The following is a 46,829-nucleotide window of genomic DNA, read 5'->3' on the forward strand; positions in this document are numbered from 1 at the left end:
CTCCTCTGCGTGACAACAAACGGCTGGTGATTGAAACGCTCTCAGAGGTGCAGGAAATTGTCTTTGCAGGCAATGAAGCCAGGGGCGTTCGGTATCGGCGGGCGGGAAAGGAATATCATGTTGAGGCAAATAAGGAGGTTATCCTGGCAGCCGGAGCCTATCAGACGCCTAAACTCCTGATGATTTCAGGCATTGGTCCGCAAGATCATCTTACCGAACGGGGTATACCTGTACGTCACCACCTTCCGGGCGTTGGGCAGAATTTACAGGATCACTACGAGGTGCCGGTCGTAGCCACCACCCGTGGCGCCTGGGGCTATTATGGACAGGATCGCGGCTGGCCGATGATCAAAGCCGGCATTGAGTATCTGCTGTTTAAAACCGGTCCGGTCACCACGACAGGGGTTGAAACCTGTGCCTTTTTCGACCCGCTTGATTTCAACGGCATCCCGACTATTCAGATGTTTTGCGTACCCACAGTCTATCTCGATCGTGATGTGATGGGCGCCGATCCGGGTCATGGCGTCACCATAAACTCCCTTTTACTGCGACCAAAAGCTTGCGGCAGCGTAACCCTGCATGATGCAAATCCCGCTTCTATGCCGGTGGTGGATACGCAAATTTTTGGTCATCCGGACGATTTAACACGCACACTGGCAGGTTTTCATTTTGCCCGCAAAGTCATTGCGGCAGGCCCTATCAGCTCGATGGTAGAAAAGGAAATCTTTCCGGGAGCGGAAGTAAAGAGTGATGAAGCGCTGATTGAACATTGCAAAAGAATGGTGAAAACAGGTTATCACCCGGTAGGAACATGCCGCATGGGGCATGAGAGCGACCCGATGGCCGTACTGAGTTCCGACTTACGGGTGCGGGGATGCAGGAAACTCCGCGTCGTGGATGCCTCTGTTATGCCCAATATTATTAGTGGCAATACCAATGCTGTAGTGATGGCCATTGCCCACCGTGCTGCCGATTTAATTATGGATCATGAGCGGGCTGCCTCCCCCGATCCACAAGCAGAGGTCGTAATATGAGTGAGAAATTACAGGTTCTTCGGGCTGCTCTTGCCGCCTGGCAGCTGGATGCGCTACTGCTTAACCGGCGGGATAATGTTGCCTGGCTGACAGAGGGTGCCAGCTATTATGTGGTAGAGCGTGCCGAAACCGGCGTCGCCAGTCTGCTTGTTACCGCTGATACTGTCACTCTTCTGGCGCCTGATAATGAAATGCCGCGCATCCTTGCAGAAGAGCCGCTGCCCTTTCACAGCGAAACACGCACTTACCCGTGGTACGTCTCACTGGAAGCCGCACTTGAAAACTTTGAGCCGCTGAAAATTGGCAGTGATATTCCTCTCGCCTCAGCGGTAAATATCGGCCATAAGATGCCTGAGTTACGTCAGGGATTAAACAATAACGAAAAGCAGCGCTTTCGCGATCTGGGCAGGGAGACGGCTGACCTTGTTGAAGGTGTTGCACGCCAGCTGGAAACCGGCCTCAGTGAACGGGAAGTAGAGGCGGAAATCGTGAAAAGATGCCTTGAGCGCGGTATCCGACCGGTCTGTACGTTAATTGCGGCTGATGAACGCATTGCAGCCTACAAACATCCTGTACCGGGCGAAACGCGCCTGTCAAAGAAGATGCTTATTACGCTGGGCGCGGAACGGGCTGGCCTGAACGTAAGCCTGACCCGGATGGTACATTTTGGCGAACCTGACCCCGCTTTGCGCCAGCGTATTATGATGCTGGCAGAAATTCATGCTGATATTCTTACTGCCTTACAAATCAACCGCAGCTGGCAAGCGATCTTTGCGGATACAGAGCGGGCTTACCGGGATCGTGGGTGGCCCGAAAGCTGGCGAGAGCATCACCAGGGAGGGCCGGCTGGCTATGGCTGCCGTGACTGGATTGTCACCCCACACACCCCAGGCCAGTTGAAGTCCGATACTGCGCAGGCCTGGAACCCTACGTTAAAGGGGGTAAAGAGCGAAGATACGCTTTTACTCACTGCTCAGGGCCAGGAGTGGCTGACACGCAGTGGCAACTGGCCACTGATTGAGTTAATCCGTGGCGGCCAGCGCTGGCAACTTGCGGACTGGCTGGTTCTCCCGTCTTGATCATAAGGAAGCGAAAATGTCAGCACGTCTGAAAGATAAAACCGCAATAATAACCGGTGCCGGAAGCGGCATTGGTAATGCTATCGCCACGCTTTTTGCCCGCGAAGGCGCGCACGTCGCCCTGCTGGATTTAACATTGGAAACAACTGAAGAGCTGGCTGCCAGCCTGAAAAAAACAGGACAACGCTCTCTGGCCTGTGCGGCAGATGTCACTCATCCCGAACAGATTGAGAAGGCTGTACGAAAGATTGAAGCCACGTTTGGTCATATAGATATTCTGGTTAACAGTGCAGGTCTTAATGTCTTTCGTGATCCTTTAGCACTTACTGGTGATGAGTGGCAGCACTGCATGAACGTAAATCTTCAGGGGCCTTATAATCTGATACGCAGCGTGCTGCCAGGCATGTTGAAGCGTCAGTACGGCAATATTGTTAATGTGGCTTCCGTACATGGTCACAAAATTATACCGGGAGCCTTCCCCTATCCCGTTGCGAAACATGGGCTGATTGGCCTGACCCGCTCGCTTGGCGTGGAGTATGCCAGCCAGGGGATCCGCATCAACAGTATCTCTCCTGGGCTTATTATGACTCCGGCTGCAGAAGAGTGGCTGGCCAGCTGCCCGGACCCGCAGGCAGAACGCCAAAAACAGCAGGATTTATTACCCTGTAAACGGATTGGTGAACCTGATGAAGTGGCTTATACCGCCCTGTTCCTGGCCTCTGACGAAGCAAGGTTTATTAATGCCACCGATATTCTGATTGATGGCGGACGCAGCCAGGTTTACCACGATTAATTTCATCCTCTCCGGTTTACCCGGCATTGGACGGATCAACTCCTGCCCTTTAACACCCGCACAGATGAGCGTCTGCGCGGGTGCCTCTAAAATCTCGCTTTACACGTTTAGCTAACTATTTTTGCTACCCCGGCGTGATTATCGCGCTTTCCAGATTTAGGCCACTATTCATAAATCCTGCGAACGATTAGGGTGAGCTCATCTTAAGCGGGGTAACACCTTCCTGAGTATAAAACCAGAAAAATAAGTTTCCTGTTCGTTCCGAAAATTGACGCATTTATGTTTTTTTTGCCCGTGGGTAAACCGTTTCAACTAGTGGAAACGGGCCGTTTAATCCGGCCTGCAAACCGATCCGTCATCCGGCAATGTTGAGTGGTGCTGATGACTTGCGCGCCTAAATTATGAATCGAGGTTATCTATGTCTCAACGCGACGATTACCGCTCCCTCCGTCTGGACTCTATTTTCCAGACCGCAGTCAGTGATTATGCTGTTTTTGAAACACCCCTTCCCGCAGAGGCTAACCGTATCGTTATCCCGGTTTCTGCCCAGGAGAGTGAAAGCACACTCAGCGCGCCCGCTGATAATACCTTAGCGGTCAGCGCAGTGACTGCGGATGCTCCAGCAGCCCTGCGTCCTTACGAGCCCATCGCTACTGATGGCGTGATTGCGGCCTGGGAAGCAGCAAAGCCAATTCACCTGCGTGGTCAGGCAGTGGGCGAAGCAGGCTCTACCGTGACTCTCAGCTTCAATGATCAAAGCTGGGTAAGTACAGTGAACAAGTGGGGTTACTGGAACGCTTCGATGCCGCCGGAGGTGCTGAAGGGTCTGCCTGATGGCAATTACAGCCTGAAGCTCACCATTACGGACAGTGCCGGTAACAGCACCGATACTTCGGTCAGGTTTGGCGTTTATGTTGATAAGACCATCAAGCCAACGGTGGCGATCGATACTGTCAGCGGCGATAACGCGGTTAACTATGCGGAGAGTATTTATGGTGTGGATATCAGCGGCACCTCAACCCATATGGCCAGCGGCAGCAAAATCACGCTGAAACTGGGTGCTTTTAGCGTAATAGCTTCTGCAGCCAGTGACGGGACCTGGAACGGCCATTTCACTTCGGAGCAGTTACTGACTTTGCAGGATGGTGTTCATAGTCTGAGCGTCACCGCAGTCGATCCCAATGGCAAAACCAGCACCGTGACGCACGACCTGACGCTGATTACACATATGAGCAGCGTGCCGAACATCCACTTTGACAACGTTACTGATGACAACGTCATTAACCTGGTTGAAAGCCAGCACGATCTGCTGTTCAGCGGGTCGCTCTCTACCGTTACGGTGGGACAGGAGCTGATTCTTACAGGGGCCGATGGCAAAGATCACCTTGCTACGATAGATGCTCAGGGACACTGGCAGCTACTGGTGACCGCTGCCGATATGCCGGGATTCACCCGGAACGGTGAAATTCATGCCTGGTATCATGACGGTGCGAAAAACTACACCGATATGACACATGAGCTGAATATCATCACTGGCTTTATACCCGTCTATTACGAAATGTCTGTCGGCGGCGATATGACGCTGAATTATCAGGAAGCGCAGCATGACCTCAGCTTCTATATAGAAGGCGTGAATGAACTGGAGATAAATGGCAAAACGTACCTGCCTGATCACGGAGAAATCATACTTCCCAGCAAAGATTTGCTGGCGCTGGCAGAGGGTCCCGTCACTGCTCTCGCGCACCGTTGGGACGAGTACGGCAACAGCGATACGCAAACGCTTACGGACTTCTTCAATGTGGCAACCCATAATTTGCCTACGTTGACGCTGAATACCCCTTTTGATGACCACGTAGTCGATGCTAACGATGTGAATACCTGGCATCTGCTACAGGGAACATCGACCCACCTTGATCAGGGCAGTACGGTCACTTTAACACTCGGCGATCAAAGCTATAGCGCGGCCATTAAGGCTGATGGCCACTGGGCTTTGACCATTCCTGCCGGGGCGCTTGCCCCGCTGGATGATGGCGATTATGAACTGAAGGTAACGGCACACGACAGCGCGGGTAACAGTGCCTCAGCCAGTGACACTGTCACAGTGGCTTCACATCTGAACGCAGTAAATATGGATGCGTTGCTGGACTACTACTCACCTTCCGCTGCGCAAGATGAAGCTTCAGCCGGAGCGGTTTCCCTGGCACAGAGTGATGCTGTAGCAACTCTCTCTCATGTTGCGGCGGCCCCTGTTGACAGTAATCTGGTTAGCGATGCGCCCTATACGCTGGCTGATCATCTGGTGCATCATAACGCCGTGCTGGTGTAACAAGCCCGCTCTATCCCTCTGACAAGCCAGCCCGCTGCGGGCTGGCTAAAGTCATAAAGGCAGCTTCTCATAGCAATAAGAATATCACCCTTAAACATAAAAATAATTAACCATTCAATTGCGCATTAACGCCCGTACCAACGCTTTTATTGCGTTTTTTTAATAAATATTTCTTACTAAATAATTAAAAGGTTTAATTCAAATATACTTTCAGCGTTGCAGTATTTAAGATAAATCTGGAGGATTATCGCGCTGTTGTTATTTTTTATAGTTAAATGAGACGGTAAATAACCAGCAGAAAAAATATTATTTATAATATTTAAAATTTATTATATTCAATAAGTTAGCTAAATTCCCCAAAAGGAAATAAATCAGTTAAATTATTTTTGTGGTATTTATTTCACAAATGTCAGGAAGCGTATTAAGCTTTAATTACTATTTAACAGGAGGAGAAAATGTCTGATTCTGACGATTACGATAAAATCCATATTCTTCTCGGCGAAGCTACCATGAGCCTGATTGATAGCCGGAAAGAGGTAAGCAGTGAAAGCCTGTCACTTCAGCTTAAACAGATGGCTGCAGAGGAAAGTGATGACCTGCGTGTTATAGAAATATGGAAAGCCAGAAAATGGCTTCTGCAACATTCTGTGCAGTTTACGGCAGGACGTAATGGCGGATATGCTTCACCTCAGCGTTTGCGTGAAAACCACAGCAAGCTACAGGATTTTTACCATCTGCCCTCTTCTAATGATGCCAGGAAGCAGAGTTCCTGAATGAGTTACAGGAGTGAAAAGCAGCTCTGTTTTCAGCCAGATTGCTGTTCTGGCTGAAAACAGACGGAGAGCATCAGCGGTTCACTTCATTCCCTCTCTTTGCAGAAGTGGAGAAAGCGCCTCCAGCAGAGGTTCGGGTGAAACGGCATTCTCTTGCCCTTCCCGGCAATACTGAAACTCGGCAATTTCAATACCCACAAAAGGCTGAGAAGCCAGCATTTCACAGCAGCCCTTCAGCTCTGCCAGAGTAAGCCCCCCTGCGATAACATAATCTGTGGGCACGACCCCAGGTTCCAGCACGTCGCAATCCAGATGGACATAGACTGCGCGCCCGGCAATGGCCTGCTGAAGGCGCTCTGCCAACCCTTCACCGGGTTGCAGGCATGGAATGTTATGCCGGGCAATAAGGAGCGATTCAGAGGTATCAATATTGCGTTGCCCCACTAGGGGTCAGTTTGGATATCGAAAATTATTGTACGTTAAGGCTAAAAATTGACCACCAAGCCCCGGGAGAATCTTGGGAAGATCCTCCCGGGTTAAATAGGTTGCTTACCAACTACCGTAAGGATATTTTTTCCCTTTGATAAAATTCTCGGTATCTTTTCCGTACTCATAGCCGTTAGAAAACCGCGTTATTCCTTTGCAAATATCCAGTTTATCTCCAGACACTGTTTTCATAACTGATGGTGTTACGCGATAACTAAGTTCCCCCCGGGCTACCCCACTTAACCAGACAGCAACCTTCCCCTCAGGAGCCAACCCAATTTGCACAGTATTATGTGGATAATGTTCCCCATAAGGATTCAGCATTTTTTCCACAACGCTCTTAGGGAGGGTCAGGTGGGTTTCATACACCTTTTTGTCTATCACCGAGTCCCAGCAAAAAAGAATATGCTTTGGGGCGCTATCAACGTGATTCCAGTGCCCATTGAGGGCGCGAGCACTATCGTTCCATTCACCAATCACGCCATTCAGGGCCTTCGTGCTATCGAGAGTATTAAACCGATAAATCGTCCCATCAGTCCCCTGGACAACGGCGAACGTTACCACTGCGGGCAGTGCTTTTGGCGTGAAAAAGTTAAATTTCCACTCCGTCAGCACATCATTTTTGACTGAGGTATTGGGCTGGTCAGTACCGTGGCAGGCCGTCAACACAAGCACCGGGATCAGACCGGCCAGACGAATTATTTCCATATTTTTTTCCCGTCCATATCGTAGACCGTCCGCTGCCAGCGCTCGTCCGGCCGGTTGGTGAACGTCACCAGCTTCGCCGGTTTGACCGCTCCGCTGATCACCCCCTGACCGTCACGCACCACACTGTTCCAGTTGGCCGAGCAGTGAATATACTTTTCGGCCAGCATCAGGATTTCCGGGGTGGTAAAACCGGGGGCAGACTGACCGCTGCGGGCAGCTCGGCCCATCACTATCGCTTTTTTACACAGGCTATTTAACTCAGATCGCAATGACAGATTGTCATCTTTAGGCTGTATAGGATCGAATATCACGCCTGCATCCTGTGCCGCATCGAGCATCACCCGCAGCACTACCTTCGACCAGTCATTACGCGTGGGGCGGTCAATTACCAGCGCGGCACCGCTGCGCTTTTGCGGCGTGCCGTAGCGGTCGGCGGCCAGCCTGTCGTCATGCCAGGTGTCCGCATTCACCGCCACCGCATTCAGCAGCGGCGATATCGCCGGATAACCATCCATCGCTTTAAGCTGCGTGCAGGTCTGCCGGTAAATTCGCGTTTCCGTATCCGGGGTGGAAAGCGGCACCGTTTCAAACTCCGGCCGGGTCAGGAAGCAGGCTTCGTGCTCGTCAGGGTTGTAGCCGCCGCCAATGTCGGAATGAACACCGGGCAGGGCCAGCTCCGGCCACGCCGATTTCACGCTGTTCAGCGCGAAGTTAAACCTGCACTCGTGCTGCGCGGTGATATGAAAAACCTTCTCCGCCACGCCAGGGCGCAGCACCAGATTAACCTCGCCGGTGTCCGCGCTGTGCGGATTGAGGCCGTTAACCGGCGTTCCGATAGCGGCCACGGTGTCAAATATCCCCAGAAAGCGGGTTTTACCTCCGGGCGTACCGGAAAATTCAGTGCCAGCCAGTCCGGTCTTAATCGCCGCAATAATCGCGCTGTCCTGACTGAATACCCGGTTGGCAAAATGTCGCGCCGCAGCCGCTCCCCGGCTGAATCCGAAAATATCAAACTGCAATTCCCTGACGAGTTCCACATCAGTTTCGGATGGCTTGGCTAAATAGTCTTTGATAGCAGTAGCCAGTGCCGCGACAGCCTTGTCCGTTTTTCTCACCACACCGGTGTCGCCCCGTCCGGTCCCCATTCCGTAAGAGCTGTCACCTTCTCCACGTTCTGTGCCGATCCCCTCGATATAAATAGCCTGCTGCCCTTGCGTTCCGTCATCGGGGAAATCGGTGGTATACAGCGTATTGAGCCAGTGCACGTTGGTGTAATAGCCGAGATAACTGCCGGCAGCAGTGCCACTGTAACCCCGTTTCAGCCGGGTGCACTGAATTAAAGCAGACTGGGCATCGGCATCATTCAGCCCAAAATGTTCACCGGTGCAGGCCTTTTGACGGTCTGCACTGTTATCCGCGTTGTTGCCGGTACCGTCGAAGAACACTCCTATCGTCAGCGTAATTTCCCGTTTCTTTTTCTTCGCCGCCTGCGCGTGCTGCTCAGGCTCAACGGACTGCTGCGCCTTTCTCTCCGCAGCCTGTGCCCGCTCTGCCGCAAGCCCGGCGTTGCAATCTCTCTCATAGGTGTGCGTCTCGACGGAAGGAATAAACTTCGCCCGGCAGGGACAGGAGCTGTAGCTGTCGAGAGACCCCGCCCACACTTTCAGCACGCCGCCGACTTCATAGGTATCCCCCATGCCGCCACAGACCCGGAAGCGCCCGGGATGCTTCCCGCAGGTCACCGGATCGCCCTCCCTGACCTGCTGGCGCTCAATGCCGCCGATTTCATAAGTATCATCCTCCGCGCCCGACAGAATGCGTCCGCCGCAGGTGGTTTTGTCCAGGTGATACAAAAAGAATCCCGTTGTCATAATCCCTCATGAATAAAATGGTTATAAAATCAGCGCATCATACCTTAATCATGACTTAACCAAAATCTTCGGCTTCTGATTGCCGGTACAATGCCTGGATACGGCAGATTTGCGAAGGGCTGTAGCCCGTTGCGTCTGAGGTTTCGCGGATACTGAGTTTTTTTACCTGCCGGTAGTACAGGACTTTCTGATGCCGCTCCTGATCGACCTGTTTTCCCCGGTATTTCCCCAGCGTATGTGCCCGTTCTATTCCCTGTTTCTGCCGCTGACGACGACTCAGCCAGTCCTTATGCGACATTGCAGCCATCAGGTCGATAAGCATGTTATTGATGGCGGTTATCACAGCACGGGTGATCGGATCAGCCTGCGAAGGGTCTTTCTCTGACAGTGCCTGCCATGAGGTAGGAACATCGAGGCTGACAATTCGCAGTTCGTGTTGTTCTATCTGCTTTTTCAGCGTCATCCAGTCGCTGTTGCTCAGGCGGGTCAGGCGGTCTATCTGCTCGACCAGCAAAATATCATTGTGGTGACTGTCCATAAGTAAGCGCCCCAGTTCCGGACGATCAAGTTTTGTCCCGCTGATATTTTCCCTGTAGTAACTGGCTATTTTATAGCCTCGTTCCTGAACGAACTGCTCCAGCATCTCTTTTGCCCGATCGGCGAACTGATCTTCCGTTGATGCTCTTAAATAGGCTCTGATGAACATTTTTTCACCATATTATCGCATTTAGGTTATTGCATTAAATCTATCGCATATAGGTTATGTCATACATCGTGTGCCGTCACGTTCTGATTATGGTGTAAGGGTGTACCCTTATGCGATAACCACTTTTGTTAAAAATACCGCACAAAATAATTTACAAGGAAAACTATATGGCACGGAGGCAGATCCTTTCGCTGTCGGAAAGAGAATCATTGCTGGCATTACCAGACGATGAGTTAACGCTGACCCGAATGGCGTATTTCAGTGAACATGATCTGGCGCTTATCAGTGCTCACCGTAAACCCGCCAGCCGATTTGGTTTTGCCGTCCTGCTTTGCTATCTGAAAAATGTCGGTTTTGCTCCGGATAAAAAAATCCCCGCCTCTGATGCGTTGCTGAAGCATATCGCCAGCAGGCTAAAACTCACCGGGGATCTCTGGCCTGCTTACCTTTCCGGCAGGGAAACCACGCGACGCGAGCATTTAACCGAACTGTACCGCTATCTTGGTGTAAAAGCGTTTACCAACAAAATACAGCAGGACTGTGTTACACACCTGCTGCCGATGGCGACGCGCACCGATAAAGGTATTCTTCTGGCCGAAGAGCTGCTGGTCTGGCTCCGGCAGAACAACGTGATGATCCCCGCGATTGATGTCGTGGAGCGTACCTGTGCGGAGGCCATGGCAGGCGGCGATAAAATCGTATTTCAGACCCTGAATGCCCCGTTAACCCCGGTTCACAGGGATGCTCTGGATCGTTTGCTTGAGTCCTCAGATAATCAGCCTTCCCGGCTGACATGGCTTCTGCAACCGCCGGGTAAAATCAATGGTAAGAATGTACTGCAACATCTTGAATGGCTGAGCAGCATTGAATCGCTGGCATTACCTGAGGGTATCGATCGTACCATTCACCAGAACCGGTTGCTGAAACTGGCGCGGGAAGGCCGAAAGATGAGCAGCCGGGATTTGACCCGATTTTCAGCAGCCCGGCGTCATGCGATCCTGGTGTGCGTGCTGGAAGAAGCCAGAGCCACACTGATAGATGAAGTGATTGAACTGCATGAACGCATGCTGAACAGCCTGTTCAGTAAAGCCAAAAGAACACAGGCTGAGCGCCTTCAACAGACCGGAAAGCTGATCCAGTCAAAACTGAGGCAGTACATCGATGTCGGCCAGGCACTGTCTGAAGCTCGTGATTCAAATAGCGATCCATGGCTCGCAATAGAAAACATACTCCCATGGCCTCAATTTGTCGCCAGTCTGGAGGAAACACGCCATCTCGCCAGGAAAAATAATTTTGATCCGCTGCATATTATTACTGAGAAATACAGCACATTACGGAAATATGCCCCGCGCATGTTGTCCGCTTTACAGTTAGTCGCCACCCCGGCAGCGCAACCTCTGGCTGATGCGCTGGTTGTGATCAAGGATATGTACCGAAAGCAGTCACGTAAAGTTCCGGCGACAGCGCCGCTTGAGTTTGTCCCTGAAAGCTGGCGCAAAGTGGTGATGACACCTGCGGGTATTGACCGGCAATACTATGAATTTTGTGCGCTCAGCGAGCTTAAAGGTGCATTGCGCTCCGGGGACATCTGGGTTAAAGGCTCACGCCGCTACAAAAACTTTGATGATTACCTCATTCCCGAAAAGGACTTTGACAAACTCACACCGGCGCTGCCCCTGCCCGTATCTGCTGATTATCATGAGTACATCACCAGCCGTATGACCCTGCTTCAGTCCAGACTTGAAGAGGTCAATGCCATGGCTGCCCTTGGTGAGCTGCCCGATGTGGAAATATCTGACAGGGGAGTAAAAGTCTCTCCGCTGGATAACTGCGTCCCGGTGCAGGTTTCACCGCTGGCAGAGCTGGTTTACAGCATGCTACCGCGCCCTAAAATCACGGAAATTCTCGATGAGGTAAACAGCTGGACGACGTTTACCCGACATTTTTCGCATATAAAAAATGACATTACCCGTCCCGATACCCGCCTGCTCCTCACCACCATCCTTGCGGATGGCATCAATCTTGGTCTGACCAAAATGGCGGAAGCCTGCCCCGGAAGCACCAAATCATCACTGGAAGATATTCAGGCATGGTACATCCGTGACGAAACCTATTCAGCCGCCCTTGCCGAGCTGGTGAATGCGCAGGGGAAACGGCCGTTAGCGGCGTTCTGGGGAGACGGGACAACCTCATCATCGGATGGACAGAATTTCAGGACTGGCAGCTCAGGCCGCTATGCAGGGCAGGTTAACCCGAAATACGGTCAGGAGCCTGGACGTCAGTTTTATACCCATATTTCGGATCAATACAGCCCGTTTTACACCTGCATAATCAGTCGGGTCAGGGATTCAACCCATGTGCTCGACGGCTTGCTGTACAACGAAAGCGACCTGGAAATCAGGGAGCATTACACCGATACCGCGGGGTTCACCGATCATGTATTTGCCCTGATGCATCTGCTGGGATTTGCGTTCTGTCCACGAATCCGGGATCTCCACGACAAGAAGCTGTTTATCAAAGGGAAAGCGGATCAATACCCGGCGCTTCAGTCACTGATATCAACGACCAGCCTGAACCTGAAAGAGATCGAGATTCACTGGCGTGAAGTGCTGCGTCTGGCGACCTCGATAAAGCAGGGAACCGTAACGGCATCCCTGATGCTGAAAAAACTGGCCAGTTATCCTAAACAAAATGGCCTGGCAAAGGCGCTGAGAGAAATTGGCCGTATTGAGAGAACGCTGTTTATGCTCGACTGGTTCCGCGATCCTGCACTTCGTCGGCGGGTACAGGCGGGACTGAATAAAGGAGAAGCCCGTAACGCGCTGGCTCGTGCGGTATTCATGCACCGGCTGGGAGAAATCAGGGACCGAAAGCCGGAAAATCAGAGCTATCGCGCCAGCGGACTGACGCTGCTGACAGCGGCGATCTCGCTGTGGAATACCATGTATATGGAAAGAGCGGTCGATGCCCTGAAGCGTAAAGGGCTGAAGATCAACGAGCAACTGCTGTCGCATTTGTCGCCGTTAGGCTGGGAGCACATCAATCTGACAGGTGACTATATCTGGAAAAGCAACAAGATACCGGCTTCCGGTAAGTTTCGTCGGCTGAGGCCAGCCAAAGTTGAAAGGTCAAAAAACAGCCTTAACGTACAATAATTTTCGATATCCAAACTGACCCCTACAACCCTGACGATAAAAAATGCCCGACTGAGAGCGGGCATTATCAGAAGATAAGAGCAAACCTGACTGCAACGTAAGAATCAACCGGGATGCATAAACCAGGTGCCGCTATAAGGAACCGGCAAATAATCCCGGAAAATCTGTTTCAGGGTCTGTTCCGGTTGCAGATCGGCAAACAGCTCAGGATAGAGGGTTTTTGCCATAAATTCGGTAGCGGCGATGTGCCAGGGACTGAGATAGAAGTTCATCCAGATCACTGAGGCGTGCCCGTTAGTTAAAGCCTTCAGTTCGCGTAATCCGCGCTGTTTTTGCGTCATCTCTGCAAAGCTGCGCTGTACGGCTTCCGCTTCCACCGCCGGCCCCAGCTTCAGCATGCTATCGGCCGCATTATCCCCGGCTCCGGTCGCAAAGTAGTAATCCGGCTGGGAAGCAATCACCTTCTCTTCACTCAAACGCCCAAAAACCCCCTGAACCGTGTTGGCAGCAATGTTATTGCCCCCTGCCACGGCAAGCAGTTCGCCCAGGCTTCCCTTCACTGCGGTAACGCAGCACTCATTTCTTCTGCCAAGATGCAGCTGTAGCAATACGCTGGGTTTGCGCCCTTGATAGCTGGCAAGGCGCGTCTGGATAACATCAAGGTGAGTACGATAAAAATGATTGAAAGCCTCTGCACGGACGGTCTGGTTAAGCACTTCGCCCAGAATCGAAACGCTGCGAGGGGTGTTCTTCAGCAGATGTACGCGTAGATCCACCTTTACCACCGGAATATGTGCCGCTTTCAGCATCGCAGCTAAGCGCAGATCACCGTCATCATACCTGGCCAGACTGGGCAGAATAACCACATCCGGCTTCAGCGCCAGCACCTGCTCGGGATCCATATCATTGGTTCCCCCTGAACCCAGCGAAGGGATCCTGAGCATTTGAGGGAACTTATGGGCGAAAATTTCCCACATCTGGCTGTCATATTTTTTCAGATCCAGCGGCCAGCCAATGATATGTCGAAAAGGATCGCCGGGCTCCAGCATCGCCAGGGTATAGAGCATCCTGCTTTCACCCAGCACAATACGCTGCGGATTATCGGGGATTTCCACCTGGATACCTTCAATGTCAGTCACAGATTTTGCCATCACAGCGGGAGATAACGCTAAATAAAGCGGCGCGGCAACGCTAATCAGCATGGCAGTAAGCCAGCTTAACCGACGGGAATTGTTCAGCTTCATGAGATCAGAATTCAATGCTGGCCTCGGCCATCAGGAAACGGCTTTCCCCTTCGCGGACACGCAGATCGCCGCCGCTTGAGGTGTAGTAGTGTTTATTAAACAGATTATTAAGATTTAATTTCAGCTGCGTTTTCTCGCCAAAAAGGCGGTTGTTCCACGCGATAAAGCTGTCAGCCACAACATAATCTGGCAGGGTGAAGCTGTTTTCAGGATCGCCCGCCCGTGTGCCTACATAGCGTGCGCCTCCGCCAACGCGGAAGTCGCCAGGGAGACCCTGGATGGTGAGCTTATGGCTAAGATAGAGGGCACCTGAATGACGCGGTGCGTTCTGCAGACGGTTGCCGTTATTGGCATTGTTTTGACCATCCTCCACAATTACTGCATCGTCGTAACTGTAATTTGCGCTCAGATCCCACCCCGGAAGTACTTCACCGTTCAGTTCGAACTCGGCGCCACTGGAGCGCGCCTTATCAATGGTTCTTGTTTCACCGTTGATGCTGAGCGACATGTCGCGCTCATCAATGCGATAGAGCGCAACGCTGGCAAACAGGCGCGGGGAAATTTGCCATTTACTGCCCACTTCCCACGTTGTGCCCTGTTCTGGTTTACCAACGTTACCATCATCGTTCACCTCCGCAGATGGCGTAAAAGATTTACTGACGCTGCTGTAGAAGCTCACCTCGGGCGTCAGCTTGTAGATCACGCCAGCCTGCGGCAGGAATTTATTACCTTCATCATCCAGCGTCTGGATGACCGGATCAAAACCTCTGGAAGCCCGCTGTTCATAATGCTGATAGCGCCCTCCGGCCACGACTGTCCACTCCCGGGTAAGTGAGATACTGTCCTTAACGTAAACCGAACGGCTGTGAATGCGGTTTAGCAGATTGGCATTCGCTGTTTTTTCGCTACTGCTGTCGGTGACCGGAGAGAGTAAGTCATATTGTGGGGAGTTGAGGTTGAAGTCACTATTGGCTGTGCCCTGATACTGATGCGCACGGTAAGTCTGGATCATCTCATAATCACTCCCGGCTACGATATTGTGAGCCATTCCCGCTATTTCAGGCGTGCCGGTCACATCCCAGGAGAGATATTTAGTTTTGTGGTTAAAGCCCCGGTTAGCATCAGCGCGGCGGGTTACGGCTCCGGTTTCGCTGTTCACAGCGGTCACCCGGACCTCGTTATTGCTGTACTGGCGTTGATTCATACCCAGCGTCAGGCGAGTGCTCCACTCATCATTGAACTGCCAGTCGTAGTGCGCATTAAGGGTTTTATTGTGGCCCCAGGCGTGGTTAGCTTTGTCATCCAGACGCTCTTTATACCCGATGTTTACTGGCTTTCCATTAACGAAGGCAGTGCCACGATCGTAAGGGATATCATAGCGATAATCTTCATAGCTGATCAAGAAACTGGCCTGCTCGCCATACCATTGCAGCGAGGGAGCGATCAGCGTGTGTTTGTCGCTGCCGAAACTGCGCCAGTAATCCTGATTTTGTTTTTCCGCAATCAGACGGAAAGCAAAGCCATTGCCGAGCGGGCCGGTCACATCAACCGTTCCGGCACCGCCCCCTTCGCTTGCATAGCGTCCGCTGACTTTGCTCTGCCACTCATAGCGCGGTTTTTTACTGACCACATTGATAATGCCGCCGGGATTCTGAATGCCATACAACAGTGAGGCGGACCCCTTCAGCACCTCCACGCGTTCAGTGGTGGCATCAAAATTCAACCCCTGGCTGCTGCGCACGCCATCCCGGTAAACAGATCCATCAGAGTTAGAGCCGAACCCACGACGGACAAATCCATCTTCCGTGCCAGCCAGCGTATTGCCTTCCGTTACGCCACTGACAAAGCGCATCGCGTCCGACAGGCTGCTGACCTGATAATCTTCCAGCTGTTGCTGAGTGACCACGCTGACCGACTGCGCTTCAGCGAGTCTTGAGGTGGCGGTTTTACTGGCAACTGAACTGCTACTGGCGCTGTAACCCGAATCAGCATTTTCCTGAGCAGAAACGGTCAGCGTGGAGGCGTCTTCAGCCGCAAAAACCATGCCCGGCGTAAAAATCATCACGCCATAAACGGCGGTAATCAAAGTCGGACGAGGGGTGCGATTAAGCACGAAGGGAAAAGCATTATTCATTTTAGTAAAACCTGGCATTAATTTTTGTGAATGCTTAGTCAGGAAGATAAACGCAGCCTTCCCAATACCGGACTCAGTTTGCGACTGACCGGTTCTCTGGTCACAGTAACTTATCCTGCTCAGGGGCAGAATTGAGCCAGACAAATGTAATTGAGAATCAATCAAACTCTGGTGATGTAGTAGTAAATGTTTTACTCTGCTTGCGGCACTACAGCGAAAAGCCAGCCCAGGTTATTTTTCATCCCCATAAAAACTCTTTTAATACAGTCAGGTGAACGGAATTTTTTCAAGGCTGGTAAAAATCTCCGGGCATGTTTACCACACTTCAGACCGGTAAAAACCTGCTAAGGCAGTTTTACTCACTACAGAAGAGTTGCAGCTTTGATAAGAACAACCTCGAAACAGAAAAGCGGTCAATGATGGTGGCAGGCAATAAAACAAATAAACGGGTGGATATTTTTGGCGAACGTTATCGTGCACGCGCTTCTGCCCTTTCGCCGCTGTTGCAGGCGGTCGTTCGTTATATCCATGAGAATCGTGAGATCTTTATGGAGTCAACGGCCCTTGATATCGCTGAGGCTACCAACAGTTCGGATGCGACGGTCATTCGCGCTGTTCAGGCATTAGGATTTAGCGGGCTGCGGGAAGTTAAACAGACGCTTAAAGCCTGGTTTGGTCCGGCATTGAAATCAGATGAGAAAATCATTGCGACCGTTAGCGAGCTGGCCAGCGACGTGAATTCCGGGATCGATTTCGTGCTGGAAGGACACAAACGTGCCTGCGATGCGCTCTCTTCGCCTCATAATCGCGAAGCGATCTCTGCAGCCGTTGCCTTGCTGAGTGAAGCGAATCAGGTAGCGCTTTTTGGCATTAACGCTTCCGGCATTCTGGCAGAGTACAGCCGCAGGTTATTCTCGCGGATTGGTTTCCCCGCTATAGTGCTGAACCGTTCGGGCGTGGCGCTGGCAGAGCAGCTGATTGGTCTGCAACGCGGTAATGTGCTGATTATGATGGCGCAGAATTCAGCGCACCGGGAAGGTGTTCTGACCCTGAAAGAGGCAAAAAGGTTGGGAATTGCGGTTATTTTACTTACTGATGCCGCAGACTCTTACTTCAGTAAAAAAGCGGATGTGGTGATTAAAGTTCCACGCGGAGGTGAAAAGGGTCGCATGCCCCTGCATGGCACGGTACTGGTTTGCCTGGAGATGCTGATATTGTCGGTAGCATCTGCAACGTCGGGGCGAACAGTAAAAACCATGAGGCGGATCCAGGAGCTTTCCCGGGGGCTGAAAACTGCGCATAAGAGCTGAAAATGCCCCTCTTACAGACAAGGCCAGTCGTTTCCCGGCCATTGTGCGGGCACCCGATGTGGTACTGCTTTAATTATTGGGGAAATATTTCACTTTACCTGCAATGCCACCAACGCCACCATCCTTTGGATGACTGAGGCCATTACTGACATCTACTGAAGGAAAATCAAAGGGTGAAACTTCGTCAAGACAGGCGGCGTTGACGCCGAAAATTTCAGGATTAGAGCGCCGCTGATGAAAAGTATAAATACCACATTCTGAACAGAAGTAATGCGCCACTTCCCCGCTGTTGAACCGGTACTGCGTGAGCTTCTGCTGCCCCTTCACCACTTCTATTTTTCTGGCAGAGACGACTACCGCACCACGCATACCACAAAATGAACAGTTGCAGCGAGTGGCAGTGTTAAGCCCATCAGTGAGTTCAACGTTAAAGACTACCGCGCCACAATGACATTGTGCAGATCTGTTGTCAGCCATGAACATCTCCCGTTTAAGAAAATAAAGCCTGTTAGCATTCTAGCCTGGCAATCGTTACAACCGCGCGAGATTAGCTGTTAATTATGACATGACCATGTTCAGACAGCCGGGATAACGGCCCGATAAGCGTTAAAAACAGATGGCTTGAGTGTGGAAACCGATTCTGGCTGGATTGAGGAAATGAGAGAGTGGCAAGTGAATAGTGATTTTCGCAAAGCGAAAAAATATTAAAGGCGTCAGCAAAGATTTTTTGGCTCTGCCAGACCGGCGATATTTAGCGGGTCAAAAATCATGCTGACGCAGGATAAAAGAGAGTGAATTCTTAGTCGGATTATTAACAGTGCTGAGTGAGGAGTAAATACTCCAGGGGAAATCACTCGGCACTGACAGATTAACTAAACTCTGTACCGGACCTGTTTATCGTTTGTCATCGAATTCAATCTTTACTCAAAAGTAACTTGAGTGGGACGCCTAACGCGAGCGCTATACTGTGCATGGTAGTCAGGCTGGCGTTACGCTTTCCATTCTCGATAGCACTTAAGGTGCTTCGATCAACTTCAGCATGAATACATAAATCTTCCTGGCTGAGCTTACTTTTCTTTCTCCATTTGCGGACTTGTCTTCCGAAATGGAGTGAATGATCGTCGTACACATCTTCTCCTGTCTCTGGGTCCGCTGAAATTTTACAAAAGAAGTCCTGATAAACCAACGTTAATTCGAATAAGGATAACTGTCACCTGTGGAAAAAAAAGAGTGAGAAAACAGAGTTTCTCTAGTTTAACTCATTGTAACTTAAGATTTAGTAAACAAATTACCCCTGTTTTGGCAAATACTACTCAGCACGAAAATGCAAAAAGAGGAGTAAAAAAGTGATTAAATCCGTATAGTTACTTTTTTCACTACATTCAGTTGAAATTAAATCTTGATTTGCACAACTCATTGATAAAAAAGAGTTTACATATTATTAAGCGCCTTCCCCGTTTTTTATTTAGCGAAATAGCTCGCTTCTTTATTAGCGCTTATCAGTTTAAAAAATAAGATCTCAACTTGAGGTAAAGTTTAAGCATCAGGAAAATTTTATTATAAAAAAAATGGCCTGACTGAAAACTCAATTTATAACGAATGCGCGCTTGATCTCCAGCCTTTTTAAATACTTACCTCTTCTGACAATTATGGCGTCCTGACTCTTTTGCCATAGTTTAAGACAGGCAAAGAATTTTTCCTGCATAGCGCTGCAACAGATAAAGGGTTCATCTCCGCCGCAACGGCATTTAAGCACCAGGACCCTAAGGGTATCGTCATACTGTCGATAAGGTTCATTGCCCGGTTTTTACCAAGCCTACCCTTTAGTCTGGTAGAAGTTGCCCTTTTCAACCGGAATAACTGGTTAAGCCAAATTTTTTTCTTAACTCTATGAAAATACTAGATAAAATTCTTATGCGATTTATCTGCGCAGGGAAAAAACATTTCGTTGCTGTACAAGCAAGGAAGTTTTGTATAACTTCACCGCTTACGGACTGAACCATTCCACAAAATTTACGATTGAGGGGCACTCTATGCGTCAGGGCGGAACAAACCTTAAGACTGAAAATGATCTCAGCCATTTTTTTAGCGAAGCGGTTGTTCCTTCGCAGCAGGAGATGCTTGGTCAGGTCGTTTTTGAGATCCTGCGTACGGGTAAAACACTTAACCGCAAAACGCTTTGTGTCACGCTGTTGAAAAAGCTTGAACTGGCTTCTGAACCTGAGCAGAAACAGCACTACTATGCGCTGATTGGCCTGTTGTTTGGTCGTGAAGACTGAAGCTTACAACACAAGTTGTACCTTTCAGTTTTCCACAAATTATCATCAACACGACAATCTGACTGGCAGCCCCGTCTGAGCCACAGCGCAGGCTGCCACCCTGCTGACTCCTGCAAAACAAGGTTTGCTTCCAGTACCTGTGGTCATTGCCATTATGTCCACATCACTGAATCAGAGACGTTGTTATGTACAAAGACGATGAAGAAAGATTAACCGACATTATTTTAGGTGAGGCCGTGATGGTTTTGCTGAAAGATGACGCCAGCATCAATAGCGCTAACCTGTTGCGCTTGCTCCACTCTATGTCGGCTTCCGAAAAAGATACCTTCAGACAGCAAGCCTGTCGCTCCGCTATAGCAGAGTTGAGGAATTATTCCTTTTTTGAAACCGAAGAGACCGGTGCTGACCAACCGGGCCGTGATGATATGTCTCACCTGTTTACCAGTGATGGGCCGCCAGACGGAAGCAAGAAGCATTAAAAGCTGGAGGATTAAGCAGGGATGTTTCAGGCGTCTGTAAGTGTCAGGAGTAATGCAGAATAGCCCGGGCTGAAGAGAGGACATCGGGAGTCTTCCGAACCCAGTTGCAGAACAATCAGTGAAAGCTTTCCAGAATATGACGTAGCGCCTGAAGATAAACCGCTTTCAATTTTTCATCAGATGTTTGTTTACTGTGCTGCTGCAGCATGGCGAGAACATTCTTTTTACCAAGAGGTTGTTCCCTCCTGATAAGCTCCGAAACGGCCCTACCTATTACCGCGCAAATCTCTGCAGGATAATTCCAATCTTTGCCGTGCACGTTTCCCCCGTAACTTTCTGATTATACCCCTTTAATTTAGCACCACTTTCCATATAGTGCATAATAACGGAACACTCTTTTCCGATAATTTGGCTTAAGAAAGGTTCGCGCATTCTGCCTGGTTTGACTTAACTTCTCGCTTTCAGCCCGCGCCAATCATCATTTCTTAACCTCTACTGGACAACACTCTATTACCTTCTGTTAAAGTAGTCCTCCCTGGATAAAAAAGCTGGAAGGCCCCGAACTTGATTACCATTATCTACCGCAGTCATATTGCTGATGACGTTCCGGTTAAGTCTCTGGCAGCACTGGTGAAAAAAGCCAATCTGCTGAATGAGTCGCTGGGCATTACCGGTATTTTACTTTTTAACGGCACCCATTTTTTCCAGATCCTTGAAGGCTCTGAAAAAGCCGTCTGCTCGGTTTACGACCATATTTGTCAGGATCGTCGCCATCACAATCTGGTAGAACTGATGCGTGATTACGCACCCTCCCGCCGTTTTGGTAATGTGGGTATGGAGCTTTTTGATCTCAGGGAACACGACAGACCTACCGTTTTGCAGGCGGTTCTGAATAAAGGTACGTCGAAATATCAGCTCACTTACGACGATCGGGCGCTGCAATTTCTCCGTACCTTTGTAGAAGCCCTGGAAACAGAAAACTACTTCGAAGTTCCTCCAGCAGAGCACTGGGATTTTATTACCGATACCGATCCCGCAGAGGCAGAAGTTTCCACCCTTCCGGCTTCTCAGGGGATCAGGTTCGCGTTCCAGCCGATAATCGACCCGCTCGCCAGAAAAATCGTTTCGCTGGAAGCGCTGATCCGCAGTGAATCGGGACTTCCTCCGCTGGACTACTTCTCACAGCTTTCGCGGCAGGAAATTTACTCCGTGGATTTGCAATCCAAAGCCCATGCTTTCGCCCTGGCGAAAGAGCTGAATATTCAGGGGTTGACGCTTTCCATAAATCTACTGCCTATGGCACTGGTCGAAGTGCCCGACGCCGTTAATTATCTGCTCGCCCTGATCCGCGACCACGGGTTGGTCCCTGAACAAATCGTGGTGGAGGTAACAGAGACGGAAGTTATCTCCAGAATCGATGATTTTGAACTGGCAATCAGACAGCTGAAAGCGGCGGGCATCAGTCTGGCTATTGATGATTTTGGCGCAGGCTCTGCCGGTCTACTGCTGCTTTCACGCATCCAGCCTGACAAAATCAAAATTGACCGCAGCATTATCACCGACGTGCACAAAAGCGGGCCTAAGCAGGCTATTATTCAGGCGATCATTAAGTGCTGCTCATCGCTGGAGATTGCCGTTATTGCAGAAGGTGTGGAAAAAGCGGAAGAGTGGATGTGGCTGGAGTCAGCCGGGATCTTTAATTTCCAGGGATTCCTGTTTGCCAAACCGCTGCTGAACGGCATTCCTGCCGTAGCATGGCCTGAATTGCGTTAGTCGCGTTGATAAGGGTAGCCATTAAGTTTAACGGCCAGAGTAATCTTTACTGGCCGCTATCAGCCTAATCCGCCGGTATAACTGAGATCGTTTTATCTGAAGCCTGAGTGATCTCACTATGCCAGAATTCAGGCTCTTTTTTGCCCGCTAAGCCAGAACCTTTTGTATTGACCCGGTGGGATACCCACCAGATTATGAAAAATACGGTGGAAATTATTCACGTTATCATAGCCCACCGCTTTCGCTACCTCCGCAACGCCCAATACCGTCCCGAGCAGTAACGTTTGGGCTTCCCCAATTCTTCTGCGGGTTTGATAATGTTTAGGAGAATAGCCTGAAAAAGCTTTGAACACATGAGCCAGATAAAATGAATTCATATTAATAACCGCGGTTAACGACTTCAGATCGATATCATTTTTATAATTACAATCAAGATAATCTTTAATACGTTGGCCCAGTATATCTCCGTCACTTTGATACTCGTGATGGCTTTTATTCCACAGGTTACGACAGAGCAGCAGCAATGCGCACAGAAGATGAGAGGCAATCTCCGCACTGCCGGTATTATTAGCGCTGACGTGATGCCATATCTGGTGAAAAAGTTGCTGAATATTCTCGCACAACTCACCGCTGGGCATGACTGCAACCTGAGAACGAGTGGTCAGATGGTTCAACGGCAATCCCGCAAACTTCAGCCGCTCTACGCCACAGCTCAGGATAAGCAGGTCATCCGAGGCAGCGGGATTTTCGTCATGCAGTATACCGGCGTTAAAGAGCAGTAAATCCCCCCGTTTGACGTGGTATCCCCGACCATCGATATTGTAAACCCCGCTTCCCTCCTGAATAAACATCAGTTCAAAGCGTTCATCATGTTTATGCATAACGCGGGGCATAGCCGCTTCTTTTCCTTCCGCTTTACAGATAAACAGCAGTCGTGGCGTGCCCGCCGCATCAAAACCTGAGAAAGAAGATCGATCGTTCAGGCAATGGGTAATCATGATACCTCCCGCATATTTACCACCACTTTCACCTTACCGCAGCTCAGAACTAAATTATCATTAAAGTACAGGTAGAGCGTTATTTTTCTCACTTTAGAAAGTTCCAGCTGCTTTAAGGGAATCGAAAGAGTAATGACAGCTACTACGGCTTGGGGGGTGGGCAACTGAGCTTGCCAGTAATGAATTTTACCTGGCGCTAAAAAATCGAATTTATAAACATCTTCATTCTTGCTATGTCAACGGAAGAATTACAAAGTGTGACTAAGGACACTCATATCTGGTTTTTTAAATAAAATTTAATGATCTCCTGCACGAACTTAATAGTTAATTTATGCCCGTGATGGTTTTCCAGTCTCATGCTGATATAACTTCCACAGCGCACGGAAAAACTATTAAAGCAGACAGGAGCTTTCATTTTCCGTTTTAATTATTAATTAAAAGATGGGAATGCTTAATAAAGGAGTAATATGAATTAGCCAGAAATATCTCTGCCAAATTTTATAGCCTTATGCCGTTCTGAAATCTTTCAAGGATAAATTATGAAACTTGCATTATGCACCGATGTTCTGGCCGATCTTGCTTTTCCCGATATGCTGGACAGAGTTAAGGCTTACGGTATTACCGGCGTAGAAATGACCGCAGGCGGCTGGTCTCCCTGCCCGCATGTCCCCACAGAAACGTTGCTTAGCTCTCCTGAAAAGCTGGAGCAGTTTCGTAGCGAACTGACCTTCCGGGAAATGGAAATTGTTGCGCTTAATTGTTCCGGTAACCCTCTTGCTCCGGGTGAGCTGGGTGAGAAACATAGCCAGAGTAGCTATCGTGCCATTGAGCTTGCAGGCAAGCTTGGCGTAAAAAAGATAGTCATGATGAGTGGATTACCCGGCGGCTGCCCGGAAGACCGGATCCCCAACTGGATAACCTCCACCGTCTCCTGGCCCGATTACATGCCTGGCGTTATTGACTATCAATGGAACGAGGTGGCGATCCCCTGGTGGCAGAAGTTCACCGAACATGCCAGGGAGCACGGCATTGAAAAAATTGCGCTAGAAGCATTCCCGAGCCAGCTGGTTTATAACGCCTCCACCCTGCTCCGCCTGCGCGAAGCGGTTGGTGAGATGATTGGCATGAACCTGGATCCGTCCCATCTGATTGCCATGGGTGCAGATCCTGTCGCCGCAGCACGCAGACTGGAAGGTGCTGTTTACCATGTACACGGTAAAGATGCCCGTATTGAGCGCGGTCTGGCAGATATTGATGGCCTGCTGGAGTCTCAGCCCGTTACCGAAACCAAAACGCGGACCTGGAACTATGTTGCCGTGGGCTGTGGACAGGATCTGCAGTGGTGGAAAGAGTTTTTCTCGGTGCTGCGAATGACGGGTTATGACGGTTACGTATCGCTGGAGATGGAAGACCTGACCATGAGCGTGGAAGCGGGACTGCAAACCTCTATCGACGCCCTGAACGCCACTCTCAGCCGTTGAGGTTATTTTCCCTGGGGCGATGCCCGACGCCCCGGTGGAAACTCTTTGTCGTGGCTGAGTCAGCCCTCTTCGGGCTGTTCAGCGATGACGGGCAAGGCTGTAGTGATAAAGTCTGTCCCTGGCGATATTTTTCATTTTCACTTCACACATGATGTCAAAGTCTTCAAAGGATAAAGCCCAGTCATTCAGCGTGGGGTTAAAATAGAAGTCCGAATGGCCGCGTAATTTCATTTTGGAGAGGCCAAGCGTATTCTGATCCGGAAAACCCTCTTGCGGGATCAATCCTTCCTGAGAAATGGAGTAGTGCATAACCGGACGAACGCCGCGCCATGAGGCTTTGATCTCGTTAATTCGCGGATCGTCAGGTTTGATAAATTCATTCTCTTTCACCCAGTGGTGGTGAATATCAAGCACGATCGGACAAAGCTCAGCCGCTTGCAGGACATCATCTAAAGAGCAGGACACCTCATCATTTTCAACGGTCAACATTCGTTTTGCTTCAGAGCTGAGACGGTTAAAGGCGTGCTTAAAGCCCTCAAAACCGCCTTTGCCATTCATGTGAATATTTATTTTGAAATCCTGAAACTGTTGGCCATAGCCCATCAACGTTGCGCACAGCGTATGGTATTCAACATCTTCGATTGCGCGCTCAACTACGCCCGGATTATCTGAGGCCAGCACCGTATATTGGCCAGGATGGAATGAAAGCCTGATATCGTTCTCGCGGGCAAACTCGCCGCATGACTTAAATAAGGGGATGAGATCCGGCAAAAACTCCGCGTATAAAGGCGCGGCTTCAGGAACAGTATATAAAGGCAGCAGATCGCTACCGATTCGCATCATCCTCAGCGCTGCTGGCATCTGTGCCACCTGCTTTAACGTAGCTCCAAGCTGAGTTAAATTGAGCCTGGCTATCTCAGAGATCAGTTTGGTTTTATCTTCATTATTCAGGCTGAGAAATCTCTTACGCGTTGTGGCCCTGAACGGCAGAGGTTGCTCTAATGCTTCATTTAAAAATTTGCATGCAAAGCCTAATTTCATACTGCCTCCTGTTAAGCTCAATCCCTGAGTTTAACAGCTGACCGTCAAAAATCACTGACGGGCGAGTTCTGTTTTGCTCTTCTCGGCATTGAATGAGATCTCCGCACCGACCTCTTTCTTCAGTCTGCGTGACTGATAATAAACTGATTTCCAGTACGGATTATCGAGAGAAGAACGCATCACCCCCTGACTGTAAGAGGCGTGCAAAAAATGATCTTCGGTATCATAAAAGCCAACATGAAGTTGATTATGGATGCGGAAAAAGACCAGATCGCCGGTTCTGAGCTGCTCTTTATCTATCGTCGTGCCCATCTTTACCAGCTCAGTGGTCGTCAACCGGCTCACAGGAAGATTGAAACGATCTTTCAGCGTTCGCCAGACAAAGCCAGAGCAGTCAACTCCTTCCAGGTTGGTTCCGCCCCAGTGATAGGGCGTTCCCTGCCAGGCGTGCATTTGATCGTGCAGTGCAGCCAGTACCGGAATAAGGTCGGGCTGCGCGGCCCCATCTTCGGATGGTTGCGTAATATTCTGGAGATCCTGACGTGCGGAATCCGGTTTCGAAGCACACCCCGCAATAACCAGAAAGATCAGCGGAAACAGGGATTGTATAACGGCATGTTGCTTCATCAGATAGAGCCAGGCAGTAAATTTAAGAGATGCAACTTATACCTTATTCACTCCCGGGTCTGAATCATGGAAAGCTACCCTTACTTATCTTTACTTCATATGTAATAACAGAAATATTTCTGGCGTGACATTTTTAGTCTGAAACTATATTGTCCCGCCAGAATATTTTCTCTTTTCATCCCGTAGGGTGATCTGTTTATGACCAGACATTCCCACTGTTATTTCCTGCGTAACGGGGATTCCGGTAAAAACCAGGCTAAAATAAACGCCACAATCATCACGCCGGTTGCCATGATAAAGGCGGCATGAATCGCGTCGCCGAAGGCCAGCAGGTAGTCATGGTGCAGGGCGGCGGGCAAATTCTGTATTGCCGCGGGATTCATACTGCGCGGCAGTTCGCTCCCTGCGGGGATCAGCCTCTCCAGTCCTCTTTCAAGCACCTGACCGAACACCGCACCAAATAACGCTACGCCAATTGAACCGCCTACCGAGCGGAACAGTGTCACCGCTGATGTGGCGACACCCAGCAGATTTGGCGCTACCGTGTTCTGCACCGCCAGCACCAGCACCTGCATTACCATACCCAGGCCCATACCCATCACACAGGTGAAAAGATAGAGATGCCAGGTTGGCGAGTCGGTGGTAATTGTGGTCAGTAAGGCCATTCCCAAACTGGCGAAGAGAGTGCCCGCTATCGGGAAAAGACGATAGCGCCCTGTCCGGCTAATAATCCGTCCACTGACGATGGACGTTGTCAGTAAGCCCCCCATTAACGGCAGCAGCTGCATCCCCGCCTGCGTAGGCGTGGCCGCCTTGACCACCTGTAAATAGAGCGGCAGAAAGGTGACGCTGCCAAATAGCGACATGCCAATAATAAAACCGATCAGGCTGCTTAGCAGAAAGCTGCGGTCACGAAACAGCGTCAGCGGAATAATGGGCTCAGCCGCCTGACGCTCTTCATGAATAAAACCAATCAGGCCCACCACGCCAAACGCGAGAATGCACCACAGCAGCGGATCCGACCACGCTTTTACGCTGCCGCCTTCGCTGGTAAACAGCGTAATACCCACCAGCGCCATACAGAGATAGAAGGCGCCGAGATAGTCGATCTCATGCTGGGTTCTTTTCCCGCCGGGCTTCAGTACCGCGCCTATCACTAACAGCGCAAATAGCCCGAGAGGAATGTTGATGTAGAAGATCCACCGCCAAGATGCGTGCTGCACAATAAAGCCGCCTGTCAGCGGGCCGATGACCGTTGCAAGACCAAACACGCCACCAAACAGACCCTGGTAGCGGCCACGTTCGGCGGGCGGCACCACATCAGCAATAGCGGCCATGCTGACCACCATCAATCCCCCGCCGCCCAGCCCCTGCAGCGCACGGGTCAGAACCAGCTGGTCCATATTCTGCGCGACGCCACACAGCGCAGAGCCAAGCAGGAAAAGCATAATTGAGATTTGCAGAACCTTTTTGCGCCCAAACAGATCGCCAAATTTGCCATATAACGGCACTACGATAGTAGAGGCTAAGGTATAGGCAATAACCACCCATGAAAGCTGATTAAGCCCGCCCAACTCACCCACGATGGTGGGAAGCGCTGTGGAGACAATAGTCTGGTCAAGCGCCGCAAGCAGCATAACCAATAACAGGGCGCTGAATAGCAGCTTCAGCGAAGGGGCTTCCCGTGGCGGCTGCTGTGAAGTAATACGTTCTGGCTCCATACCGATACTCACTTGTTATTATCTGAATACGCTATGAATAGTAAGGAGATAGCGGGAACGGTGCAACATAACGGCTGTTTCGTCCTGTTCAGGCAGAAAGAGTGGCGCAGTTCAGGAAACTGTCGCGCAGGAGGTCATGATGCAAAGACAAATAAGGCGGCTTGCGCCGCCTTCAGGGTTAATTCAATACCGGTTTACCCACCGGCTGCCTGACGCCATCGGCAAGAGCAAATAACGCCTCCACCCGGGCCTTCTCTTCAGCCGAAGATTTAATCATCACACCGCAAACAATAAATACCAGCACATTTCCGGCCAGGCCAACGATGCCGCTGGTAAGCGATCCCAGCGCCGGGATGTCATCCGGGTAGAATACCGTCAGCACAATAGCGATAACGATCCCGGTCAGCATCCCCATCAGCGCGCCCTGCTTGTTGCCAAAGCGGCTGAAGATACCAAAGAACAGCGGCACCGCAAGCTGAATAATTCCCTGGTAAGAGATCTGCGCCAGCAGTTGCAGACGCGAATAGTTAAAAGTCAGATAAGCCAGCACCGCCGCCGCGACGATAAATACCACCATGCCCGACTTCGCCAGCAAAGTGAGCTGACGATCGCTGCGAGGTTTATTCCAGGTCGCCAGGTCGTTTGCAAACTGTGTACCGCATACCTGTACGCAGCCATCAACATGACCGATGCTCGCAGCCAGCACAATGACCAGCGCCAGACCAAGCAGCCATGGGCCGCCCTGGGTAAACAGGGCGGTAAAGAAACCCTGCTGAGGATTAGCCTGCACGCCCGGATCCTGACTGATGGCGGTGGCAAACAGCATCAGGATGGCATAGAACCCGCCTACCAGCAGAATGGTCAGCAGCGTGCCCTTTTTTACTGAGCGAATACCGCTGGCGGTATAAATGCGCTGGAAACTCATCGGCCAGCACATCGACCCCACCACGCCGGTGAAGATCAGGCTGAACATATACCAGCTGCCATAGTGGCTGCCCGCCGAACCCGGAATTTGCAGCATGGCGGGCGGCAGGCTGGCCAGCTGGCTGAATCCCTGTTCGCCGCCGCTGAACAGCAGCCAGAGGCAGACCAGCGAACCCAGGCCGTAGGCGACAATTCCCTGATACATATCGGTCATAATCAGCCCTCGCATCCCCATGCTGACGGTCCAGTACTGTCGCACCAGAATGAGTACCACGCCTGCAATCAGACAGGTAGTCACACTCCAGCGGCCAAAACTGGCGAATTCCACCAGCAGCGCCAGCGCCTGGATCCCCATCACCACCCATGGGAAGACGCAGATAATGCCGATAATCGACGCGACCCTTTTCACCGCCGGGCTGTTAAAACGCATTCCCAGCAGATCGGGCTGGGTGGTCAGGTTGAAATGCTGGCCCCACTTCCAGGCACGCCGCGCCATCAGGTACATGGCCGTTACGCCCAGCGTGGAATAGACGGCACCATAAAATCCGATCACGCCGCTTACGGAGAGCGCAAAAAAGGCGGTAAAGGTTGCCCCTGGCCACCATGAATTGGTATAGCTCATGGCGATATACCACGGACCATAGGAGCGTCCGCCAACAGCATAATCAGAAAAAGAGGTGCTTTTCTGATTGGTGACGTAAAGTACGGCGATCATGATTGCCAGAAACAGGCCGATCAGACCAAAGGTAATAAAATAGTGGGGTTCAACGGCGGACATATTCATGCTATTTCCTCATCTTCAGGAATTTCCCCGAATGCACATTCAGCGAGATACATCACCCAAAGCCCGATACCCAGAAAGATGGCAATCGCAAGCCAGTAAATAATTGGCAAGGGAATGCCCATAATTAACGCGCTGCTGCCGCTGACGCTTAAATAAAGCGGCGGAAACAGAGCAAACAGCGCCAGAACCAGCAGGTACAGGGTAAAGATCTTATTTTTTAAGCTGATCAGAGAGCGCTTATGCGGCGCAATAGTTATTGAACTCATCACCACCTCCTGAAATGATTAATATGGATTTAGCACTCCTTTACCTGCTGATAATCAGCGATTCCCCGGAATTGACGGACACACTCATTCGTGGCGATGCTGCCACTTATTAGTAAACAAGATTGGTTATTAAACCGTGCGTAACCAGTTTTCCCAGTCGGGATGATTAAGCACGCTTCGTGCACGCTGCGTTTTCCATGCACCATATTTTGAAAAGTCGAAATCAATATCCGCGACCTGATGTTGAATAATTGCCCATGTGGACCATTTCATATCAGCCAGAAATTTATGCAACTGCACGCGGGCAAAACTGGCGTTATCTACCTTGCCGAAATATGCTTCCAGCAATTCCCGTTCAATTTCTGGCGTAAAGAACATTTCGCCAAACCATAAAGCCAGTTCGTAGCAGCGGTCGTTATTTGAGGCATATTCAAAATCAACCAGCCGGATATCTCCGCTGGCATTAAGCATAAAATTACCCGCCAGCGTATCGTTCATGCATGGGACTATATCCAACCCTGAAGCCCGAAGGGCTGCCTGCGCACGCTGGCCCTGTTTATGCAGCCATGCGGCATCGGCAGAAAAGGTGCCGCCGAGACCAGTCACCTGGTCAATATGTTCATCCAGCATATCGAACACGGTTTTGCTTTCGGCCAGCAGCGACTTATCGTTAAAACTCTTCAGGGCATGCAGTGCCTTATGACGTACGTCGCGTTGTTGAAAATCGTGATTTGAAGAGGTTCGCCACCCTTCCATAAATTCAAAAATCTCTACGCCCTGGTCACGCAAATAGGCCACCACCTGCGCACCATAGCCCGTTTCTGCGGCTTTCAGGCTGGCTTCATGGGCGGTATCGCGATTAATAAAACGCTCTGTGCCCTCTCCGGGGATCTTCACAAAATAGGCACAGGGTGCGCCAGCAATCTCTACCCGCCAGTTGGCATTTGAGATCCCCCCACCCACCGGCTGGTAACGACTCTCAGCAGACTGCCACGCCGGCACGGCTGCAATAGCCTTTTCAACACGCTGTTCCTGCCAGCTGACGGCTTCTCCCAGACGTTTGCTCATGCTGCTCTCCCCGCCACAAGGGCTAACCATCGTTGAAGACGCGGGTCACCGGCACTCTGGCGACAGCGCAGCAGCGTCCACTGCCCTACCTTAGTAAATTCAAGTCCGCGTGGGCTGGTCTGGCCGCTCCAGAAGCCCCACAGCGTCCAGTAATAGTCGTCGGCCAGCGCATAGAGACGGCAGCGGGCAAAGTCCGCTTCACTGCATGACCCGTAGCAGTTACGGATCGCTTCACGCCACTGGTCATCAAACGAGAGTGTTTCATTCAGCAGCACGGCTGTGTCATACCAGGGGTCATCAAGCGCAGCGGAATCGAAGTCCAGCAGTTGCCACTCACCGCGTTCGTTAACCAGCCAGTTGCTGGCAATGGGATCGCCGTGGATCAGCACTGACGGTTTCGCCTGCACTGCAAGCGCTTCCCAGGCAAGGTCCACACACTCTCCCAGCCACAGCAGCTCATCAGGAAGCGTCACGCTGTCAGTTTCACAACGCTGGCGCAGCTTCAGCATGGCGTCGTGACGCCCCGGCAGAGGCAATGAGAGCTGATGTAACCGATCAAGCATTTGCGTGATCTTCTGCAGGTTCCGCGGCAGGGTGAGCTGATCCAGCGTCGCCCAATGCCACCCTTCATCCAGCGCGCTGTAGAGAGCCACACCCTTCTCGCTGTCAGTATGAAGAAGATGCGGCGCCAGCCCCTGCTCTGCGGCGGCACGAGCGGCGGCAAAGACATTTTCAACATCAATTAACGGCTTCTGATCGTCATGCAGAACCTTGGCATAATAGTGTCGCTCGCCCTGAGCAACCCGAAATCCTGCCCATTCGGTGGCTACGCGATGGGGTGACGCCACGCCTGCTGTACCTGGCTCAATGGACCAGAGAGCTTCCGGCTGCCAGGCGCTCAGGACCTGCTGTAAACGGGTTATCATGCTGTTTCCTCCACGTCCGGAAACAGGCAAATATCGGCCAGCAGCGCGAGTAGCAAATCCAACCCACGGTGCAATTCTTCCTGAGCGGTAAACTCGCACTCGTTGTGCGACAGCCCGTCACGGCTTGGCACAAACAACAGGCAGCTCGGACAGCTGGCGCTCAGGCTGACCGCATCGTGCCCCGCAACCGTTTGCATTTTTAGTGAGCTTAATCCCAGTTCATGCGCCAGCTTCTGAGCACGTTGCGCCAGCCTTGCGTCAAGCTGCTGGCGCTGCCTGAACAGCGAAGAGATCAGGCTGACATCAGTAGCGGTCTCCTGCGCAATAGTTTGCAGCTTGTGGGAAAATAGCTCGCCGGTTGCCCTGAGTAACGCCTCATCTGCCGATCGAAACTCAATGTAAAGCGTCGCTTCAGAAGTCACCACGTTAGGTGAATTGGGCGAGGTTTCCAGACGTCCGACCGAGGTATGCAGTGCCAGTCCGTGCCTGTCGGCCTCTTCCCGTACCGCAACGATGGTTTTTGCCGCAGCCAGCAGCGCATCACGTCGGCTCGCCATCAGCGAAGGGCCGGTGTGGTTCTGTTCTCCCCGAAAGGCTACCTGCCACTTGAGTGCAGCCCAGGTTTCGCTTACCACACCCACCTGCTTCTGCTGTTGTTCAAGGTGCGGGCCCTGCTCAATGTGTATTTCAACATAGGCCGCCAGCGTCATAGGCGGTAACGGTTCGCCACGATAGCCGATGATCTCAAGAGCTTCCCCAAGCGTAATGCCCTCAGCATCCTTGCAGGCGAGCGCTTTTTCCAGCGTGCTTGCGCCGGTAAACACCGCGCTGCCAATCAGGCTTGGCTGGAAGCGTGCGCCCTCTTCGTTGGTCCAGCTCACCACGGCGAGATTTAGCCTGGCGTCTTCATCGCGCTCTTTCAGCTGGCGGGCCAGGCTGCTCAATGCTGTCGCCCCTGCCGTTACGCCATAGGCACCGTCGAAACGGCCCCCGGCGGGCTGGCTGTCGAGGTGGGAGCCGCAAAGCAGCCAGGGTGCTCCGGGGCATAGAGCCAGCAGACCAAAAATGTTGCCAATCTCATCGACGTGGACGCTGAAGCCCTGCTGGCGTAGCCAGTGGCAGAAAGCGTCGCGCATCGCGCCATCTTCTGCACTGGCCGTGAGCCGATGCAGCCCGCCTGCGGGCGTGGCACCAATCTCACAGCTCTGTGCAAACAGCGCGTCAAAGGCCTGATAATCGTATTGCGTCATCCGCAGCAACGCCGGGATGGAGGATAGTGACATGGGCTTTCTCCAGACTCTCTACAAAATTCGGCGGAGGGGGCGCATTCGTCACCAGCGTATTCACGGCACTGAAAGGCAGCGTGTTAACAAAGGTGCGCAGGCCAAATTTCCCCGCATCGGCCAGAATCACGCTCCGACGACAATGTTGCGTCAGCACGCGGCGCAGCAGCGCTTCCGGCTCTTCGTAATCCATAAATCCGTGTTCTGCATCTACCGCCCCAATTCCCATAAAAGCGATGTCATAATGAAACTGCCGCGCAAACGCCAGCGCGTGAGGACCCGTCAGAGCGTTATCGTTGCGCCGCACGCGGCCTGGCACCAGCGTGACTGCATTGTCACTTTGCTGTGTCAGCAGCCCGGCAATATCCAGCGAATTAGTAAAAACCTTCAGTCTGGAGAACGAGGTCAGCTGTTGCGCCAGCGCCAGCGTGGAGGTTCCGGTATCCAGAAACAGCGCCATTCCCTCTTCAACCAGATCGCTGGCCTGTTGTGCTATCCGCACTTTGGCTCGCGGCTTAATGCGGCTGCGGATTTGCAGCGGCTGCTCCTCACTCGGCACTGGCAAAATGGCTCCGCCGTGTACGCGACGCAGTACTCCCTGCTCTTCAAGATATTTCAGGTCCCGGCGAATGGTCTCTTCCGACACCACAAAACGCTGAGCCAGTTCGGTAACGCGCACCCGCTTTTCGCTGCCCAGCACCCGTTTGATTTCATCCAGTCGCGGCTGATTGATCATGACTCCCCTTTTGATCTCTGAATAGTCGGCAAAAGAGCAGTATACCCGCGGCGATCACGCCTGTGGCGGAAGATGCTGCGCCCAGGGCATCAGCGCTTCCAGCGCGGCGCAAAATTGCAGAACATCGCCTTCGGCATAGCGTCTGCCAATCACCTGCATGCCTACCGGTAGGCCCTCAGGAGTGAAACCGCACGGTATGGTGGCCGCCGGATTACCGCTGAGGTTGAAGGGCCAGGTAAAGGGCGTCCAGCGGGCCCACTCCACGCCACTGTTCCCTTCCTGCTGCTCAGGCGGCGTCTGGCGATCGGCCGCAAATGGCAGCACCGGCAGAGTCGGCATCACCAGTAAATCAACTTCATCAAACAGTGCATGAACCTGCGTGGCAAAGGCGGCACGCTCTTTCTGAGCGCCGAGATAGTCAGCCAGGCCGATCTCTTTTGAACGGGCGATCAGCGTGGCGAATCCCGGGTCGAGTTTATCCAGCTGATCCTTCAACGCGGAACCATAGGCCACGCCCCGACCGCCGGTCCAGAGCGTATCAAACGCCTGAAACGGACTTTCCCAGTCAAGCTGGCGGGGCTGAAGATCAATGGGCAGTCGCCGTATCTTCTCCACCGCCTGCTCCACCAGAGAAGCAATTTTTGGGTCAACCGGGACATTGAAAAGCGTGCTGGCATAAGCCACACGAAAGCGAGGCAGCGGAGTGTCGCAGCGAGCCAGCCAGGATTCCCCCTTTTCTGGCAGGGCCTGGTGGTCGCGCGCATCGGGACCCGAAAGCAGGTCGAACAGTAAGGCGCTGTCCCGGACGGTACGCGTTATCGGTCCGGCATGGCTCAACATTTCCGTGGCTGACCAGGGCCAGGTCGGGATGCGGCCCAGCGAGGCTTTCAGCGCAAAAAGACCGCAAAACGCGCTGGGTATGCGCAACGAACCGCCGCCATCCGATCCCAGAGATCCCGGCACCAGATGCGCCGCCACGCTGATTGCTGAACCAGAGCTGGAACCCCCGCTGGTTAAGTCGCTGTTCCAGGGATTACGGCCATGGCCGAACAGGCGGGAATAGCTGGAGCCGGTCCAGCCGAATTCAGTAGTGGCGGTTTTACCTAACAGAATGGCACCCGCTGCTTTCAGGCGAGCAATAATCGGCGCATCGCTCTCTGGCACGTTCTCCAGTGCCGTAAGGGAACCTTTAGTGGTACGTAAGCCAGCAGTAGAAAACAGATCTTTAATGCCAAACGGCACGCCATGCAGCGGGCCTCGCCACTGACCTTCTGCCGCTTCGCGGTCGCACGCCTCCGCTTCTTCAAGCGCTGCTGTTGCAAAGATATCGCCGAAAGCATGCAATGTGGGATTGTGGGTTTTTATGCGCTGAAGACAAAGGTTGACCAGCGAGACGCTGCTGCGTTTTTTGCTGCGTATCTGCTCCGCAGCCGTCAGAACATCGGGCATGATTTCTCTGTTTAAGCGTTCATCCTGCTGCATGTTTTACACCTGATGAGGTGGACTCTGATGGCCTCATACTGACCCTTGCATCCATACCGCGCAAGACTGATTTTTGTTGTTAATGTGGGATATGTGGTTTTGACGGAGTGTCGGTGATAGGAAAATATGATGTGAGAATTAAGAGTATTGTGCTGCCATGATTATATAAGCCAGAATAAAAAATCAGAAAAACCGAAATTTCACAGGCTTTCCCGGCGCCCCTGAAGAGGAGTAAATGGGATTGGCCTCTGCCTGATAAGCCCGCATTTATGGCTGCGGCGCCAGGCTGTAATAATAAAGTCATATACCTGCCTCTCGCTTTTTATTTCGCCCCCCCTGTTGCTTTTTACTATCTTAAGATATAAAAATAGAACTATCTTACGATACTGTCGTAAGATATTGCCCCCTACAGGAGAGTGCTATGTTTAAAGAAATGTTCCCTGAACGACGCGGTGGTCGCCATCACCACAGAACTGAAAGTCATCGTCATTGTTTCCAGCAGGCTGAAAGCCGTGAAGAAGCGCTTGAGATGCTGTATGAGCAGTGGCGAGAGGCAATGCGCCATCATGCGGAACGAGGCCGCCATCACTGTTCCGCTCATCGTGGCGGTCACTCTGACGGTCATCGCGGGCATCGTGGCGGCCGTGATGATGCCGGACACCGCGATCGCCCTTCCTTCCTGCGTGGCCGTAAATTTGGCGCGGATGAGCTACAGCTGCTGTTACTGACGCTGCTGAAGCAGCAGGCCAGCTACGGCTATGAGCTGATCAAAATCCTCAGCGAGAAAAGCGGCGGTTTCTATACCCCAAGCCCTGGCGTAATTTACCCGGCACTGACTTATCTTGAGGATGTCGGCCATGTTACCGTCCAGCCTGAAGGTAACCGTAAGCGTTTTGCGATCAACGCCGAAGGTGAGGCTTATCTGACTCAGAATCAGGAGATGGCAGAGGCGTTAATGGCGAAGCTGGCGCTGTTTGCCAGTCAGAGCGACTCGGTCAATCAGGCAATGTCCGAGCACCGCCAGGCTTTCGCTCCGGCATTGATGGAGGCGATCCATTCGCTCCGGAGCGAGCTGCACCAGTTCCATAGCAGTGATGAAGAGAGCCAGGGCAAAGCCGCCAAAATTATTCAGCAGGCGCTGGCACAGCTTCGGACTTTAAAAGGTTAGAAGTGCCAGGAGACAAATGTGCCATACGAGAGTTGGTCAGCCTTTTGTACCACAGGGCTGTCCGACGCCTCTTCAATATGCGTGGCAAATGCTCTTGCTCCCCACGTCCAGTCGTGGTTGATCTGGTAGTCCAGCCCCATCTCCACACCTACTTTTTCCAGCCCTGAACTGGCCTGATAACGCGATAAGCCACTGCGGGCTGCCTGGCTGGACGTCACGCCATATTGCGTCTGCATGTAGTCGCTGTCTGCCCAGCTCAGCACCGGCCCCGCAAACAAACGCAGATCCTGTGTTGCCTGCCAGGTCGCGTGCGCATAGGTGGTCAGCCTGAAGCCCTGATCGTTCCCTCCGATATCCTGAGTCAGGATTAGCCCCCCGGTGAAATAGTCGCTCCTGAAGGTGCCTGATGCGAAGGCGCGAGGTGTGACGGTAATATCCCCCATCCCTTTCAGGCGATCGTCGTCGGATTCTTGCCTTGGAAACAAATCCGAGCCCACACCCAGCGAAAACTGCCAGTGAGGAGAATCGTAAAACTTCCAGCCAGCCGCTGTCAGGGTATCCACCCCGCCGATAAAAAAGTTACCGTATTCCACTTTAAGGAGCGGCAGGAAAGACACTTTGCTCTCTTTTGCGCCGTCATACTTTGGTTTTACGCTGGCTCCAGCCCCGAGAAAACCACTCAGCTTCCCTGAGCTGTCTTCCGTCGCAGCCTCAGCAGAAAAGCCTGAAACAATCAATATTCCGGTCAGAACCGTGCTGATAGCAAAACGCATTGATCCAGCTTCCTTCTTTATTAACAACAAAACCCGCGATGAAAGCTGATTTAACCAGCGCCATGTAAATCTGCTTTCTCTCGCAGGTAAAGTTATGTAGCAGAAGTGAGATCAAATGTGTTTGTTGTCCGTAAGTAAGGGAGATGAACCGTAAAGCAAACTCCGCCAGTTTCAGGGTTTGAAACGACCACGCTTCCGCCATGATATTCACTTACGGCTTTTACCAGAGCCAGACCCAGGCCGGTTCCCTCCGGGCCACCCTGCTTTTCCACACGGTAAAAGGGCTCGAATATACGGTTGCTTTCAGAAACCGGAATGCCGGGCCCCCGATCGCAAACAGCAAACTCGAAGGTGTCAGCGGCAGAGACGTGCAGCGTTACGTTAACCGGATGCTCACCATGTTTTAACGCATTCTCGATAAGATTGCGCATCATGCGGCGAATCAAGCTGGGGTCCACGAGGGCGATAATGTGGGCAGCGGCAAGATCAACCGAGGCTCTGGCACACTCTTCAGCCGCTATGGCCGTCACGTCGGTGCTTTGCAGGGACTGAAAGCTGGCGATCTGTGCTGCTTCAAGCCGGCTCATAGTCAGGATCTCTTCCACCAACTCATCCAGCTCTGCCACGCTCCGGCGGAGTTCTTCCCCGGCGGGTGAAGAATAGGGAGCCAGCCAGACGGAAGCCATCTGAATTCGCGCCAGCGGTGAGCGTAATTCGTGCGAGGTGCGGGCCAGCATATGTTTTTGCGCATTTACCAGCTTTTCCAGCTGGCTGGCGGACTGGTTAAAGCTCACGGCAAGCCGCGCGACTTCATCATTTCCCGTAATCATGACTCTGGAAGAGAGATCGCCTTTTCCCAGCGATTCCACACTTTGTTGTAACGCCTCCAGTCTGGCCATTAACCTGCGGACAACCGGCCAGGCCGCCAGCGCTACGGCGCACGCCAGCGCAAGCAGCATAAAAATGAACAACCAGGGTCTGTTGGCCCTGTCGTCGCTGAATTGCACCACCAGCACCCGTTTATCCGCCAGTTGCCAGACGAAACGGGTAGCGTACCAGTCATCAAAATAGCCGTAAGGTTTGATATTTTTTGGAAATGGGATTGGCGGGTTCAGCTTTCGGCTTAGCAATTTACCTTCAGGAGAGAACAGCGCAAACCGCGTATGAGTTTTCTCGATCCAGCTTTCAATAGCATCCGTCTGAACCGGTGTCGGGGCGCTGGAGGGCGGCAGACTTTTTTCGATCATCCCGGTGAAGGTGGCGAACGCGCTGAGATGGCGGTTATTGTCATCCATCCATAGCCAGATGGCGATGGTGGAAAATATCACTACAAAAATCGCGCCGGTGACAGCTAGAAAGACCTGCTGATACATTGGAAGATCGGTTAATTTTTTCATCGTTCCCTGCGGATTCAGATTTGGGGAAGACGCGAAAAGACGTAGCCGATACCCCGGACAGTGATGATTCGCCTTGGCGTGCGCGGATCGTCCTCAATGATTTGACGGATCCGTCCAATATGCACATCAATGGCCCGGTCAAAGCTTTCGTAAGATGCGCCGCGCACCGACTGCCAAAGCTGTTCACGGTTCATCACCCGGCCCGCATTCCGTGCCAGCGTCAGCAATAGTTCAAACTGCATGGACGTGAGTGTACAGACACGCCGATCAAGCTTCACCGTTCTTGCTGCAATATTAATCTCCAGCTCGCCAGCGCGGATCAGCTCGTGAGGAACGGGGCTTATTTTGCTCACCCGCCGCAGGATGGCCCGGATACGGGCCAGCAACTCTCGGGGTTCGAAAGGCTTGGTCAGATAATCGTCAGCGCCCAGTTCCAGCCCAATAATGCGGTCAGTAGGTTCGCCCCGACCGGTAACCATAATGATGGCAGGATCCCACTGGCAGGCAGCCCGGATATAGCGACAAACGTCCAGCCCGTCCGCGTCACTCAGCATTAAATCCAGCAGGATGATGTCGAAAGAACGGGTTTCCAGTGCGCAGTAGGCATCCTTTGCCGTGGGTGTATGCAGCACGTCTAACCCATGCTGTTCCAGATAAGGCACTATCATGCCAGCTAACCGTAGATCATCCTCAATCAGTAACAACCTGGAACCGCCGGAAAGGGGCTGGAGCATGGGATGGATGCCTTAATAAAGGGATTGAGTGAGTTGAGACAACCGTTTTCACGGTATGATGAAAAAAGTGATGAAATTTTTTATTCCGCCACTTCGGACGGTTTTACAGGAGGAACAGAATGAACGACTCCCTTGCCCGTTTTACACTCAGCCCTATCCCGCCGCCAGAGAGCTTCCCCGACGTCAAAAGCACCCTAATCAGTGATGAGATGATGGCGCTTCGTCTGCAAAAAATCCTCACTGCCATGCAGCAGCACAATTTTGATACGCTGGTCATCTATGCCGACAAAGAGCATGGGGGAAATTTCGAATACCTGTCAGGTTTTATTCCCCGGTTTGAAGAGGCGCTGCTGGTGGTGACGGCGCAAGGCGAGCTTACCTATATCATGGGCAATGAGAATCTCAAGCTGGTGCCGCACGCCAGAAACCCCGGCGCCTGCCTTCATGCTCCTATTTTTTCATTGCCGAATCAGCCAATGGATAACGACGCTCCGCTCACCACGCTATTAGCTGAGGCAGGCGTGAAGCGAGCGGGAATGACCGGGATTGCAGGCTGGAAGTTATTCACCACTCAGCAAAATAATGCTTATCGGTTTGATATTCCTGCTTTCATTCTGGATGAGGTGATTGCAGCCGCTGGCGACAGGCAGTATGTGACTAACGCCACCGGTTTGTTTATCTCTCCGCAATATGGCGTGCGATCTCTGAACAGCGCCAGCGAGATTGCCTGCTATGAGTATGGCGCCAACCTGGCCTCCACCCGGATTCTCAGGGCGCTGGAGGCGCTTGACGTTGGCAAAAGCGAAAAAGAAATTGGTCAGCTGTTAGCGGGTGACGGGCAGCCTGGCAACGTGGTGGCCATTGCGGCGACTGGGGAGAGATTTGCCCATGCCGGGCTTTACCCCACCGACAAGCAAATCCAGCGGGGCGATAAGTTTTCGCTGACCGTTGGCTATAAAGGGGGGCTGACCAGCCGGGCAGCCTATGTTATCGCCGCTGAAGAGGAATTGCCTGCGGCGGTGGCCGATTGGCTGCCCGCGCTGGCTATCCCTTACTATCGCGCAGTCACCACCTGGCTTGAAACGCTTCGTCCCGGCCTGACCGGTGGTGAGCTTTATCAAACCATTGAAGCGGTTTTGCCAAAAGAGCGGTGGCACTGGCATCTGAACCCCGGCCATCTGGTGGCGGACGAAGAGTGGCTCTGTTCGCCCATCTCCCCCGATTCTAGCGTCAGGCTGCAGAGCGGCATGATTTTCCAGATTGATATTATCCCTTCGCTGCCGGGATATGGCGGATGCAGTATAGAGGATACGGTCGCGCTGGCTGATGAAGTGTTAAGGAGAGAGCTGGCAGCCAGCTATCCCGAGGTGTGGCAGAGAATGGAGATCCGCAAAGCTTATCTGCGGGACAGGTTGAATCTGCGGGTATCCGACGATCTGCTCCTGCTCTCCAACACGGTTGGCTATCTGCGCCCTTTCCTGCTGGATAAGCAACGTGCTTTGATCCGCGCCGCCAGGTAAGCGAACATTGACCGGAAAATGACCCGTAGTGTTACCCACCGGGAGAAAAATGGCTCCTGAAAGGAGCCATTAACGTTATCAGAACTGATAGCTGGCGGTCAGCGAGAAGTTACGCGGCTCGCCGTAAACGGTATAGATGTTATCTACCGTGGTGTCATATTCCTTATCGAACAGGTTGTTGAGGTTAGCCTGCAAGGAGAGCTGTTTGGTGACCTGATAACGGCTGAACAGGTTGACCAGCGCGTAGCTGCCCTGCTCTGCACGGAGCGTACCATTGCCATCCGGGCCGGCAATATCACTCCAGACGTGAGTTTGCCAGTTAACACCACCGCCCACAGTGACCTCCTGAAGCATCGGCAAACGGTAGCTGGTGAACAGCTTAAGCTGGGTGCGAGGCAGTTGAGGATTGACCGCCGTACCATCACGCTCTTCAGCAATATAGCGGGTGCCGCCAAAGGTCATCTGCCAGTTATCAGTAATGGCGCCGTTGATTTCAAATTCGACGCCGCGGCTGACGGTTCCATCCGTGGCCTTATAAGCTGTTTCCCCTGCGGTTCCAGGTATGACCTGATTGGTTGTCTGCGCGACATTATCCAGCTCAGCACGGAAAACCGAGACGGAGGTGGTGAGTCGGCTGTTAAACCAGTCTGATTTCACCCCAGCCTCATAGTTTTTTCCGATAACCGGTGACAGGAAGCTGCGGTTGATATCGCGCTGAGTCTGCGGCTGGAAGACCGAAGTATAGCTGGCGTAGGTTGACCAGTTTTCATTGATATCAAATACCAGGCCCGCATAGGGTGAAACGTTATTTTTCTCAAACTCCTGAGTAAGGGAATGGGAGTTGTAGTTGGTATAGCGTGCGCCCAGGATCAGGTGCAGCGGGTCGGCCAGCGAGAGGCGTGTCGCCATGTAAGCGGACTTCTTACGAATGATATCTTCCTGAGCCAGCGTGCGTGGCCCCCAGTCAGTTTCAGGGAAGCTGCTGTTGAAGTCATTGAAGTTGCCCAGTTCTGCCGAGGAGATGTTGGCAAATGAACTGTAATAGGTGTTTTTCTGTTTGGTGTAGCTCAGCCCCATCATCAGCTCATGCTGACGGCCCAGCAGCTCAAAGGGGCCGCTGGCATAGGCATCCACAGCATTAACCTTGCGCTTGCCGGAGTTGTAACCTGTTCCAGCTACCACATCGTAATCCTGATACCGGGATACGCCCAAACCCGTGGTTTTATCGAAATAGCCATCAATGTACATCTGCTTACTGTTGATTAGCGTTTCGTTATGGGTGCCGGTGAGATTCGCCTGCCAGCCGTTATCGAAGCTCTGCTTCAGATTGGCAAAGACTTTATTGTTCTGCTTGTCGTTATAGGCCCAGTCCGGCGCGGAGTTAAAGCCGCGACGATAATCTGTTTTGCTGCCGTCGGTATACCAGCGGGGAGCGCCCCCCCAGGTTGGACGGTTGGCATTGGTTTCCTGATATTCATACCCTACGGTCAGCGTAGTGGAATCTGTCAGGTCGGCATCGACAACGCCATAGAGAAATTTTTTCTCTGCGCTGTAGCGCTCGACAAAGCTATTGCCATCCTGATAACCGGCAACAATACGGCCACGCACGTTGCCAGATTCGCTCAGCGGGGCAGAAAGGTCGGCAACGTAGCGCTGTTTATTCCAGCTCCCGTAAGAGGCAGATACATTACCGGCAAATTCACGACTGTCGGCATGTTTATGGATCATGTTAATTGAAGCGGAAGGATTGCCGGTACCGGTCATCAGCCCTGATGCGCCACGCACCACTTCAATGCGCTCAAACATTGCCGTATCAGACTGTGAATCGCCCAGGTTCCAGCGTGTTTCAAACACGGTAGGAATGCCGTCTACCATATAGTTATCAATTAAAAAGCCGCGCGAATAGTAGGTACGCCGATCCATGTCCGCCACCCCTTCCTGGATAGCGGTGGTGTTATAGAGCACCTGACCAAGCGACTGCAGCTGCTGGTCCTCCATCCTTTGCTTGCTGATAATGCTGACCGATTGCGGAATGTCGCGCGCAATCATCGGCATTTTAGTACCGGCACTGGTCACCGGTACGCTGTAATCGGTCGCGGCGCTGTCGGTTGCGCTCTCTGCGGAGGCTTCTACCGTCAGCGTTTGATCTTTGTTGCTACCAGCAACAGGCGCTGCCGCCTGTTCTGCAGCAAACGTATGGGGGACCTGGAGGGCAACCGCCACCAGTACGGCAAGCGCGGAATAACGAGGAGCCTGAGCATAGCCAGCCTGCTGGCTGAAGCCCTTTTCTCTGGTACGGCCTGGTGCAAAAAACATCGTACTACCTCAGAAGATTATTTTATTTTTATGCCACTGATTCGCTGGCAACCCAAATGCGAATGAGAACTATAATTTTTTTTATTTCTTCTGTAAAAGAATATCCGGGAACTTTTCAGGATTTTGTAAATCAGGGGGGAAATGTTTCAGGGAGAGAGATTGCTAAAAATTTTCAGGGTGTGAACAACCTGGTTTACGGCAGAGAAGATTAACTCTGCCTTGTTCTTTCAGGCATTCAGAACTCAGGATGATTACTCCTTCTTTTTCCAGTTTGCCCATGGATCCTCAGTCAGAACGTCAGGCTCTGCTGTAGGCGGCTCCTCCAGAGAAGCGAGATAAAGCTCTTCCACCTCTTTACGCGCCCAGGGCGTGCGGCGGAGAAATTTCAGGCTCGATTTTACGCTGGGATCGCTTTTGAAACAGTTGATATTGATGCGCCTGCCCAGCTCTTCCCAGCCATAACGCGCCTGTAGCGCGTTGACCAGTGCTTCAAGCGTGACCCCATGCAAAGGATCTTTAGAATTATGATTTGTCATAATGCTTCCGGTAACAAGATTTATGGCCGACAAGATACCTGAATGCCCGGTGAAAGTGCAATTAATGCAACAATACGTGACAACGTAACCTTCACCGGTGCTCTGTGACGGCGTCAGAAGACGCCGTAAAGTACAAGGGTTAGTTACCGCAGTGCGCCATCTGACTCCTTAACAGGCATTTCACACTTTTCCATATCTACTGGAATGTTTTTGTAAGCCGGAATACCGCTTCGCGTATCATAACTGTCGAGCGGGATCATTACGTTAGCCTCAGGGTAGTAAGCGCCAAGAGAACCCGGAGCCATGTCCAGCACCACAATCGTCAGCTTATCCATCCGGCGATCGGTACGCTTTCCTTGAGGATCAAGCGCGATGATATTTACCTTATCCCCCACGCGCAGCTCCCGTTTCTCCGCTTCTTCCGCATTCATAAAGAGCACATCCCTGCGGCCCGTTACGCCGCGATAACGGTCGTTAAGACCATACAAAGTGGTGTTGTACTGATCGTGACTGCGCAACGTGGTCAGCACCAGGTCATGGCACTTCAGAGAACGGGGATCTTCGTTGATGCCCTCCATGACCTTAAACTGCGCGAGACCTGAAGGCGTATTCCAGACGCGTTCGCTGGCCCCGTTATATAAACGGAAACCGCCGGGCTGCCTGATACGTTCGTTGTAATCTTTAAAGGCCGGGAAGACCGCCTCAATACTGTCGCGGATAAAGCTGTAGTCGCGGATCATTTTATCCCAGTCCACGCGGGTCGCTGGCAGCGTAGCTTTCGCCAGACCCGCAACAATTGCCGGTTCTGACTTCAGCCAGGGCGAAGCAGGTTTCAGTGAGCCACGGGAAGCGTGAACCATCGACATTGAGTCTTCCACGGTAATGCTTTGCGCGCCGGAAGCCTGTAAATCTTCTTCAGTGCGGCCAATAACCGGAAGGATGTAGTTATGCTTGCCCAACAGTAGATGGGAACGATTAAGTTTGGTGGCCATATGGACGACCAAATCGAGCTTGCGCATAGCGGCAAAAGTCGCCTGTGGGTCGGATATCGCTTCCGCCAGGTTCCCACCCAGACAGAGCAACGCTTTTGCCTGCCCGTCACGCATCGCCTGGATCGCCGCGACGGCACCATGACCATGCTCCTGTGGCGGCCTGAAGCCAAAGACGTTTTCAATGCTGTCCAGCAGCGATTGTGGAGGGATCTCTGTGATGCCGACGGTACGATCGCCCTGCACATTCGAGTGACCACGCAGAGGACAGATACCGGCGCCGGGTTTCCCCATATTGCCGCGTATCAGCAGTAAATTAGCAATCTGCTGCACGTTCTGCGTGCCGTACTGGTGTTGGGTAATTCCCATACCGTAGCAGATAATGGTTTTATCCGCGCTGGCGTAAAGCCGGGCAATATGCAGGATCTCCTGGTAATCCAGGCCAGAGACTTTAAGAATATGTGCCCAGTCGGTGGCATCAAGATCGGCTTTCAGTTCTTCGAAGCCCTGGGTATGTTCATCAATAAACGCCTGGTCAATCACCCCTGGCTGCCCTTGCTGGATCGCCGTGTCATGCATTTTAAGCAGTGACTTCATCACCCCTTTCAGCAGTGCTGCGTCTCCGCCGACCCGAACTTTATAGTAGGTCGAAGCCAGTTCGGTTGACCCCAGCGAGAGCATCTCAATCGGACTTTGAGGTGAAGTAAAACGCTCCAGCCCACGCTCGCGTAGCGGATTGATTGCCACAATTTTCGCTCCCCGTTTCGCTACTTCTCTGAGGGTGCCCAGCATGCGGGGATGATTGGTTCCGGGGTTATGGCCGATGCAGATCACTAAATCACATTGGTCAAAATCATCCAGCTCCACCGTTCCTTTGCCAATGCCAATAGATTCTGGCAACCCCACGCTGGTCGGTTCATGGCACATGTTTGAGCAGTCCGGGAAATTGTTGGTGCCATATTCGCGGGCGAAAAGCTGGTAGAGGAAAGCGGCCTCGTTAGAAGCCCGTCCTGAGGTATAAAATTCGACGCTGTTGGGATCTTCATAGCTTTGCAGCCGTTCGCCAATTTCCCGAAACGCGGTCTCCCACTCTACGGGCTGGTAGGTGTCCGTAGCGGCATCATATTTCATCGGGTGGGTGAGCCGCCCCTCTCCTTCAAGCTCAAACGCATTCCGTTGCCAGAGTTCAGTGACGGTATGCGCGGCAAAAAACTCTGGAGTAGTGCGCTTACTGGTCGCTTCCCAGGATACGGCTTTCGCACCATTTTCACAAAACTCAAAGGAGGAGCCATGACGGGGATCGGGCCAGGCACAACCCGGGCAGTCGAACCCCTGCGGTTGGTTAACCCTGAAAAGCGCAATAACATCCTGTTTGACCGACATTTGACCACGAATGGCATCAGCAACCGCTTTTAGCGCTCCCCAACCTCCTGCCGATCCGCCATAAGGTGCGATGCCTATAGTGCTGTTATTTTTTTTCATGAGTTCCTCGCATAGCAATTAACTGAACTCAAAGCTTAGAATATCTGGCTGGAGGTCGGGGCGGAAAACCCGGTAAACAGAGGCAGTTTGGATATCGAAAATTATTATACGTTAAGGCTGTTTTTAACAATAGATTTACAGTGAGCACTGATAAGCGCCAGATTAGTACCCTCCCACCTTGAGCAAAATGTGATGGCACACCATGAATGCCATAACTTCTATGCGACAGAATAAATGCAATAACTAAACAGGCGTTGTACCGGCAGTCAGAAACTGAAGATTTTGGTTAAGTCATGAATAAGGTATTATGCACTGGTTTTATAACCACTTTATTCATGAGGGATTATGGCTAAAGGATTTTTTCTCTATCACCTGGATAAAACCACCTGCGGGGGGCGCATTCTTTCCGGTGCGTCTGATGATACCT

At 51.9% G+C, this 46,829-nt stretch carries 39 protein-coding genes (1 of these 39 only partly in view); 13 read left to right on the top strand and 26 right to left on the bottom strand.

Annotated features, from left to right (window positions below; all coding sequences use genetic code 11):
- The 5 genes from SD961_RS18165 to SD961_RS18185 all read left to right on the top strand — a co-directional run.
- Positions 1–1,034, top strand: partial view of a GMC family oxidoreductase gene (locus SD961_RS18165; RefSeq protein WP_318791738.1) — the 3' portion only. 619 nt of this gene lie to the left of the window's left edge; the window shows 1,034 of its 1,653 coding nt (coding positions 620–1,653); its start codon lies off the left edge, out of view; it ends in the stop codon at positions 1,032–1,034.
- Complete coding sequence (locus tag SD961_RS18170; RefSeq protein ID WP_318791739.1) at positions 1,031–2,113, top strand: M24 family metallopeptidase; 1,083 nt, start codon at positions 1,031–1,033, stop codon at positions 2,111–2,113. Before SD961_RS18165 ends, SD961_RS18170 begins: the two co-directional genes overlap by 4 nt.
- Before the next feature lie 16 nt (positions 2,114–2,129).
- Positions 2,130–2,906 (top strand): SDR family oxidoreductase, encoded by a 777-nt coding sequence (locus tag SD961_RS18175; protein ID WP_318791740.1) that lies wholly within the window; start codon positions 2,130–2,132, stop codon positions 2,904–2,906.
- Between the two features lie 418 nt (positions 2,907–3,324).
- Entirely contained in the window at positions 3,325–5,232 is a 1,908-nt protein-coding gene (locus tag SD961_RS18180) for an Ig-like domain-containing protein (protein WP_318791741.1), read from the top strand.
- A gap of 455 nt (positions 5,233–5,687) precedes the next feature.
- A complete protein-coding gene (locus tag SD961_RS18185) occupies positions 5,688–6,005 on the top strand; it encodes a hypothetical protein (protein ID WP_318791742.1) in 318 nt (105 codons plus the stop codon).
- 81 nt (positions 6,006–6,086) lie between these two features.
- Here the strand turns inward: SD961_RS18185 and SD961_RS18190 are convergent, their stop codons facing one another.
- The 4 genes from SD961_RS18190 to SD961_RS18205 form a co-directional block, all read right to left on the bottom strand.
- Positions 6,087–6,449: an arginase family protein gene (locus tag SD961_RS18190; protein ID WP_318791743.1), complete on the bottom strand. Its 363-nt coding sequence runs from the start codon at positions 6,447–6,449 to the stop codon at positions 6,087–6,089.
- A 105-nt stretch (positions 6,450–6,554) separates the two neighbouring features.
- Entirely contained in the window at positions 6,555–7,199 is a 645-nt protein-coding gene (locus tag SD961_RS18195; RefSeq protein ID WP_318791744.1) for a DUF2931 family protein, read from the bottom strand.
- Complete coding sequence (locus tag SD961_RS18200; RefSeq protein WP_318791745.1) at positions 7,190–9,070, bottom strand: phospholipase effector Tle1 domain-containing protein; 1,881 nt, start codon at positions 9,068–9,070, stop codon at positions 7,190–7,192. Before SD961_RS18200 ends, SD961_RS18195 begins: the two co-directional genes overlap by 10 nt.
- A gap of 55 nt (positions 9,071–9,125) precedes the next feature.
- A complete protein-coding gene (locus tag SD961_RS18205) occupies positions 9,126–9,776 on the bottom strand; it encodes a recombinase family protein (protein WP_318791746.1) in 651 nt (216 codons plus the stop codon).
- Positions 9,777–9,943: 167 nt separating this feature from the next.
- Between SD961_RS18205 and SD961_RS18210 the strand changes: the two genes are divergently transcribed.
- The gene (locus tag SD961_RS18210; RefSeq protein ID WP_318791747.1) at positions 9,944–12,931 is read left to right on the top strand and encodes a Tn3 family transposase; all 2,988 of its coding nucleotides are present in this window, start codon (positions 9,944–9,946) and stop codon (positions 12,929–12,931) included.
- Between the two features lie 104 nt (positions 12,932–13,035).
- Here SD961_RS18210 and SD961_RS18215 read toward each other — a convergent pair whose 3' ends face one another.
- Both SD961_RS18215 and SD961_RS18220 read right to left on the bottom strand, forming a co-directional pair.
- Positions 13,036–14,133 carry an ABC transporter substrate-binding protein gene (locus tag SD961_RS18215; RefSeq protein ID WP_318791778.1) on the bottom strand — a complete coding sequence of 366 codons (1,098 nt, stop codon included), beginning with the start codon at positions 14,131–14,133 and terminating at the stop codon, positions 13,036–13,038.
- 46 nt (positions 14,134–14,179) lie between these two features.
- Complete coding sequence (locus tag SD961_RS18220) at positions 14,180–16,309, bottom strand: TonB-dependent siderophore receptor (protein WP_318791748.1); 2,130 nt, start codon at positions 16,307–16,309, stop codon at positions 14,180–14,182.
- A gap of 419 nt (positions 16,310–16,728) precedes the next feature.
- On the opposite strand from SD961_RS18220, the gene SD961_RS18225 reads away from it, so the two are divergent.
- Positions 16,729–17,619, top strand: coding sequence for a MurR/RpiR family transcriptional regulator (locus SD961_RS18225; protein WP_318791779.1), 891 nt, complete (start codon positions 16,729–16,731; stop codon positions 17,617–17,619).
- A gap of 69 nt (positions 17,620–17,688) precedes the next feature.
- Here SD961_RS18225 and SD961_RS18230 read toward each other — a convergent pair whose 3' ends face one another.
- Together SD961_RS18230 and SD961_RS21755 are read right to left on the bottom strand one after the other, a co-directional pair.
- Positions 17,689–18,096: a GFA family protein gene (locus SD961_RS18230; RefSeq protein ID WP_318791749.1), complete on the bottom strand. Its 408-nt coding sequence runs from the start codon at positions 18,094–18,096 to the stop codon at positions 17,689–17,691.
- A gap of 436 nt (positions 18,097–18,532) precedes the next feature.
- Complete coding sequence (locus SD961_RS21755) at positions 18,533–18,748, bottom strand: helix-turn-helix domain-containing protein (RefSeq protein ID WP_412916707.1); 216 nt, start codon at positions 18,746–18,748, stop codon at positions 18,533–18,535.
- 904 nt (positions 18,749–19,652) lie between these two features.
- On the opposite strand from SD961_RS21755, the gene ycgZ reads away from it, so the two are divergent.
- Both ycgZ and SD961_RS18240 read left to right on the top strand, forming a co-directional pair.
- Entirely contained in the window at positions 19,653–19,898 is a 246-nt protein-coding gene (ycgZ, locus tag SD961_RS18235) for a regulatory protein YcgZ (RefSeq protein WP_318791750.1), read from the top strand.
- A gap of 185 nt (positions 19,899–20,083) precedes the next feature.
- Positions 20,084–20,377: a hypothetical protein gene (locus SD961_RS18240; protein WP_318791751.1), complete on the top strand. Its 294-nt coding sequence runs from the start codon at positions 20,084–20,086 to the stop codon at positions 20,375–20,377.
- A 115-nt stretch (positions 20,378–20,492) separates the two neighbouring features.
- On the opposite strand, the gene SD961_RS18245 is transcribed toward SD961_RS18240, so the two are convergent.
- On the bottom strand, positions 20,493–20,696 hold the full coding sequence (locus SD961_RS18245) for a hypothetical protein (RefSeq protein WP_318791752.1): 204 nt from the start codon (positions 20,694–20,696) through the stop codon (positions 20,493–20,495).
- Between the two features lie 245 nt (positions 20,697–20,941).
- Between SD961_RS18245 and SD961_RS18250 the strand changes: the two genes are divergently transcribed.
- Complete coding sequence (locus SD961_RS18250; protein ID WP_318791753.1) at positions 20,942–22,150, top strand: diguanylate phosphodiesterase; 1,209 nt, start codon at positions 20,942–20,944, stop codon at positions 22,148–22,150.
- 128 nt (positions 22,151–22,278) lie between these two features.
- Here SD961_RS18250 and SD961_RS18255 read toward each other — a convergent pair whose 3' ends face one another.
- The gene (locus SD961_RS18255; RefSeq protein ID WP_318791754.1) at positions 22,279–23,148 is read right to left on the bottom strand and encodes an AraC family transcriptional regulator; all 870 of its coding nucleotides are present in this window, start codon (positions 23,146–23,148) and stop codon (positions 22,279–22,281) included.
- A gap of 539 nt (positions 23,149–23,687) precedes the next feature.
- Here SD961_RS18255 and SD961_RS18260 point away from each other — a divergent pair.
- Positions 23,688–24,629 (top strand): sugar phosphate isomerase/epimerase, encoded by a 942-nt coding sequence (locus SD961_RS18260; protein ID WP_318791755.1) that lies wholly within the window; start codon positions 23,688–23,690, stop codon positions 24,627–24,629.
- Positions 24,630–24,707: 78 nt separating this feature from the next.
- On the opposite strand, the gene uvsE is transcribed toward SD961_RS18260, so the two are convergent.
- The 10 genes from uvsE to SD961_RS18310 form a co-directional block, all read right to left on the bottom strand.
- Complete coding sequence (uvsE, locus tag SD961_RS18265; protein WP_318791756.1) at positions 24,708–25,670, bottom strand: UV DNA damage repair endonuclease UvsE; 963 nt, start codon at positions 25,668–25,670, stop codon at positions 24,708–24,710.
- A 51-nt stretch (positions 25,671–25,721) separates the two neighbouring features.
- A complete protein-coding gene (locus tag SD961_RS18270; protein ID WP_318791757.1) occupies positions 25,722–26,297 on the bottom strand; it encodes a C40 family peptidase in 576 nt (191 codons plus the stop codon).
- Positions 26,298–26,515: 218 nt separating this feature from the next.
- On the bottom strand, positions 26,516–28,018 hold the full coding sequence (locus SD961_RS18275; protein WP_318791758.1) for an MDR family MFS transporter: 1,503 nt from the start codon (positions 28,016–28,018) through the stop codon (positions 26,516–26,518).
- A 178-nt stretch (positions 28,019–28,196) separates the two neighbouring features.
- A complete protein-coding gene (locus SD961_RS18280) occupies positions 28,197–29,726 on the bottom strand; it encodes a sodium:solute symporter family protein (protein WP_318791759.1) in 1,530 nt (509 codons plus the stop codon).
- Positions 29,723–29,992 carry a hypothetical protein gene (locus SD961_RS18285; protein ID WP_318791760.1) on the bottom strand — a complete coding sequence of 90 codons (270 nt, stop codon included), beginning with the start codon at positions 29,990–29,992 and terminating at the stop codon, positions 29,723–29,725. Before SD961_RS18285 ends, SD961_RS18280 begins: the two co-directional genes overlap by 4 nt.
- Positions 29,993–30,121: 129 nt before the next feature.
- Positions 30,122–31,060 carry a choline kinase family protein gene (locus SD961_RS18290; RefSeq protein WP_318791761.1) on the bottom strand — a complete coding sequence of 313 codons (939 nt, stop codon included), beginning with the start codon at positions 31,058–31,060 and terminating at the stop codon, positions 30,122–30,124.
- The gene (locus SD961_RS18295; protein WP_318791762.1) at positions 31,057–31,986 is read right to left on the bottom strand and encodes an aminoglycoside phosphotransferase family protein; all 930 of its coding nucleotides are present in this window, start codon (positions 31,984–31,986) and stop codon (positions 31,057–31,059) included. The genes SD961_RS18290 and SD961_RS18295 overlap by 4 nt, the downstream gene beginning before the upstream one ends.
- Positions 31,983–33,269 carry a M20 family metallo-hydrolase gene (locus tag SD961_RS18300; protein ID WP_318791763.1) on the bottom strand — a complete coding sequence of 429 codons (1,287 nt, stop codon included), beginning with the start codon at positions 33,267–33,269 and terminating at the stop codon, positions 31,983–31,985. Before SD961_RS18300 ends, SD961_RS18295 begins: the two co-directional genes overlap by 4 nt.
- A complete protein-coding gene (locus tag SD961_RS18305) occupies positions 33,208–34,005 on the bottom strand; it encodes a DeoR/GlpR family DNA-binding transcription regulator (RefSeq protein ID WP_318791764.1) in 798 nt (265 codons plus the stop codon). Before SD961_RS18305 ends, SD961_RS18300 begins: the two co-directional genes overlap by 62 nt.
- A gap of 54 nt (positions 34,006–34,059) precedes the next feature.
- Entirely contained in the window at positions 34,060–35,487 is a 1,428-nt protein-coding gene (locus SD961_RS18310) for an amidase (RefSeq protein WP_318791765.1), read from the bottom strand.
- 421 nt (positions 35,488–35,908) lie between these two features.
- On the opposite strand from SD961_RS18310, the gene SD961_RS18315 reads away from it, so the two are divergent.
- On the top strand, positions 35,909–36,655 hold the full coding sequence (locus tag SD961_RS18315) for a PadR family transcriptional regulator (RefSeq protein ID WP_318791766.1): 747 nt from the start codon (positions 35,909–35,911) through the stop codon (positions 36,653–36,655).
- Here SD961_RS18315 and SD961_RS18320 read toward each other — a convergent pair.
- From SD961_RS18320 to SD961_RS18330, 3 genes are all read right to left on the bottom strand, one after another.
- Entirely contained in the window at positions 36,652–37,428 is a 777-nt protein-coding gene (locus tag SD961_RS18320) for a MipA/OmpV family protein (RefSeq protein ID WP_318791767.1), read from the bottom strand. The genes SD961_RS18315 and SD961_RS18320 overlap by 4 nt on opposite strands.
- A 92-nt stretch (positions 37,429–37,520) precedes the next feature.
- On the bottom strand, positions 37,521–38,825 hold the full coding sequence (locus SD961_RS18325; RefSeq protein ID WP_318791768.1) for a HAMP domain-containing sensor histidine kinase: 1,305 nt from the start codon (positions 38,823–38,825) through the stop codon (positions 37,521–37,523).
- 14 nt (positions 38,826–38,839) lie between these two features.
- Complete coding sequence (locus SD961_RS18330) at positions 38,840–39,559, bottom strand: response regulator transcription factor (protein WP_318791769.1); 720 nt, start codon at positions 39,557–39,559, stop codon at positions 38,840–38,842.
- A 119-nt stretch (positions 39,560–39,678) separates the two neighbouring features.
- On the opposite strand from SD961_RS18330, the gene SD961_RS18335 reads away from it, so the two are divergent.
- Positions 39,679–41,079: a M24 family metallopeptidase gene (locus SD961_RS18335; protein ID WP_318791770.1), complete on the top strand. Its 1,401-nt coding sequence runs from the start codon at positions 39,679–39,681 to the stop codon at positions 41,077–41,079.
- 78 nt (positions 41,080–41,157) lie between these two features.
- On the opposite strand, the gene fhuE is transcribed toward SD961_RS18335, so the two are convergent.
- The 3 genes from fhuE to SD961_RS18350 form a co-directional block, all read right to left on the bottom strand.
- Positions 41,158–43,395 carry a ferric-rhodotorulic acid/ferric-coprogen receptor FhuE gene (fhuE, locus tag SD961_RS18340; RefSeq protein WP_318791771.1) on the bottom strand — a complete coding sequence of 746 codons (2,238 nt, stop codon included), beginning with the start codon at positions 43,393–43,395 and terminating at the stop codon, positions 41,158–41,160.
- A gap of 251 nt (positions 43,396–43,646) precedes the next feature.
- A complete protein-coding gene (locus tag SD961_RS18345; RefSeq protein WP_318791772.1) occupies positions 43,647–43,931 on the bottom strand; it encodes a VF530 family protein in 285 nt (94 codons plus the stop codon).
- Between the two features lie 143 nt (positions 43,932–44,074).
- The gene (locus tag SD961_RS18350) at positions 44,075–46,402 is read right to left on the bottom strand and encodes an FdhF/YdeP family oxidoreductase (RefSeq protein ID WP_318791773.1); all 2,328 of its coding nucleotides are present in this window, start codon (positions 46,400–46,402) and stop codon (positions 44,075–44,077) included.
- Positions 46,403–46,829: the final 427 nt, after the last annotated feature.

The organism is Erwinia sp. MMLR14_017, assembly GCF_033657285.1.
In the GTDB taxonomy this organism is placed as follows: domain Bacteria; phylum Pseudomonadota; class Gammaproteobacteria; order Enterobacterales; family Enterobacteriaceae; genus Erwinia.

What these genes read in the sequence shown, in the direction of transcription:
- SD961_RS18270 (WP_318791757.1), bottom strand. Translation starts at nt 26,297, where the DNA reads ATGAAGCAACATGCCGTTATACAATCCCTGTTTCCGCTGATCTTTCTG.
- SD961_RS18280 (WP_318791759.1), bottom strand. Translation starts at nt 29,726, where the DNA reads ATGAATATGTCCGCCGTTGAACCCCACTATTTTATTACCTTTGGTCTG.
- SD961_RS18330 (WP_318791769.1), bottom strand. Translation starts at nt 39,559, where the DNA reads ATGCTCCAGCCCCTTTCCGGCGGTTCCAGGTTGTTACTGATTGAGGAT.
- SD961_RS18225 (WP_318791779.1), top strand. Translation starts at nt 16,729, where the DNA reads ATGGTGGCAGGCAATAAAACAAATAAACGGGTGGATATTTTTGGCGAA.
- uvsE (WP_318791756.1), bottom strand. Translation starts at nt 25,670, where the DNA reads ATGAAATTAGGCTTTGCATGCAAATTTTTAAATGAAGCATTAGAGCAA.
- SD961_RS18185 (WP_318791742.1), top strand. Translation starts at nt 5,688, where the DNA reads ATGTCTGATTCTGACGATTACGATAAAATCCATATTCTTCTCGGCGAA.
- SD961_RS18295 (WP_318791762.1), bottom strand. Translation starts at nt 31,986, where the DNA reads ATGATAACCCGTTTACAGCAGGTCCTGAGCGCCTGGCAGCCGGAAGCT.
- SD961_RS18255 (WP_318791754.1), bottom strand. Translation starts at nt 23,148, where the DNA reads ATGATTACCCATTGCCTGAACGATCGATCTTCTTTCTCAGGTTTTGAT.
- SD961_RS18170 (WP_318791739.1), top strand. Translation starts at nt 1,031, where the DNA reads ATGAGTGAGAAATTACAGGTTCTTCGGGCTGCTCTTGCCGCCTGGCAG.
- SD961_RS18195 (WP_318791744.1), bottom strand. Translation starts at nt 7,199, where the DNA reads ATGGAAATAATTCGTCTGGCCGGTCTGATCCCGGTGCTTGTGTTGACG.
- ycgZ (WP_318791750.1), top strand. Translation starts at nt 19,653, where the DNA reads ATGCGTCAGGGCGGAACAAACCTTAAGACTGAAAATGATCTCAGCCAT.
- SD961_RS18260 (WP_318791755.1), top strand. Translation starts at nt 23,688, where the DNA reads ATGAAACTTGCATTATGCACCGATGTTCTGGCCGATCTTGCTTTTCCC.
- fhuE (WP_318791771.1), bottom strand. Translation starts at nt 43,395, where the DNA reads ATGTTTTTTGCACCAGGCCGTACCAGAGAAAAGGGCTTCAGCCAGCAG.
- SD961_RS18320 (WP_318791767.1), bottom strand. Translation starts at nt 37,428, where the DNA reads ATGCGTTTTGCTATCAGCACGGTTCTGACCGGAATATTGATTGTTTCA.
- SD961_RS18345 (WP_318791772.1), bottom strand. Translation starts at nt 43,931, where the DNA reads ATGACAAATCATAATTCTAAAGATCCTTTGCATGGGGTCACGCTTGAA.
- SD961_RS18220 (WP_318791748.1), bottom strand. Translation starts at nt 16,309, where the DNA reads ATGAATAATGCTTTTCCCTTCGTGCTTAATCGCACCCCTCGTCCGACT.
- SD961_RS18210 (WP_318791747.1), top strand. Translation starts at nt 9,944, where the DNA reads ATGGCACGGAGGCAGATCCTTTCGCTGTCGGAAAGAGAATCATTGCTG.
- SD961_RS18300 (WP_318791763.1), bottom strand. Translation starts at nt 33,269, where the DNA reads ATGTCACTATCCTCCATCCCGGCGTTGCTGCGGATGACGCAATACGAT.
- SD961_RS18240 (WP_318791751.1), top strand. Translation starts at nt 20,084, where the DNA reads ATGTACAAAGACGATGAAGAAAGATTAACCGACATTATTTTAGGTGAG.
- SD961_RS18285 (WP_318791760.1), bottom strand. Translation starts at nt 29,992, where the DNA reads ATGAGTTCAATAACTATTGCGCCGCATAAGCGCTCTCTGATCAGCTTA.
- SD961_RS18335 (WP_318791770.1), top strand. Translation starts at nt 39,679, where the DNA reads ATGAACGACTCCCTTGCCCGTTTTACACTCAGCCCTATCCCGCCGCCA.
- SD961_RS18200 (WP_318791745.1), bottom strand. Translation starts at nt 9,070, where the DNA reads ATGACAACGGGATTCTTTTTGTATCACCTGGACAAAACCACCTGCGGC.
- SD961_RS18205 (WP_318791746.1), bottom strand. Translation starts at nt 9,776, where the DNA reads ATGTTCATCAGAGCCTATTTAAGAGCATCAACGGAAGATCAGTTCGCC.
- SD961_RS18230 (WP_318791749.1), bottom strand. Translation starts at nt 18,096, where the DNA reads ATGGCTGACAACAGATCTGCACAATGTCATTGTGGCGCGGTAGTCTTT.
- SD961_RS18290 (WP_318791761.1), bottom strand. Translation starts at nt 31,060, where the DNA reads ATGAGCAAACGTCTGGGAGAAGCCGTCAGCTGGCAGGAACAGCGTGTT.
- SD961_RS18350 (WP_318791773.1), bottom strand. Translation starts at nt 46,402, where the DNA reads ATGAAAAAAAATAACAGCACTATAGGCATCGCACCTTATGGCGGATCG.
- SD961_RS18310 (WP_318791765.1), bottom strand. Translation starts at nt 35,487, where the DNA reads ATGCAGCAGGATGAACGCTTAAACAGAGAAATCATGCCCGATGTTCTG.
- SD961_RS18215 (WP_318791778.1), bottom strand. Translation starts at nt 14,133, where the DNA reads ATGCTGATTAGCGTTGCCGCGCCGCTTTATTTAGCGTTATCTCCCGCT.
- SD961_RS18315 (WP_318791766.1), top strand. Translation starts at nt 35,909, where the DNA reads ATGTTTAAAGAAATGTTCCCTGAACGACGCGGTGGTCGCCATCACCAC.
- SD961_RS18325 (WP_318791768.1), bottom strand. Translation starts at nt 38,825, where the DNA reads ATGAAAAAATTAACCGATCTTCCAATGTATCAGCAGGTCTTTCTAGCT.
- SD961_RS18175 (WP_318791740.1), top strand. Translation starts at nt 2,130, where the DNA reads ATGTCAGCACGTCTGAAAGATAAAACCGCAATAATAACCGGTGCCGGA.
- SD961_RS18305 (WP_318791764.1), bottom strand. Translation starts at nt 34,005, where the DNA reads ATGATCAATCAGCCGCGACTGGATGAAATCAAACGGGTGCTGGGCAGC.
- SD961_RS18180 (WP_318791741.1), top strand. Translation starts at nt 3,325, where the DNA reads ATGTCTCAACGCGACGATTACCGCTCCCTCCGTCTGGACTCTATTTTC.
- SD961_RS18275 (WP_318791758.1), bottom strand. Translation starts at nt 28,018, where the DNA reads ATGGAGCCAGAACGTATTACTTCACAGCAGCCGCCACGGGAAGCCCCT.